This is a genomic window from Alloscardovia criceti DSM 17774 (assembly GCF_000376885.1).
Taxonomy (GTDB): domain Bacteria; phylum Actinomycetota; class Actinomycetes; order Actinomycetales; family Bifidobacteriaceae; genus Alloscardovia; species Alloscardovia criceti.
This window is the reverse complement of the sequence record NZ_AQXR01000005.1, coordinates 1-57,671: the sequence shown is the minus strand read 5'-3', so window position 1 is coordinate 57,671 and position 57,671 is coordinate 1. Positions and strand designations below refer to the sequence as shown.

The window sequence follows — 57,671 nt, the reverse complement described above, 5'->3', positions numbered from 1 at the left end:
ATCTGTATGCGTAGGGTTGTAAACCTTTCGATTCTAAGTCTCCGCTGCTGCGGCATTATAACTCTTGCAATCAAAAGTTATCCGAAATTTTCTTATGCGTAGAAATTACTTCGCATACAAACTCTTTTGTATTTTTCGTAGAAATAATTGAATTTAACAATCATTAAATATGCTTTCGCATAACAATCGCACACAAGTATATCAGTTGCGTTGACGTGGGACTTTATGAGTTGGTAAGTTATTCGTCTAAAAGAATAGAAATTATAAGTATTGCTAAGTAAAAACTATACAGTTCAGGAGTGCAACTCGTGTAGTGAAAACGAGCTGTTTTGTTGGACAGAGCTGATGATGGTCGTATAACTTTTATATGCGATGGTATGGGTAAGATGAAGCTTGATTTTATATACGAGGACCTTATGACAATGAGGACGTGCAAAATCGGTATGATATTGCACGTCCCAGGTTAGCTAGTGTTTAAAGGTTGTTAATTGTGAAAATTCTCCTCCTTGTGGTTGAAACGCTGACCAATAATTACAGCTAATGCTAATGCCATAAGACCCATAGAAATCACAGCAATTAATCGTATTGAACTGCCTGTGTTGGCAAGTCCCGATGGAGATGCTAGAGACTCATGCTTTTCGGTGCTGTTTTTCTTCACAGACTTGTGCTGATTGTCCTTATCGTCCTTGTTTGTAGCAACAGTGGTGTTATCGGTTGAATTGTTGTCAGAAGATTCAGTGGAGTTGGAATCTGTCTCTGGGATGGTATCGGAATCCGAGTCTGTTTCTGGATCTGTGCTTGGGTCAGTATCAGGATTAGGCTCTGGAGTTGGGTGAGTTTGCTGTAGCTCACCAAAGATTACCGTAGTCTTTTCAGTTACAGAGCCATCGGCAGAAGTAACTTGAATAACAGAGACGCCCCTATTGTTGACGCTTGCCTGCTCAATACTGATTGTGGCTGAAGTATCTCTTGCATATGCCTGTACGAGTGGGTAAGTTGTAACATCATCTGCTAAGTCAACGGTGTAGGTACGCGTATCTTGGTTAAAATCAGGTAACTGAGTTCCGTCGAGACGTAAATCTGCAAGTGAGGCATCAGAAGCTGGAGAGTTATTGACCTTAGCCATAATTTGTACTTCGGATACCTTTGCAAAGTAGTCTTCCTGTTCCTTTGAGCTGTAACTGAGATTGAGTCGAATTGATTGAGTAAATACTGGATGAGGAAGAGCAATCACAGTAGCTTTACCTTGCTCCGTTTCTACTGCAGAAGTTTCCGAGACATCTTCCCATTCTCCTTTCTCATTCTTTGCTTGTACAACAATCTTACTTGGTGCTGCTTCGGCACGTTTTTGGTCCACATAGAAATGAATTTCATCCACTGGATAGGCTTTATCAAAATCGTATTTCAGCCACGGATTTGTATCGCCGCCACCTGACTTCCAATTAGACCAGTTTGTGTTCAATTGCTTGTCGATAGTGTTTGATGCAGAATAACTACCTTCTGTGCTTGAAGCAGTGGCCGTAGCATGGTCAGGCGCGATATTTTCGAGAGTATTACGCTGTGTGACATACACAGTAAGCATTGCTGGTAAATCTGACCCCGAACTGGTGTCTTGAGCAGTCCCGGTAATACTGAAGGACCCCTCCTTTTCTAAGAGATCTTTTGTAAGACCACTGAAATCCCAAGTTACTGGTGCCGTAAAACTAGGGGAAGATAAGATATGAGCATTCACTGTAGAAGGCGCTGCCTCTTTTACGTCATCAACGGTACTATTTATGGCAATCGTTATTGAAGCTGGGTCTGTAACGGTCAAAGCGCCTACGTGCACATGAGCTGTAACTGGAATCTCTTGTCCGAAGAGTGTTTGAGCCTTACCGGAAATATCAAAAGTTCCTTCATTCTGAACTTTCTGAGAAATCCCCTCAGTATCCCAGACTACGCTGGATGACTGAGCTGTTCCCCAAGTGTAGTTAAGCATAACTTGCTCAGGTAATACCGGATCGCTACCCACGGCAGTGTGAATTATTGCATCTTGAGCATTTATCGCCTCCATACTGCGTACATACCATGCTTGATGTGCTCCTCCGCCTGAGAGCCACAAGCCGACCTTAGTTCCAGCAGCAGTATCTTGATTATTGACATCCATGGAGCGTTGCGCTTGCTTATTGGTGAAGCTGAAAGATGATCCGTTTTCTGTATTCACTATCCAGATGGCTGCTGGATTTTGTTTTGCTTCGTCCACACTCATAGATTCCAAAGCGTTAGTGCCATTTTTAGAAATAAGCACTTTGCTCTCTGAACCAGTTATGATGTACTGATGCAAAGATGGACGAAGTGATGGGGAAGTAACTTCGTGGAATGTCCAAGACTGAAGTGCTGCTTGCTCAGGAGTTGTAGCTGAATCTTGTATGGAAAGAGCACTGTCGTCAGTTGCTTGGGCGGTGAGAATTTTATTTGATGATTGACCCACAAGCTCGTAAGTGTGACCCGACTTGATGCCAGCATTTTCGGCTACACCGCTTACTCCAGATAATTCAATGGATGCGATAGAACGTGCAGGAACAGTCACCATTGCTGTTTTAGCCTGGACATCAATTTTCACAGCATCTTTTTGTTCCACATTGCTGAATGTATTCATATATTCAGGCGTTGCGCCAAAGTATGCTGTGGAGTTTTCATCCTCTGCTGGAGACGTTGTCAGGAACAATCGGGCAGAAGCATCAGAGCTAATTGTGCCGTACTGGGACAAGTCAATAATGAGCGTTTGATCCTGTGAAGAAGAGTTCGTATGGATGATTTTTTGTGTCTTATCATCGTTAGACTTTGCAGTTAGAGTATCGCTTGTGCGATTATTGGCAATGATAGAATCGCCTTCGTGGATAAATTTGGTGTATGCTCGAACTGCGTTGTATTTCGAATTTACAATTACAGAGCAAGGCTGTAGGCCTTCGGTTTTCCCTTCATTATTATCCACATCGCGTTCGGAATACAGGTTTCCATCCTCATCGGCAACTGTACAGTCAAAGCTGATAAATACGGTACCCCAATTGGTATTTTCGCCTGCTGGATTTGCTTCATTTCCATACACATCAGTGCTTCCGGTAGACATGTTATACAAATCTTCGACAACCTGCCAGAAATTAAAATCTTTGGATTGCAGGGCATAAATATCGCTATTTATCTTTCCTGCCATGCCCAGACCATTGCTAAACTCGTAAGGATTAAATCCTCCGGATTGCCACGCTCCATCCACCTCGCTCATAGATAGTTCTTTGCCTTCAGATTGAGCAATATCACGAGCTACGCGTTGATTATTTGTGCCATAAGAGTGTGTATTGTATTGCCCAATCATATTGCGTATTTCGGAAGAGTATGCATTATATGAATTGACAAGATGTCCTGAATCGGTAGCATCGGTGGCGGCAATAATGGTCTGATCGTTTTTATCCATCAGCGCGTGCAAGGCTTTAATAGTTTTTTGCTGCATGTCATTGCTCACATGCATTCCTTCTTGTGGCTTCTTCACAGCAGTGCTGTAAGGAGTTACATCTTTATTCTTGTCGCTGAAATAACGCTGCCAATAACGATTGACTAAGTCGATATTATTTTGTGCCCGAGTCGTATTTTTACCTGAATCATTATAGTAGGCATCCCAATTAGCGCCTGCTCTTAAACTTGGTGTGCCCCAATAATTGGTTTCAGATTCGTTAAATGGCTCAATGGTGTTAACATTTACACCGTATTTTTGCTCAAGATAATTGGTTACAGTCAATAAGTATTGAGCAAATTTTTCAGGGTCTTGTAAGTTATTGGTGCTGGAATTGGATCCGCCCGTTGCATAACCGCTGGATGTGAGGAACCATGGTGCGGAGTTAGCAAAAGTTTCGATATGCGTAATGTCCCCAGTTTTATGTCCTTGCTCGATCCACCACTCCTGGCTAAGTCCTTTGGACCAGTCGTACTGTGATTTATCGGCGGGGTCAAAAGCTTTGGCAATTTCATCCTTGTTATTTTGAGTAGTGGATATTCCTCCATACAAGTTGTGAGAACCTGTCGGATCATCTGCCCAATAGCCTGGAACTGCCGCACCTTGACGCATAAATGGATAATCATATGCAACATCTGAAGCATTTCCGCCGCCGATATTGTATCGAGCCATATTTAAATCGAGACCATCACTGCTAAAAATGCTGTTATAAAAGTCTTGTCTTAATTTTTTACCGTTTTCGAGTGCCTTTTGATAGGCTTCTTCGCTGATGTCATCACGGTTAGTGACAAAACCTTCTTCGCCATATTTTCCTGTAGCGTTAGCGAACCATGCAAGGGAGGTTCCCCACCCATCGAAGGTTCCATGTGCATACCATGGATTAGGTGTGACGGTAACCGTTTGAGTATCCTCGGCAAATGCCGGTGAGCTAAACATGCTTGCTGGTATGGCCGTTCCCATTGCCAGCAATGAGGCTGCTGCGAAAGCAGCAAGAGGTTTGCTTGTTTTCATTACAAATTCCTTAAAATCAGTGAACTGGGGTGGCATGCTTAGGCTGAAAACCATGCCACCCCAGAAGCTAACTCGTTATGAGATTTTTCTTGCGAGGGTTATGGCGCAGCCCATTACAAGGCTTACGGCGATTACGACCGTAAGAGCAAGAACTGCACTACCTGTTTCAGCAAGAGCTATAGTTGATTTTTTACTAGTGTTGACCTGAGAAGCCTGTGAGTTTTCCTCATTCGCATCATTGCTGTTAGTCTTCTCTGTGTTGTTTTCATCATTGGTTTTAGGTGTTTCTCCTTGATTTTCACCATTATTTTCGGAATTGTCAGAGTCATTTGAATCTGGAGGTGTATCCGAGTCTGGTTCAGGTGTAGATTCAATAACTCTACGTGAACTAATCCAGCTCAGCACAGGGCCAGTACCATGCTCAGACGTGAGAGTTATTTCAACTGATTGCGGCGCATCTCCAGTGATTTCAATGGTATTCGTCGCGATAGCGTTATACTGCGTGGCAGTAGCAGTTGCAAAATCTTGTGCTTCACTGTCTCCAACCGTGTAGGTGATAGTCGTAAGGCGCTCATGATTCCACCAGTCATGCATTGCCACGGAAACTGTGTGCTTTCCAGGGGAAAGAGTTAAGCGATAAGACAATGGGCGGTTAGTATTTGACTTACCTGCATAGAGTCCTGATAGGTATGGATTATCAGAATTTGTATTTTGAGTCCCATAGTCTTTAGAAGTGTTTCCCCATGTTCCGTTGTCTGCCTGATCAGACGTACGATTGACAAGAGCGTTATCAAATACATCATCTATGGCTGCATATGCAGGTGATTGGTCAGAATTGACATCAATGAAATATTCAAGATGGTCTGGCGTTGTATACACTGTTGCAGTTGCTGGAAGGGTAGTACCATCTACTGTGCCTCGTACATATGCAGGCATAAAAGGTTGTACATTGTGTGGTATTTCTTCCCAAGAAACAGAGCGCTTTTGGGTTGTGCCATCTGCAAGACTAACGTTGACTGAATCTGGGAGCTTGACGTTTTCCCCTTCTTTTACACCGACTGAACCAGTGCTCTCAGCACTAACTACTTCGTCGTCACCAGCTCGAATTACATTAATCCAGTTCAGAATTGGGTCGAGATTGTTGACCGAGGATTTCTGAGCAGAAAAAGTTACTGTTTGTGCTTGGGCCAGGGTAAATTTCAAAGGTTTTGTGGAACTTGCCTGTTTCGCATTTACATTATCCTTAGCAAGAATTGTGCCAGAATTATCAGAAATCACAAACTGTACTGTTCGGTTGTTCCATTGTGCCCACCAGTCTTTTACGCCGGCCGTAACGGTGTAAGTTCCGGCTGGAAGATCAGCTTTGTAATCAATGTTTTTCCCCTTGTTTGCGTACCAGCCAGTGTCATAGATGTCATTTGATGAAGTACCATATTTTTGTATATCGCCATCTTCACCTTCTGCGCTTGTGTATCCCCATGTTCCTTGCGAATACGGTTGGTCTGAGGTAGTTTTATTCATCAAATCAGGAGCATTAGCACGAATAGAATTGTAATAATCCGATTCATTTTCTGCACTGCTTCCAGAATCAATGAAAAGCACAGTGTTCTTAGGGTATACGGTGACAGTAAAGCTGATACGAGCTCCCTGAGGATTGGATAGAGTACCGTTCACGGTGACTTTTCCTGCTGGCTGGTCAGGACCGTAATAATGATCCCACGTCACTTTAGTTGTGGTTGGGGTTGCATCACTACCGCGCACAATATCGATTTCCTGTGGAAGAGATTTCATAAGCTCTGACATAGAGCCGGTCTCCGTAGGGAATGGAGTCGTGACTTTTACAGCTTCGTATTGGTTGAGTGTGTCAAGTGTCCAGTCGCCATGTGGGTGAATTTTTACGTTATCTCCCTCCATCTGTAGTGGAGTCATCACATATCGAGACTGGCTGATATCGGCACCAGTATCCGGATTAAACCAGCGGTCTCCCCAATAAATGAATTTTCCTGCTTCCTGATCTACAGGTATGACGTAACTAGATTGTGTGTAGAAGGAGTTGGATGGGTTTTGTTGGTATCCATCGCCCTTGATGAATGGTGTCTTATGTGAAACATATGGTCCGAGGAAGTTATCAGTTTCGCTCGAAATGTATTCATTCTCATTTGGCGCCCACCCGGTGGTATGCGAGTAAATGATGTGATACTTGCCATTCCATTTGAACGGTGCAGGTGACTCCCGAGAGTCTGTAGCAACGATGTTATACGTGGCGCCTGCAGCGATGTCGGTTCCACGTTTTTGTTGCGCATTTGGTACTACAAGCTTGGTATAAGTGCTGTCAAGCAAAGAAATTGTCAAATCTCTATTCTCATTGCTGGAATACACGAGATAAGCATCATTAACCCCATCGTGATTTGCGTCTTTATCATCAATCCACAGATTCATATCGCGGGCCATACCAGGATTGTTTGCATTATTTCCAGGGCTGAGGCGGAATGAGCCTAAATATTTGTATGGGCCAGCTGGATTGGAATCGACACTGATTGCTACGCCTGCCTTAGCTTTGGAATACGTTGCTTTGGTCTCATCTCCATAAAGTGGTCCGTCTGCGTGGAACCAAATGACCCATCTTCCGGTCTTTTCGTTATAAGCCATTTTTGGTCGTTCAAATACGGCACTGGAAAGAGTTGGATTAGATCCATCACCTTTGAGCGCTTTTAAGTCCCACAGAAGATGATCGAGAGCTTGGCCAGCATTGCTGATATTGCTATTCGAACTATCCTTTGAAAAAGCAGTGAAATCGTTGCCATAAATATTTGTATAATCAGGGTCAGATTGCATAGAGGTCGTGTTGTAGAACTTTTGGTACACAGGATCTGAGCCGTTGAGCTTTTCTTGAAGATCTTTATCGCCCAGGTATGTTTCAAATCCACGGCCCTTATCAATCCAGTTCATAAGATCATCGGAATAATAAATTCGAACGCCATGAGCAATAAGACGGTCTGTTTTATCTTCTCCCATCCAAATATAAACTTTGCCATCGTGGTTAGCATCGATGTACTGATCTTCGGTTGCTAACGTTGAGGTTTGAGCAGTCACAAAACCTGCTCCATGTGCCTGAATGAGATTGCCATTATTGTCAAAAATGCGCATACCGTTGGTTCCGGTAATTGCGGTGTAATGGTAAATAAAACGCACAGAGTTGAAGGCAGTTGTGAGTTTTTCTTGTGCTTGAGTGAGAGCGGTCTCATCTGTGCTACCTTCATCGATGAGTTGTTGGGCAGCTTCCCGTGCCTTATGGAGAGCATCGAGATCATCGTTATTCGTGGTGTATGAATCATAAGGTGCTGTGCCAGAGTCGTCTGCTCGGAAACCTGAAGCTAGCGGTGTAAGCTGTTCGGGCTTTGTGGAGTTCAACGTTTCCTTTAATTTTTCGAGTGTAGAAGTTGAATTATCAGATTGATTTTGTGGACCAGCCGTTGTGTTTGATTCATTCGCAGATGGAGATGAATCATCAGATATGGCAACGTTGCCACCGGCGAATAGAGCAGTTGTTGTGATAAGTGCTGCTATGATTCGTCTGATTTTGATGTGCATACTTTTCTCTTTCTCATGTGCCTACTCGTCGATGAGAAAGCACATGTCTTGGTATTTTCAGCTCTTACGGATAAAAAGTAAGTGCCAATATGCTTTGAAATCCTTAATTTATATAGGGTTTCGTGTTGTTGTTATGGGTAGATGTATGTAGAAGAAATGCTCAGCAATTTGTAGTCATGGTTTGTTTGAAAATGTTGGGTATATCTTCTTCTCCTTCAGAAGGGGTGTATGTCATGGATGAAACAGACATCTGTGTCTGAAGTTATCCACCCAATATCATTGTAGAATGTTTGCGCAACCATAGCAACATAACACATGAAATGTTAATTTTGTTAACTTATATGAAGTCATGACTACTGAAATTATTATGAGATTTTTAGAGAATTCAAAAGTAAAGTTCTGATAAAAAAGAAGGTGATACATAAGGCATCACCTTCTCATATACGTTCACGCTTGAGCGCAGGTTCAGTGCAGATTTAGCATAGTTTTACTTTTTTACAAACACATACTTACTCAGACGTTGCATTGCCTCCTCGAGTAGACTCTTCGGTAAAGCAAGATTGACGCGGATGGAATTCTTTGCGTGGAACATTTCGCCATCTTGCCACGCCACACCCACATCCCAGCCGCGCTGCTCGATTTCCTGGATGCTTACGCCATGCTTTTCGCACCATTGAGTGCAATCCAGCAGAAGCATATACGTGCCTTCAGGCTTGAAAAGACTAACTTCAGGGAAATTCTTCGTGATGTAATTGTAGGCGTAGTTCACATTTTCGCTGAGTGTATCCAAAAGCTGCTCAAGCCATTCTCGTCCAGTCTCAGAGTATGCGCCGATAAGTGAATGCATGGAGAGCACATTCATTTCATTGTAATGTGATTTTGATGACTGTGCTACGACGCGGTCTTGCAGATATGAGTTATAAATAATGTGGTAACTATTGACCAGCCCAGCCAAATTGAAGGTCTTTGTTGGTGCATACAAAGCAATTGTGCGATTGCGAGCATCATCGCTCACCGACTGCGTTGGGATATGCTTGTGATTATTGATGAGGATATCTGACCAGATTTCATCGGAAATAACAATGCAATCATTATTCTTGTAAACCTGCATTGCACGTTCAAGTTCCTCACGTTCCCACACGCGACCAGAAGGATTATGAGGACTACAAAATACTGCCACATGTATGTGGTTTTCCTTCAATTGGCGATCCATATCTTCATAATCCATACGCCACACGCCATTTTCATCGAGTACAAGTGGCGAATGCGCTATATGATAACCGCCGTTTTCGATGGCATGAGTAAAGCCGATGTATGTAGGACTGTGCAAAAGCACGCCATCGCCAGGGGATGCAAAAGCGTTTAATGCAGACATTAATCCACCTAAAACGCTGTTTTCGTAGCCAATATGCGAAGATTTCAAATCTTTCACGCCGTTTTGTATGCGATGCCAGTCGATAATCGCTTTGTAATACTCATCTGTCGGAGTAAAATAGCCAAAAGCGCGATGATGGGAACGTTCAATAATTGCCTCGGTAATGCTTGGAGCGGTAGGGAAATTCATATCTGCTACCCACATTGGTATCAGACTAAATCCGTCCTTTGGAGCCGTTGGGCGTATGTCTGGAGTCGATCCGGGTCCATCCACTGCAAGCGCATCTTTTCCGTGACGATCCATGATGCTGGTGAAATCGTACTGCATTGGTATACTCCTTAATTCTTTTGGCTACGTATGTGTGCTTCTAGTGTTTCTGTGCCTTCAAATTTCAAAAAGCATCGCCCAGATTCATTTTTTACTTTCCATAAAAACACAGAAAAATTCTTTAGCTTTCATATTTCACGATAGTCTAGTATTACAAAAATTGTTTGTAAGGGGAGTAAATATGTCCGTTTTTTATCAACCACTTGCAGCTGTAGATCCAGATATTGCTTCCGTGCTCGATGCTGAGCTTGTAAGGCAGCAGACATATTTGGAAATGATCGCATCAGAAAATTTTGTACCGCAGTCTGTGCTTCAGGCGATGGGTTCTGTGCTGACCAATAAATACGCTGAAGGATACCCGGGACGTCGCTATTACGGAGGCTGTCAGGAAGTGGACAAGGTGGAAAGCTTGGCAATTGAGCGTGCCAAAAAGCTTTTCGCAGCTGCATATGCCAATGTTCAACCACATTCCGGTGCTCAAGCAAATGCTGCTGTGTACCATGCTTTTGTCAAACCAGGTGACACGGTAATGGGTCTGGAACTTGCGCATGGTGGTCATTTAACGCACGGCATGAAAATTAATTTTTCCGGCAAAATCTACAATGCGGTGTCCTATGGTCTCGATCCTGAAACGCATCGCATCAATATGGATTTGGTGCGCGAGCGTGCGTTGGAAACGCGTCCACGCATGATTATTGCCGGGTGGTCGGCCTATCCTCGACAGCTGGACTTCGAAGCTTTCCGTTCGATTGCCGACGAAGTCGGAGCTGTCCTATGGACGGATATGTCTCATTTTGCAGGTTTGGTGGCCGCGGGGCTCCATCCGAACCCGGTGCCGTATTCGGATGTTGTCTCCACGACCATCCACAAAACCTTGGGTGGTCCGCGTTCGGGCATGTTGCTGTCGCGCAATGCGGATTATGCGAAAAAACTGAATTCTGCCGTTTTCCCAGGTCAGCAAGGCGGCCCGCTCATGCATACTATTGCTGCGAAAGCTGTAGCCTTCAAGATTGCAGCAAGCACGGAATTTAAAGAACGCCAGCAGCGAACCATAGAAGGTGCTGCGATTTTGGCGGAACGTTTAAACGCTCAGGATGTGGCTGAAAGCGGTATCAGCTTGGTAACAGGCGGCACGGATGTGCATTTGGTACTCGTAGACCTTCGCAATAGCGCGTTGGACGGTAAGCAGGCGGAAGACTTGCTCGATCAGGTGGGTATTACGGTAAATCGCAATGCCGTGCCCTGGGATCCACGCCCACCACAGGTCACCTCCGGTTTGCGCATCGGCACGCCTGCGCTGGCTACGCGAGAATTTGGCGATAAGGAATTCCGCGAAGTGGCTGATATTATTGCCACTACGTTGCGTGACGGATTGTCTGCGGATGTCCCAGCATTGCGCGCTCGCGTGGCTAAGCTGGCTGAGGACTTCCCCCTGTATGAGGGTTTAGATCAGACGCATTAACGTGAGTTTCACCTGAATGAAGGTGTGTGTGCAACAAAAAATCGCACAAAAGCGTGAGGGCTCAGCCGGCTCTCGCGCTTTTTCATTTTCCATGTGCTGAGATTGATTCTGAGAAAATCTGTGTGTAGCCGAAGTGTGCCGACATGTGGAAAACCCGAGATTTCGCTCTTCTTTGACCTGCTATAAGTTACGCGTATATCGATTTTGAAGTTCTTCAGTTATTTGCCCACTAGCGTCCCATAGAATCGGAAACATCAGTAAAAACGCCACTTATTCGAGGAGAATCATGACTACTATTCGCACAACGCATGTAGGTTCATTGCCACGCACCGATACCTTGCTGAAAGCTAATGCCGATTTTGCTGCGGGGGAGCTGAGCGAAGACCAGCTGTCCGCCATCGTGGAGCAGGAAACCGACCAAGTCGTTGCCAAGCAAAAGGAAATTGGCATCGACATCGTCAACGACGGCGAATACGGTCATGCTATGACAGAGAAGGTTGATTATGGTGCGTGGTGGAGCTACTCCTTCCAGCGATTCAGCGGTTTGGAAGTCCTCGACCACGTCCCAGAGCACAAGCCAACGCCGGAAGGCAAGCTCGAATTAGACAGCTTTGCAGACCGTCGTGACTGGGTAAAGTTTGCAGATGCATACAGTGACCCAACCTCTGGCATCCACCTCGCGAACGGTCAAAGCGTAGTCTTCCCAACCATTACCGGCGAAGTCACGTACACCGGACAGGCCATCGTTCAGCGTGATATCAACTCGTTGAAGTCGGCATTGGAGAAGGTGGGAAAGCCGGTAAGCGACGGCTTCATCGCCAGCGTTTCCCCGGCCTCCGCAGCTCGTGTGGGCAATCAGTATTACGACAATGATGAAGAGTCCGTGTGGGCCTGGGCAAAGGCATTGCGTGAGGAATACAAGACCATCACCGATGCAGGTCTGACAGTTCAGATTGATGCGCCTGATTTAACTGAGTCCTGGGATCAGTTCAAGGTTGAGCCAGATTTGGATGATTACCGCGAGTTCTCCCGCGCGCGCATCGAGGCCTTAAATTATGCGCTGGAGGGTATCGATCCTGCCCAAGTGCGTTATCACGTGTGCTGGGGTTCTTGGCATGGTCCTCATTCCACTGATTTGGAATTCAAGAATATCGTGGATTTGGCTCTGTCTGTGCATGCAAATGGTCTGACTTTTGAGGCCGCAAATGCGCGTCACGAGCATGAATGGAAGATTTGGAAGGACATTGAACTTCCTGCAGAAAAATACCTCATCCCAGGCGTAGTCACTCATTCCACCAACATCGTGGAGCATCCTGAACTCGTCGCCGAGCGCATCGAACGCTTCACCTCCATCGTAGGTGCTGATCGCGTGGTGGCTTCCACCGACTGTGGTTTAGGCGGACGTATTCATGCGCACATCGCCTGGGCTAAGCTGGAAACCTTGGCTAAGGGAGCACGGATTGCTTCCGAACATCTGTCTTAGACTTGAGTTCGAGGATATCTATAACTGAATAGGCGATTTTCTTGGTATTGGAGAAGGCTTGATAGAACGTGCTCGCTCATTGATGACAATGGGGAGGAGACGTTTTATTAGGCCTTTTTGAATTGCCTAGGAAAAAGAAAAAATGTGTGCCCCCCGTGGGACTCGAACCCACAACCCACGACTTAAAAGGACGCTGCTCTAACCATTGAGCCAGAGGGGCAACTTTTGAAATAATAGCATAATCGGTGACGCCTGCCAAATTATGACACGGGAAAAGTGGTAAAACCTACCGATTCTGTACATCCTCAGCAAACGAAGAAAATAAAAGAAACGCCGAACCGCGAAAGCGCCAGTCGGCGCGAAGGCCGCTCGCAGCGGCAAAAAATGAAGCCCGGGGCTTAAGCACGGTTCAGCGCGACTATTATCTTACCGTGATAAGGATGAAATGCACAAGCTAGCGAGGCGCAATTCTTCTGCAAGTGAATGAAAATTTCGCACAACGTCCGTACGTACTAAACACGGCCTAATACAGCTCGCCGTTTCTCCACAGATTTGCGCCAGCCGCGAAGTCCTGAGCCGTGCTGAGTAAATGCTTGGCATTCTTAATCACGGCATCGCGCTGACTGCCTTGAGGAAGCTTCTTCGCGCGTTCCGCTAAAGCCTTTGCCACCACATGGCAGAAGCTAGAAGAGCGTTCCAAAGCTACGGCAAAGTCCCCAGTAAACGCACCGGAAAGAATGGAATCCGCAGTAAGCGCAATATCGCTGGCGTCTGGGGAGCTGTTTATCCCCGTAATCGCGCTCGCCGCAGTCGGAGGGAAGTCGCCCTCGCGCCACAGCACAGCAAGCGACTGCTGATTGCGATGCATCCACGTGCGCATGGTATACAGACGCCACAAAATGCCCGGCAAAGACTGCGCATCGCTACTGGACCACAGTTCGGCAATGGGTTCAATGCCCTCGCTATCCACTACCGTAATAACGCGTTGGACGATGTCCGGATTTTGCGTGTGATGTACACGGTCGAGTAAAGAAGCCGCTGTCGTGTGTGCGAGTTCACGCAAGGCCTGTGGGTCCGCACCGCCAGCCATATGGTCGAGCAGTGCTTGGTCGAGTTGCATAGGGCGTGAAAAACGCGCTGAACCGGAACGATGCGCAGCAAAAGACGAGCCCGCATGAGAAATGCCATGAGAATTAGAAGACAATGGGTTTCACCTTCGTGACGTGCCGAATAGAACATAAACGACTGGTGTTTTCATACAGTGCACCACGTGTAGGCACTATAGTAATCGCTACCGCCTCAGCATAATCCAAAGCTTTCTTAGCGCTTAATTCCTGCTTAATGCGATGAGCTACGGCTCGATTATCGGCCAATTCCGCCAAGATTTCTGCAGCATGACGTAGCTGTGACTTGGTGGCGATCACGGCCGCACGACTGCGTGGCTTGGACACGAGAAATTCCATAACTTCGGCAAGATTTTCAGACATCGCCAAGGTATCCGGGTCCGTATCAGAAATGACCTCTGCATTGGTAGTCTTAGCACTTTGACGATGCAGTGCAACAGCCGCAGGCGCTGGAGCGGCAAAAATCATCGTATGCACGCCGCTGGCTTGCTGCCAAGGGCGTGCTGTTTCCCTACAAGCCTTATTATCGCTGGTATAAACACGTTCCGGAGCGTAGCAGCTGAGCTCTGCGGTTAATGCCTGTGCTTGCGCTGCGCCCAACGGTGTGAGCGGACGCTGCTGGGGATCCTTCGCCCATAAACTCTTTGGCATGGCTTTAGCATTTCGGGCCAATATCAAAGTCGAGGCTTGAGATTCGCCCGACTGAATGTGCAAAAGAAAATCACGGATAATATCCTTGTCATCCTCACGCGTCAGCTGTGAGATGGCCTCGTGTGCACTAATCCACCGGATATTATCTATTTCCTCAGGAGTGAAATGCACGAGTTCGCCAAAGCTAGCCGTGCGCGCATGACGCTGATCATCCGGCAGTGGATATGCCATCCAGTAATGCACTTTCTTGTGCATCAATTCTTGGGTTTGAGCAGCCTGCGACTGGGCCAACTGCTGAGCGGGCTGTTCGCTTCCAATTTCGTCACTGACATTGAGATGCTCGGGCAGGGGAGCATCCGAGTTATCCGGGCCTAAAACATAGGACACGGAGTGCAGGGGTGACTGCAAAATCGCTTGAACGCCCGACTCTTCTGCAGTTTCACGCACGGCGGCATGTGCTAATGACTCGTGAGCGCGAAGTTTTCCTTTCGGCAAACTCCAATCGTCATACCGAGGCCGATGAATTATGCACAGGCGTAACTCACCAGACTCGGTAAAACGGTAGAGTACAGAACCGGCTGCTTGTATGACATTTTTACTCATGCGAATCGTTTCATTCAAAGTGCTCAATAAAAGCGAGATGGATCAGCTGAGAAAAATTCACGATGGGTTGCTCAAAAGTTGCCCATCGTGAATTTTTCGTAAGCTCTAAAAATTTGTACTTAAAAGTACTGTTCTTTAATTTTTCCGACGTGAATGTCGAGCAATGAGGAGGGACTGGCTATCCTGCAATGGCTTGCCTTCTTCATCAAATGCGTGACGTTCGTAGGAACCATCTGGCAGCATATGCCACGAGCTGGTGGAATCAGACATCTGCAAATCGATGTAATCCAAAAGATCTTGAATCTGACGAGCATCGGTAATGCGTACCAATGCTTCAACGCGCCTGTCAAGATTGCGATGCATCAAATCAGCAGAGCCAATCCACACCTCTGGGCCGCTCATTGGGCCTTCACCAATCTGTGGGCCTTGAGAGTTTGCAAAGGCAAAGATGCGGCTGTGCTCAAGGAATCGACCCAAGATGGAACGCACGCGAATATTGTCACTCAAACCTGGCACACCGGGCTTGAGGGCGCAGATTCCACGCTCTACGATGTCAATCTTCACACCCGCTTGGCTTGCACGGTACAAAGCGTCAATGCACTTTTCATCAACCAAAGAATTCACCTTGATCTTAATCCATGCCTCTTGACCGTTGCGTGCGGCTTGTTCTTCACGCTGAATGCGTTCAATTAAGCCCGTGCGAATGGTGCGAGGAGCTACGAGCAAGCGGTGGAAGCTGGACTTTGGCGCATAACCCGAAAGCTGATTAAACAGACGTGTCAAATCCTGACCTACCACAGGGTCGCAGGTGAGCAAGCCCATATCCGTGTAGAGTCGTGCGGTCTTTGGATTGTAATTACCCGTACCGATGTGGCAGTAGCGGCGCAAACCATCACTTTCGTTGCGTACTACCATAGACAGCTTGGAGTGAGTCTTGAGGCCGACGATGCCGTACACCACGTGCACACCCGCGCGCTCCAGCTTACGAGCCCAAGCAATATTCGCCTCTTCATCGAATCGAGCCTTAATCTCGACCAAGGCAAGTACCTGCTTGCCCGCATGTGCAGCATCAATCAAAGCATCGATAATTGGAGAGTTTCCAGATGTGCGATACAAGGTTTGCTTGATAGCCAAAACCTTAGGATCGTTTGCAGCCTGTTCCAAGAATGCCTGCACAGACGTGGAGAAGGAATCATATGGATGGTGCAAAAGAATATCATTTTCACGAATTGCAGCGAAAATATCCTGCGCACTACTGGACTCCACCTCGGCAATTTGACGGTTTGTGGTTGGGATGAAGGACTTGTACTTCAGCTCAGGGCGGTCAATGCCATGGAGCTCAAACAAACAGGTCAAATCCAGTGGAGCTGGAAGACGATACACTTCAGAATCATCCACGCCCAGCTGTGTACTCAACACCTTGCTCAAGTAAGGGCTTGTCACATCCGAAAGCTCCAAACGAATTGGAGGTCCGAAACGGCGACGCAAAAGCTCTCGCTCCATAGCGTTCAGCAAGTTTTCTGCATCATCCTCTTCCACATCGATATCTTCGTTACGGGTCAGGCGGAATGCGCGTGCTTCCTTAATGGTCATACCTGGGAACAGTGTCTCAATATGGCTAAGAATCAGGTTTTCCAAGGTGATAAAGCCGAAACGACGTGTCGTATTTTCAGCTACCGGAGTGGTGCTCTCGCTAGGATCGTCCACAGACAGCAAACGTGGCATATTGTCAGGAATCTTCACACGAGCAAAGTGAGTTTTACCACTTACGGCGTTTTCCACGAGAACGGCGAGATTCAACGATTTACCGGAAATATAAGGGAATGGGTGAGCAGGATCCACGGCCAATGGCGTCAGCACAGGGAAAATATAACGACGATAGGTCTTCGTCAAACGCTCCTGCTCAGCTGGAGTTAAATCAGCCCACTTCAGCAAAATAATGTTTTCTTTAGCTAGAGCAGGTAGCAAATTATCGCGGAGGTAGCGTGCATGCTCATCTTGCAAGCGATGTGCTTCTTCGGATAATTCACGCAGTTGTTGGCGTGCACTCATACCGCTTGCACTGGGTACAGCAATTCCTGAGTTGATGCGTCGTTTCAGACCAGCAACTCGCACCATAAAGAATTCATCCAGATTACTTGCAAAAATTGCCTCGAAATTGGTGCGTTCCAATAGAGGCAATGTAGAGTCTTGAGCAAGTTCGAATACACGTTGATTGAACTTAAGCCAGCTTAATTCACGATCGTAGAAACGATTGGCAGGAAGAGGCTGATAATCTGCGGTAAGGGCGGAATACTTGTCTTCTTTTTCGGTTTCAGCAATATGCTCAGCAATTTGATTGCGCAAGATTTGCTTACTGGGTCCGGTAAATTGTTGTGCCATACCTCTAGTTTAAGGGCATCCGCGACTTTTATGTGTGCGCAAATGTTAGGTCTTTGCGTTTTCTTCTTAGGTTGTGGAAAAACACCTGAGTAAATTTTAAAAAGTATGAATAAAAACAAAATGGGATGTCTGAAATAATGATGCTGAATGGTGGTGAAAAAAATGTTTTCGCTTTTCCGTAATTTCATGATGTTTGGACAAGAATTCGGATCCGGATAAAGGCGTAAAAGCAATTAAAAAGCCGGCTCCGAAGAGCCGGCTTACCAAGTCACTAAGTGGAATCTCTGCACAACATCATTGTTCTGGCGGTAAAAGTCTCATCCATCCGCCCAACCTCATTCAGCCTATCAGTTGCTGTTACTCGTGTGGGCTTCCACTCTTTAGTTTTCCTTGGTACTTATTATTATCCTCGGTTCTGGTGGATATATCAAATAAAAACGCCGAAAAATGCCGAAAAATTGGGAATCTTCACAATTGATCACTTGGTTGAGAAAATGCTCGTAAGCATAAAGTTTTAATCCCTTCTTTTTGATTGAATTAACCAAAAAATGTTCGATTTTGTTAGTTTTGCTGTTGAGGTGCGTGTTGCACGGCGTTTTTCCACATCTGCTAACAGGTCACGTCCCGTTGGATTTCGCAGTTCGTAGAACCCACAGTGGATGCATGGAGAATTTTCACAACAGGCAAGGCAGCTCAGATTTCCGCACGAGTACGTCACCAGACAATACGCACAACGAGGTGCGTGCTTACAACGCCGAGCAGATAAATCCTGTACCCTCTCGGGATGGGTATCACAGCACTTCCCGTGTTTTTGCTGTGTTTGGAGCGAGTGGGGGATGCACAGCCAGTTCTTTTGCCTTGTATCTGGCGCAAAGCTGTGCGGAGAATCTTCAAAAAGTCTGTGTGGTGGATTGTGACTTCTTCAGGGGAGGTATCGATATCCTCGCGGGATGCGAAGAGACGGAAGGTCTGCGTTGGCATAATATTCAAGCTCCTTTGGGCATGGTGGATTCTACTGATTTTGGCGAAGAGCTGGTTGCCTGCGAGAATTTTCGGCTTCTACCATGGCATGTGTGGCGCTCGGAGGCGAAAAAATGGTGGGAAATTAAGGCCATTTTTGAGGCGCTACTAGAAAACTTCGAAGTGGTCATTTGCGATTGTGGGCAGGGCATGGACTCAGATATAGCACGTGCATGGAGTGCAATAAGCCAGTTGGTGTGCATTCAGCCGATAATTATTTCGCCATTGACTACTCTGTCCCTTGTGCGTGCGCATCAGGTGGTAGAGGCTCTGAACTCAGGCGAGACGTCTCAGACTCGTCCTGCAGGCTGGAGATGGGATGATCCAGTGCTTTTTGTGGCGCCTCGCAAATCTTCTCGTTTGCTTTCAAAGGGTGCGGCACTCAGTGCGTATCAGGCGGAGGAGTATTTAGGCTCGCGGATATTTGGGCAGATTCCTTATATCCGGCAAGCACCGGTCTACGAGCAGAGAGGTTGGGGGATGGTAAAGCTTCCGAGATCCTTCGATTCTCAGCTCCAAGCCTTTGTCCATGAATATGGCGTCTGTAGGCAGGAACATCGTACACGCACAGTCCGAGCCGATTCGATTACACCAATCGTGCCTAGTGAAACTGTGCACGCGTGGTCTGAAGGCTGAGGTCATGATGAGAAATCTTCTGGGGCCCTTATCTGACATAGTGCAAAATCCTTTGGTGACGGATATTGCGGTAACAAGCAATGGGCGCATATGGGCGGATTACGGCAATGGCATGGTAGAAAAGACACTGGAATCCGGCAGCCTAACGGCTCCCATGGTGCGAGATTTTGCCATTCAACTGTGCGCTAGCTTGGGCAAGCGGCTTGATGATGCGTGCCCTATTGCCGATGCCTCCTCGCCAGAGGGCTTGCGCGTGCATGCTGTGCTTTCGCCCATCGTATCGCGTGGGGCGTCGATTTCTATACGATTGCCTCATCATCATTTGGCAACACTGGATGAGCTGGCAAAGCGGCGCATGTTTCCGCAGGAGTGGAAACCTCTCTTAGAAGCCATCGTTGCATCGAAACAGTCGGTTCTTATTTGTGGCGGAACAGGCACGGGCAAAACAACGCTTGTCAAAGCGCTTCTAGCAGCTGTGCCGGCGAGCGAGCGCGTGGTGCTGGTCGAAGAAATTCGAGAGCTGGAGCACAACGTGCATCACAATAGCGAGTCACTGGTGGTTAGAGAATCCAATGTGGAGGGCGCGGGCGAAATTACTTTGAGTGATTTGATCCGCGCAACGGTGCGCATGAGGCCGGACCGCATTGTTTTGGGTGAATGCCGCGGAGAGGAAGTTGCAGATCTTATGCGAGCGCTCAATTCGGGGCATAAGGGCAGCATCGCCACCGTTCATGCGGATAGTATCGAGCGAGTGCCGGCAAGGATTTGTGCTTTAGGATTGCTTGCAGGGATTGATATTCCGGCCATGTCCATGCTGGCGGCTGGTGCTTTCGATGTGGTTTTGCATGTGGAACGCACTGAAAAGAGCCGGCATATTGCTCAAATCGGCACCCTTAGTGTGGATTCGAATGGTCGTCTGCAGGGACAGGTTCTTACGCGGTGGGATGGGCACGGGGAAGCGCAGTATGCGGACGGATTTATGACATGGTATGAGAGTTTTCGTCAGGGACTAGCACAGTACCATCCTTCGCCATCAGAGATTCAGACTTTTTCGAATGATAATGATACGGAGGAGATAAGCGATAGCACTATTGAATTTGCGCGCGTGGTACAAGGAGGTACGCATGGCATTCATGGAGTATGAAAGACTACGGCAGATGAATCAACGTGCTGTGTACAGTTTTTTGAAAGATTTTACGCCCGTGGAGCTCGTGGTTGGTTTGATTTCTGCGCTGAAATCAGGATTATCGCTGCATTCCGCGCTCGCGATGGTGGGGAAAAAGCGTGTACAGACTTCTGTTTTAGATACCTACGCAATCCGTTCCCTCGTCAGACGTCGAGTGCGTGATACGTCCTTTCATAAAGAAGCTCTGCGCACAAGGTTTATTTCCGAACTGTACGCTGTGTGCAAGCTCAGCGAAATTGCGGGATGCTCTGCCGTGCATTGCCTAGAAATCCTTAATGAGGATATGAAACGCACTCAGGAGCGAGAAAGCCGTAAAAATGATGCTACCGCAATAGCGCGCATGACTATCAAAATCTTGCTGGGTCTGCCCTTGCTCGTGCTCTCAATCGGAGGGATAACTGGATCAGACTCTCTGCAATTTCTGTTTTCTACTCCAGTGGGTGTGGGTTGTCTTACGAGCTCAGGAATGCTCTATATAGTAGGCACCCTGTGGGCGCAGAGCTTGCTGAGAAAGTTCGAACATCAGTCTGCGCCCTGTGCAGCACAGATTGCGCACAGTACGAGTATGCGCTCGTAAAGGTGTGCAGCGATGAAACAGAGAATACAGAGAATCCTAGAATCTCGAGAGGTTATGACCGGCCTCGATGGTGAAACCTCGGCAGGTTATAATGCCGAGCTCATCCTAGAAATGCTTGAGGTTACACTCCAGCAAGGTGCGTCGCTGCCGCGGGCTTTGTGGATGGTAGGACAGGTGTTGGGCGATGCGCACGGTGCTATTCTCATGGATATTGGCACACGGCTCATGTTTGGGCAAGACTGGGACAAAGTCTGGAAAGCGCATCTAGCGGTTCATCCAAGATTACCTGTGCTCGGGATTATTCATAAGATATTAGAGCCTTCATATAAAAGAGGTGTATCGCCGCAGCTACGCATTGAGCATGCTATCGAGCAGTTGAAGGATGAACAAAATCAAGCTTTGCTGCGAGCCTCCCATGAGTTGTCTATCAAAATTCTGCTTCCGTTAGGACTCTGTTTTTTACCAGGCTTTATCATCCTGACCGTTGTGCCTCTCCTCTCGTCTTGGTTTTCCTTGTCTTAGCAGGGTTCTGCGATGTGCGACACGGTTATCCACATCCGTTCACATCGTCTGTTCAATACTTCGAGATGGATTGATGTACCTGAGAATTATGGATATGGACTCCATGACGAGTGAGATGTCCATATCCACATACCACCCCGCTATCTGTTAAAGGAAAAACTATGAAAGACAAGATAAACGAATTGATAATTAAAGCTAGCAGTGATTGCACAGGTTTAGTGCGCAAAGGATTAGAAGAGTTAAACACCAGCGACGAAGGCATGGCTACAGCAGAGTATGCCATCGTGCTTGTAGCTGCCACAAGTTTTGCTGGAGTGTTGGTGGCTTTGTTCAAATCGGATGCAGTGCGTTCTATCGTAACGAATCTTATAACCGATGCTCTCTCTATTGTTTAGCAAACTGACTGCACAGGTGACTCGATGCCTGCATCGCTCGGATGCAGGCACGGTTACCGCAGAATTCGCTATAGTCTTTCCGACCGTGGTGGCTGTGGCTATGCTGCTCATCAGTTTAGTGAGAGTTGTCATAGTTCAATTGGACTGTCATGATGCGGCTCGGCAAGCTGCTTATGTGGCCATTATGTCTGACCAAGCAGGTCAGCCTATCTCTGAATCGGTCATCGAAGCAGAAAAAACGGTGAAAAAGCTGGTTGGAAACAGCAGCTCTGTAAGTATGGAATGGTCTGATGAGGAATTCGTGGTAACTACGAGCTGCCCTGTACTCAGTGCAGGAAATTATCACGTGCCACTTGTGATGCAAGGACAAGCAAAGGGGATCAGGTATGTGCACAGCGAAGACTGATGAAGGCTCAGGAACGGTTTTAGGTGTCTCTCTGGTAGCGATCTGTGGTGCACTCGCGTTTCTCGTTGCATGCACTGGAAGTTATCTCGTGTGCGCGTCCACTGCGCAGTCCGTTGCCCAGAGAATTTCATTTGAATTGGCCTTTGAACTGCAACTTTCCGAACTCGAAAATAAGCAAATTTCAGATACCCAGATTTGCTCACAAGCGCAGATGTCTGCCGACGAATCATCATTCATTATCGAAGATTGCAGAGTAATGGATCGATCGGTTCAGGTAAGTATTCGTGGATTTCCCTCCATGAATTTTCTGCCTCAGCCGGTTTCATCCGCGCGTGCAGGACCGCGTGAATGTCTCGCAAAAAAGATTGGTGCCTTGACATTAATGCCAAGGCACCAATCTTTGCAAAGCAACACGCATCGTCTATCTGTGGAGATGAAGGAGACGTCAATGCCGATTAGTACGAACCAGATCCTCTAATTACCGCTACAACGGTTTTAATAAGAATGGCTATGTCGCCTGTAACCGACCAATTCTCTACGTAGGATACGTCCAAACGCTCAGAATCTTCCTGCGACAGGTCGCTTCTGCCAGATATCTGCCACAGACCAGTGATTCCTGGCTTTACAAGCAATCTCGTGGAATAGAGTGAGCCATACTCATCTACTTCGTATTGCTGTTGTGGACGAGGTCCTACAAGACTCATATCACCCTTAAGCACGTTGAAGAATTGAGGGAATTCATCCAGTGAAGTTTTGCGAATGAATTTACCAAACGGAGTAATTCTTGGATCGTCCTTGGCTTTAAAGAGGATTCCATGCGAAACGCCCATTTTGCCGGCGAGGGATTCGTCTTGTTTATCAGCATTGGCCCTCATGGAGCGGAATTTATATATTGTAAAAGGCTTTCCATATCTACCGATGCGCTGTTGCTTGTAAATTGCAGGGCCGCCGTCCTCCAGCTTAATGCGTAGAGCCCCATAAGCCATGACTGGAGTGCTTAGGATAAGAGCCAAAGTTGACAACACTATGTCAAAGAAGCGTTTGATCAGTGCTGTCAAGGTGCTGTACTGCGGCAGGCTCGCCAAAATAATAGGCATCGTAGACGTTGAGCGAGTTCGTAACCGTGCACCACTGACATTTGCAATATTCTTTGCGATTGTGAAATCGGCACAAAGTAACATTTCCTCACGCTGAGTGATGCAGCATGAGGAAGGGGCCGAATCCTGTTTAAAGGCTATGGAGTAGTGCTTGATTCAGCACTAGGAGCACGCTTAGTCATTTCGATGCGGCGTATTGGAAACTAAGAAAAACGAGATAGGAATGTCCGATATAACAATTGCGGTTGCACCTCACAAACAATAATCTATGCCAGAAGGATTAATGTATTTGCCGTTGTACGTCGGTAAGGCACTTCATCCTGACATTAATCTTGGCGAGAATTATCAAAGCGATGATACAGGAAACAATATTTCGGCCAAGAATGCGTACTATTCGGAATTAACAGCGCTTTACTGGCTTTGGAAAAATAACGATTCTGCATATAAGGGGATAGTTCATTATCGCCGTCTTCTGGGATCAAAACAACTGAAAAATAGAATGTCCCGTGACCCGTATCAAAGGGTAATTCAAGAGCCAGAATTATCAGAAATACTAAGCCAACATGATATTGTACTGGCTAAGAAACGTAATTATTACATCGAATCGATTTATAGTCACTATGCGCACACATTCCATAGCGAACGGTTTGACACCTGCAGGGAAGTGTTGATTGATCTAGCTCCTCAATACGTTGAAGCTTGGGATAGGCTTATGCATAGCAGAAATGCTCATGTTTTTAATATGTTTGTCATGAGGCAGAAAAAGTTCGATGAATATTGTGCGTGGCTGTTTCCAATCCTTTTCGAGTTGGAAAAAACTGAGCCCTGAAAAATATGGCGATGCTTTTCAAGCACGTTATTTAGGTCGAGTCAGTGAACGATTATTGGATCCTTGGCTGGAGACGAACAATTATTCATATACTGAGGTTCCCGTAGTAAGTCCGGAACCAGTCAATTGGTGGAAAAAGGGAATAGGATTTTTGTCAGCAAAAATTGGCGTCAATAAATATGATAAGAGCTTCTAAATATTCTGTAGCTCTGTGAGAGAATATGGGATTATAGACACTTGATGTGTGGAAGCATTTAAATCAATCTGGAAAACTCGTTCATATCACAGGCGACAAGCTTCAAGTGGTGCAGGGTGCTCTTTACAGTTTGTGAAAGAACTTATTCAGGTTCGTCGTGACAACTCTATTCGTATCAGGTTTTTATGCCCGGGGATAAGTAATCGCGGTGGTAGTGATTTTCTCATTCAAACCAATGCCCGTGTGAATCCTTAAATGTATGAATTATGAAACACTATCAGTTTGATAGTGGAAGATGCAGATGATCGATTCCGTGGAATATCGAGACGCATGTTGTGCAGTATTGTATGCGTATAACGACAATGTCGAATGATAAAAATGGTTATAGGAATGTGTCCCAAGAAATCGGTAGCCTAGAGCCATGGCATTAGCATTGTATCGACGTTACAGACCAGACACATTTGATGGAGTTGTAGGGCAAGATCATGTGACAAAACCCTTGTCTCGAGCGCTCGATGAGGGCAAATTAACGCATGCCTATCTCTTCTCAGGTCCCCGAGGTTGTGGAAAAACATCATCCGCACGCATTCTTGCACGGTGCATTAACTGTGTAAAAGGACCGACTTCGCACCCGTGTGGCGTGTGTGATAGCTGCAGAGATCTCGCTACGAATGGTCCGGGATCTATTGACGTGGTGGAAATCGATGCGGCAAGCCATGGAAGCGTGGATGATGCGCGCGAACTGCGTGAACGCGCAGAGTTTGCCCCGGCGCGTGACCGTTACAAGATTTTTATCTTGGACGAAGCGCACATGGTAACAGGCAGCGCCTTTAATGCCTTGCTCAAAACGGTGGAGGAACCGCCGGAGCATGTCATGTTTATTTTTGCTACCACGGAACCGGATAAGGTCATTGGAACGATTCGTTCGCGTACGCATCATTACCCGTTTAGGCTTGTGCCGTCGGAAATTATGCAACCGTATTTGGAGGATATTTGCGCTAAAGAAGGCATAAGTTTGGAGCCAGGTGTATTGCGCTTGGCTATGCGCGCGGGCAGTGGATCTATGCGCGATACGCTGTCCGTGCTCGATCAACTGATGGTGGGGGCTACAGATGGGCTAATCACGTATGAGGATTCTGTGGCTTTGCTTGGTTTTACACCGGATCATTTAATTAGCGAGGCTATAGACGCTGTTATTGCCCGCGATGGTGCGGCTCTGTATACAGTTGTGGAAAAGGTGGTAACAGGAGGATTTGACCCACGTAAATTCGTGGAGGATTTGCTTGCTTATGTGAGAGATCTTCTTGTGCTGTCCATTGCAGGACATCAAGCAGAATCGGCGCTGAGCTCGGGGCAATCGGCTCAGACGATGGAGGATATGCAGCGTCAGGCTAACGAGCTGAATATTCGTACGCTTAATAGCATGGCTGAGCATATCAACGATTCGCTTGAATCGATGAGTGGTACTATGCCAGCGCGTATGCGTCTTGAATTGCTGGCTGCGCAGCTCCTAGTACCTCAGGAAAGTGTGATTTCTACTGCTTCCGAAAACGGGGAATCCCGAGGTATCGCATCGTCACGTGCTACCGCCCGAGGCAATGCCAGCTTGTCTCCACGCGCTCAAGCACGTCAAACGGCTACGCAGTCCACGCCGGAGACTACGCCTCCTCAGCAGCCTGTGGCGTCACAAACTGCTCATTCGGCTCAGATTGCGCCGGTTTCCAGCACGCAGCCACCGGTCGAGGAGGAACAAGCGCGCGGTGATGTCGTAAAGCAGAGCACAAGCATGGAATCTCCGGCTCAAATGAAATCTCCAACAGTACACGAGCACGCCACACAGGCGCCGGATGCTCAAAAGGTGTGGAATGTCGTCGTTTCCTCACTGCCAGAGAAGATTCGTGTCGTGGTTAATGCTGAGCATATTCCCCATGTAGAGTTTCAAATACGGGCGGGGCGACGTTTAATGATTCTTACGTTTGCTCAGCCATTAAGCCAGCACGCCTTTGGACTTGCCGTATCCAGCGAGCCGGTGAATGGGGAAACATCCTTGCAACGTATCTTAGATTCGCGCTTGCAGGAGGAGTTGGGTGAGCCAATTCGAGTAGCCCCAGCTCCACGCACAGCAGATGGTCAAACGGTGACGCCGATGAGAGATCTCAATCCTGCTCAGCGTGCACAAGTCAAAGCACAGGTGGCTCAGATGGCAGCACAAAATGCTTTGTCACAAGTCAACGCATTAATGGCGTCTCATGGTCAGGCGCATGGGCAGCAGAGTCACACCTCAGTTGCTTCTGATCAGAAAAGCACGCAGGATGATACGGAGAGTGACGGGCGCGGCTCAGTAAATGAGTCCGCTCGTGATACGCCAGAAGAAGATGCGCAGAATATCAGCGAATTTGATCCGTGGGCTCAGCAGACGCCATCGCGCTCGCAGCCACACGCAACCTCCCACCAGATGCAGAACGAAAACTCTTCATCAGCAGCGGAGGAAACAGAAAATCCAGCATCCGTGCACAGCCCAGAGCAGCCTCACTCTGCCCACTCATCCACGGATGATAACTACGATCCGTGGGCTCAACCGGAGGTCCAGCATGAGTATGGGCAGCTGGATGGGGTAGTGCTCAGCACGACAGTAGCAACGCCTACGGAGCCTGCCCAGCAACAAGCCGCACCAGCTCTCAAGACTGAAACAAGCAATCCTGCCGAAAATGCGCAGCGTCCATCCGCTGTCGACAATCCAGTTTCGCAGGCTACACGAGAGAATACTAACGCTCCTCTTCGCTCTGAAGAGGAAAACCAGCCAAAGGTAAATGCGGAAGAGGATAATTATTCTCTGCAGGACGCGCAGCTGGGCTCGAGTCAGACCATGAGCGTAGAGGACATCGAAAAAATGTTTAATGCCAAGAAAGTCGTGGAATTTAGCGCGGATGACGAAAAGAATCCTCTGAACGAGAGCTAAAAACGAATAGGCATAAATCCGTCCCAAAGCGGGCATACGCATACCCGAACCACACAGACCACCCGGGCAGAGAGAGCCTACACAGAGCCAGACACAGAGCTGAGGAGATACACCTTGCCAATAACATATGATGGAGCCATTCAAACGCTCATCGATGATTTTGCGAAGCTTCCAGGCATTGGGCCGAAGGGAGCGCAGCGTATTGCATTCTATCTGCTGTCCACCGACGAATCCGAAGCTCAGGCACTCGCTCAAGCCATTATTGACATGCGCGAGCGCGTGCGATTTTGCGATATTTGCGGAAACGTATGCGAAAGCAGCCCTTGTCCTATTTGCCGAGATCCGCGCCGGGACCGAACTACCATTTGTGTGGTTCAGGAGCCAAAGGATGTACTGAGCATCGAAAGAACCCACGAATATCGTGGTCTCTACCACGTGCTGGGCGGTGCCATCAATCCTATGGCCAATATTTCCCCGCAAGATCTCAATATTGCTTCTTTAGTACGTCGCATGCAGGAAGCCGAAAAAGATGAATATGCGCAAAGCATTGAAGAAGTCATTTTGGCTTTAAATCCGGATATCGAGGGTGAAGCTACGACGACGTATCTCAGTCGCCTGCTCGAACCGGTTGGCATTCGCATTACACGCCTGGCCAGCGGATTGCCGGTCGGCGGAGATCTGGAGTATGCAGATGAAATTACGCTTGGTCGTGCATTATCCGGTCGCCAAGCGGTCAATGAATAGTCAATCTTCTCAAAATGCACAAGCGGCCGAAGAATTCACAGAGATCGTAGACATAAATTGCGCCTATCTCACGCATTGATTGATACCCCTGTGGAAATCAATGGACTTGCGTAAGATAAGGAAAATACGTAACAGGTTCAATCAGATTGGGTTGCTGTGGCTCTTATTGTTCAAAAATATGGCGGTTCGTCCGTCGCGGATGCCGAGTCGATCAAACGCGTTGCGCGTCGTATTATCGATACACAAAAAAAGGGAAATGATGTAGCTGTGGTTGTGTCTGCAATGGGCGATACCACTGACGAACTCATCGATCAAGCCCTGAGTATCGATTCAAATCCTTCGGCCCGTGAAATGGATATGCTAATGACCGCGGGAGAACGCATTTCCATGTCTTTGCTGGCTATGGCCATTCAAGCCCAAGGTGAGAAGGCTCATTCCTTTACAGGATCTCAAGCGGGCTTTATGACCGATGCTCAGTATGGTGCAGCTCATATCCGTGCCGTCAAGCCTGAACGCGTAAAGGCGGCCATCAACAACGGCGAAATTGCCATCGTCGCGGGCTTCCAAGGCGTCAATACCGTGGGCGATGCCACTACTTTGGGTAGAGGCGGCTCCGACACATCCGCCGTCGCGCTCGCCGTAGCTTTAGGCGCCGATGTCTGCGAAATTTACACGGACGTCGATGGCGTCTTTACAGCTGATCCGCGCATTGTTCCAACCGCACAACGCATCGACTCCATCACATACGATGCAATTTTGGAAATGGCAGCAAGCGGTTCCAAAGTCTTAGCGCTGCGTTGCGTCGAGTACGCACGCCGTTTCAGCATGCCTTTGCACGTGCGCAGCTCATTCTCACGCCGTAAGGGCACAATTGTGCTCAGCCCACAAGCCGATTTAGAGTCCATTCCTAACCGCGATTAATCTAAGGAGATCTCATGGCAGACACATCAATTGGTGATATTTTCCCAGACATGACTGGACCTGAGGCTCCTATCATTTCTGGAGTGGCTCATGACAGCAGCGAAGCAATGGTGACCTTGCGTGGCATTCCAGATATTCCAGGACGCGTAACCGCCGTGTTTACGGGTTTTGCTGAAGCTGGTATCAACATCGATATTATCGTTCAGGCCTTGGCTGCTACCGATTCCGAGCACAGTGTGGCGGATATTTCTATTACATTCCCAGAATCGCAGCTGCGCAAGGTTCAGGCATATGTGGAAGAGCACAAAGAGCAGCTCGGATACAAAACAGCCGATGTCAATACTCAAATTGGCAAGATTTCTCTCGTGGGCGTAGGTATGAAAACGCATTCGGGCATTACCGCACGTTTCTTCCAAGCGCTTTCAGATGAGTCTATAAATGTGCTCATGATTTCAACATCAGAAATTCGTATTTCTGCAGTCGTTCCATTAGAAAACCTCAATACTGCGGTACGTAGTGTACACACAGCATTCGGTTTGGATGCTAGTACTGTAGAAGCAGTCGTTTATGGAGGAACAGGTCGCTAAAATGGTACAGATTAACGAAAAAGGCGTAAATTTAGCCGTTCTTGGAGCCACCGGTCAGGTAGGTATGGTGATGCGCTCCATTCTTGCTGAGCGTGATTTTCCTATTAAGGACTTGCGTTTTATGGCTTCCGCACGCTCTGCCGGTCAGGTGCTCAATTTTGAGGGACACGATATCACCGTCGAGGATGTGGCTCAGGCGGATTTGAGCGGCATTGACATCGCTATCTTCTCTGCGGGTGGCGGCACGTCTAAGGTGTGGGCTCCACGTTTTGCTGAGGCCGGCGCGTATGTGGTCGACAATTCCTCGCAGTGGCGCATGCATGACGATGTGCCATTGGTGGTAGCAGAGGTTAATCCTGAAGACCTCAATGATGTGCCAAGCCATATTATTGCAAATCCAAACTGCACCACCATGGCTGCTATGCCAGCGGTGAAGGCTTTGCATGAGAACTTTGGATTGACTCGTTTGGTGGCATCCTCCTATCAGGCAGTGGCTGGAGCAGGTCGCGATGGCGTACTGCAGCTGATGAATGAAGCTCAGACGGCACTCGATCAGGGTGCGGATAAGCTCGTCTTTGATGGTGAGTCTATTGATTTCCCAGAGCCGACGAAGGTTGTGAAGACGATTGCCTTTAACGCCGTGCCATTCATTGGCGCCATCGTGGATGACGGTAGTGAAGAAACGGATGAAGAGCAAAAGTGGCGCAATGAAAGCCGCAAGATTCTTCATATTCCAGGTCTGCGGGCAGCCTGCACGTGCGTGCGCATTGGTGTTTTTACGGCGCACGGTATGAGCGTCCAAGCAGAATTTGATAAGGATGTCACCCCAGACATGGCTCGCGAGGTGCTGAGTCAGGCGCCAGGCGTACAGCTCATGGACGTTCCAACGCCGCTCGATGCAGCAGGCAAGGATCCAAGTTTTGTGGGTCGCATCAGGCAGGACCAGTCTGTAGAAGGCAAGAAGGGCCTAAGCTTCTTCATCGCTAACGACAATCTGCGCAAGGGTGCTGCGCTCAATGCCATCGAAATTGCAGAAGTGCTCGTATCCAAGCATTTCGCGGATCGCATCTAAGAGACGGCATATAGCATCGTTTCAACAACGTTTCACATAGCCATGAAGGCTGCATTATAGCCAGCCTTCATGAAACGTCAGCGACCTACCTCCCACGCGACGCCAGCTCAAAAACTTCGAAACTGTACAAAACAGTGTAAAATTTGAAAGTATGGCAGTATTAAATGTGGCAGCTCATGAGGCGGTTAAGCAACTTAACCGCCTTGTTGCTTTAGGATATGCGGATGTAGCCGATTTAAGCGATGCAGAATTCCGGGCTTTAGCTTATCCACTCATCGCAGAAATTAACAGCGATGAGTATGCGTCTTTGGATGCAAATATTTTGCTCGTGCCTACCCGAGAGCTCGTATCTCCCGAATCACTGATTGCTCGAACGGCTGTGGGACGCAATGCGGGCTTTACCACAATGCCGCCACGCGATATTGCTAGTTTCCTGCCTCAAGAGGGTTGTGAACCGCCGGAAGGTCCATTTTATATCGTGGTAGATCCTCATACGGGTACGAAATACACCAATCGCGAGCCAGATATTGCCCGAAAGCTCATCGATTCGGATAATAAGTTTCCTTTGACCTTGGAAGAGGGTTTGTCTATTGCCACGCAGCATCCAGACTGGTTGACGGATAAGAATGGCTACAATCTCATCGGTTCGCGGAGTGCGGATGGTCGCGTGCCGAGCATTTGGATAAGCCAGAATTCGCCGCGCTTGGGTGCTGTCTGGCCAAATTCGCGTCATACGTGGTTAGGTAATGCTTACTGCCACGCCCGGCTAGGTGTGCCCTTAGCGCATTCGCATAGCTTTTCGCTGATTACGCTGTAACGCGGTGGACAGTGTGAGCTGTGCTAGCTGTACAATCTTTGATTTTCTCATTCTTTCTCTCGCAAGCCACGCCTGTGCGTTTGCGAGATTTTTTCTATCCTCACAGGCATTCCGGCGACTACAATCATGACAAATACCTAGAATTATTTTATTTTCGTCATTTTCGGTTCTTATATCGGGACGCCTCAGCGCGACTGCAAATGAAACTCGTACAATAAAACTCAATATTTATCCCCAAAACGCGAAGAGAAAGAGGTAAGCGCAATGACAGAATCTGTATTTGATTTAGCTCCTATAGCAGCAGCTTCAAATGGTGGAAATAACGATCCGCGATTGCCTCAGCAGCGTTTTGTGGGATGCCCACAAAGGCCGAGCCGCATGCCCTACACCAAGTACATCGCGTACTCGCAGCAGGTGAAATTCGAGTATCCTCAACGCACTTGGCCGGATAAAAAACTGCAACGTGCCCCACGCTGGTGTTCGGTGGATTTGCGCGATGGTAATCAATCCTTGGTCAATCCGATGGATTCCGAGCGTAAACTGCGTTTTTGGAATCTGCTCGTATCCATGGGCTACAAGGAGATCGAGGTCGGTTTTCCTTCGGCTTCCCAAACGGATTACGACTTTATTCGCATGCTAATCGAGCGCGATCTCATCCCAGATGATGTGACGATTGCGGTGCTGACGCAGGCGCGTGAGCATCTAATCCATAAGACATACGAAGCCCTGCGCGGTTGCAAGCGAGCCATCGTGCATTTCTACAATTCGGTCTCCGTGCTGCAGCGTGAAGTGGTCTTCCGTATGGGCAAAGAAGGTGTGAAGAAGCTGGCAGTAGATGCCGCTACGCTGTGTAAGAAGCTCGAAGCCGATGCGGCTGACATTGATATTTCTTACGAATACTCGCCAGAGTCCTTTACGGGCACGGAGCCGGAATTCGCCCTCGAGGTGTGTGATGCGGTGGTGGATGTCATCCAGCCAACACCAGAGCATCCAATGATTATTAACATTCCCGCTACGGTGGAAATGACCACGCCGAATGTGTTTGCGGACCAAATCGAATTTTTGAGCAATAACCTCGCACATCGCGATGCCATCGTGCTCTCCCTGCACCCTCATAATGATGAAGGCATGGCCGTGGCGGCTACGGAGCTGGCTTTGCTCGCCGGTGCAGACCGTGTGGAGGGTTGCCTTTTCGGAAACGGCGAACGCACCGGTAACGTGGACCTGTGCACGGTAGGCTTGAATCTGCTCGTACAAGGCATCGATCCTCAAATCGATTTCTCCAATCTGCATGAAGTGCGCAAGATTGTGGAGTATTGCAATCAAATTCAACTGTCGGAACGCCACCCATATATTGGAAACTTCGTCTTTACCGCATTTTCTGGCTCCCATCAGGATGCGATTAAGAAGGGCATCGAAGCACGCGAGCTGGCCGCGGCCGAGCAGAATGCAGACCTCGATTCCTTCCTGTGGCAAGTGCCTTATCTGCCAATTGATCCGAAGGATGTGGGCGGCACTTACGAGGCTGTCATTCGTGTCAACTCCCAGTCCGGCAAGGGCGGCATGGCTTACCTGCTGAAGACGAATCATAATCTGGATTTGCCAAAGCGTCTCCAGGTGGAGTTTGAGAAGGTGGTACAGCGTTATGCCGATGAAACCAAGCGTGAAGTAAAGGATGACGATATTTGGCGTCTGTTTAAGGACGAGTATCTGCCTATCGAGGAGAGCGGCAAGCATCCGGCACTGGCAGATTCTGAGGACGATACTCTCAATAATTGGGGTCGCTTCCGTCTGCTGGGGGCGCATATCATGTCTGATGAATCCAGCACGGACACCGTTATCAAGGTGAAGATTCAAGATAGTGGTGTGCCGGGCAGCGATGGCGAAGTTGTCGTGCATAATCTGTCCGGCGTGGGCAATGGTCCAATTGCGGCCTTTATCAATGCCATCAGCGTCCTCGGTGTAACTGTTTCCGTGCTCGACTATGTGGAGCACGCTTTGAGTGCCGGTGGCGACGCAGTGGCAGCATCCTATCTGGAATGCCAAATCGGGGATGTGCCGGAAGATCAGATTATTTGGGGTGTGGGCATCGATTCGTCCATTACCACCAGCTCTTTGAAGGCGATTTTGTCCGCGGTGAATAGAACGCAGCGTTAAATTCCCTACTGGATTTACGCATATTCACAAGAGGAGATAGGGCAGCAGTCCTGTCTCCTCTTTTTTGTCTTTCTTTGCCGCGTGCCGCCTACGGCGTGTCTTAAATTTTCGAAGTTGATTATTTAGCGCTCAATTTGTGCAGTGAAGCATCATAAAAGACACATTCATGTGCGTTTAAATCCCAATTTGGATGAATATGTCACATTACTCACAAACCCTATGATTTTCATGCCTTTTCTGTGCCCAAAAAAGCGAAAATAAGCTAAACTAAGAGAGTTGAAAGATTTATGTACAACGGCGTACACAAAAAGGAGCTCTAGGTAACTGGAGCTCCTTTTTAATTCCGGCTTTGTTCAGTCTTACCTCAGTTCAACTCAACTCAGCCCGGCCGCGCAGTTGCAACTACTGTGAACTATTTGAGGTTTGCCCATTATTCTGCGACTGGCTGGACGACTCATTCGAATTCGACTGATTATTCGACGAACTCGATCCACTATTCGTGCCTGAACTCGAGGATGAATCCGAATTACTAGACTGATTGCTCGAATCCGTCGACTGCGAGCTATCACTTTGGGTTGAAGGAGACTGCGTGGTCGAGTTTGAGTTTGAGTTGGAATTCGAATTCGAATTTGTGGAATTATCTGGCGTCTGCGTCGTCTCGTTCTGAAACTCTTGAGGCGTGCGCTGGGTTTCCGTGCCCGTATAGGTACGTGTCGCTCCGAGTCCCCACGTGCCATCGGTGCCGCCCACGGTACCTGTGCTTGTCGGCGTAGGGAAAGCCTCATCCTGAGCATCGGCCAAGGCCTCGGTCATATACTCCGTAAACAGATGCGTTGGGTAACCCATACCATTTTCGTAGGATCCGAAGGTTGGCACTTCCTCATTCGTGCTGCCATCATCGCTTGGATTCCATGTAGCAAACGCGGTGACGACATGACGGCTAAAGCCCACGAAGCTTACAGCGGAGTTATCGTTAGCGGTACCGGATTTTCCGCCCACGGTCTTGCCGATTGCAAGTGCGGGCGTTCCATAGCCAGAAGTTACCACAGCGCGCAAAGCCATCATCGCATTGGCCGTGTCATTCGAGGAGAAGACCTGCGTACCCTCGGTATTTGCCGTATACACGGTGGTCTGCCCCTGGTCAGACTTTACCGTATCTACGATGTGCAATTCATTGCGCACGCCATCATGTGCGATAGTTTGATAGCCTTGCACGATTTCGCTGACATGAATAGCGTCGATACCCAAAGTGTTATACAAGGAATCCGTTTGAATATCGGAGGAAATGCCCGCTTCCTTCGCTATTTCCGCAGTCTTTTGTGGCGTAACTTTTTGGTTTAAGTCCACAAATACAGTGTTGACAGAACGCGCCAGCGCTCTCGTTAATGTGATATTTCCATAGCTGATATTGCCGTAATTGGACACGGACTGGCTCAACCCAGAGAAGGAGCGTGGAGAATTTCCATTAAATAAGGTATTCAAACTTACGCCTTGCTGGATAGCTCCAAGCAAGGTAAAGGTCTTCATCGTAGAACCGGCCTGGTAGATGGCCTGCGTAGCATTGTTGAGCTGCTTCGTGTTGTAATCTTTACCGCCGTACACTGCAAGAATGGCACCCGTATCCACATCCGCGCTCATACCGCCCGTTTCCACGGTGTCCGGTACAGAAGAGTCACCATTGGCCACTTCCTGCATGTAGGCCTGCTTGTCCTTGTCAATGGTGGTGACAATTTGGTACCCGCCGGTCATAATGTCTTGCTCGGTAAATTTACCCGTATTGATCAGTTCATCTTTCACCATGGTGAGCAAGTAACCCTTGTCGCCCGCATACTGATCTGTGGATGTCTGCTCTACGGTTTCTGGCATGGTGGCCGAAGACGCCTCATCCGAGGTGATATAGCCTTCCTCCTGCATAATGCCAATGACGCGGGTGAAGCGCTTTTGAGCCGCCGTGCTGTCCACAGCCGGATCCCAAACGGATGGCGCTGGGATAATGCCGGCCAGCAACGCAGCCTCATTCACGGTCAAATCCTTGGCATCCTTGTTGAAATATGCCTTAGCAGCCGATTGGATGCCATAGGCGCCGCGGCCGAAGTAAATCGTATTGAGATAACCGCATAATACGGTGGATTTATCTTGCGTTTGGGCAATTTTCAAAGCCAGCAAGGCCTCTTTTACCTTACCGATATAAGTCTTTGTCTCGCCCAGATAATAGCGCTCTGCATACTGCTGAGTAATGGTCGATCCACCTTGGCGGGAGCCGGTGGTGATGTTGTTGAAGAGCGCGCGTGTAATGCCCTTGAGATCGATGCCACTATCGCTCCAGAAGGTGCGATTCTCGGAGGCGACCACCGCATTTCCTACGTAATCGGGCAGGGTAGAGCACTGGATAATTTCACGATTTTCTTGCTGGAAACTGCCAATTTCCGTGGTGCCGTCATTGTAGTACACGGTTGTTTTTTGGCTTAAAGCCACGGATTCCGGGCTAGGAACCTGAATAGTCGCGTAGGCGATGCCTAAGCCTAGGGCACTTATGACGAAGACGCCGAGGATGAAGAATGCAATATACTTCCACCACGGACGTCTTTTCGTAGCTTGTTTATGAGATCGTCGTGAATTTCCACGGGGGCCTGAGGAACCTGATCCGGAAGAATTGCGTTTCACCGATGAGCTCGATACGCGACGCGATTTCGTATTGCCGCCATTATTATGAGTAGCCATTCGTTCAAGGCTAGTAAGAAGCGCGGCTTTCTATCATCAATTTTTCTAAATCGCAACAGATTATTTACGCTACTTTCACATAGCCCACGCACAATTTACGATAACTGAAAATCATCTGAATACTTTATAAATGCCGTATTAATGCGGTTTGTGCAAGCTTTGCACGCATGTGTGCCAAAGTATTGATCTTTGTTGCTCATATCAGGGCAACCGAGTACCGTTATAAGAATGAAAAATGTCATATTCGTGATTGAAGGAGAATAATGACAATACGCGTAGCTATTGCGGGCGTAGGAAACTGCGCATCCTCGCTTGTACAGGGTGTTCAGTACTACATGAATGCACAGGATGATGAGAAAATTCCTGGAATTATGCATGCGAATTTTGGCGGATATCGCATCAGTGATATCGAGTTCGTGGCGGCATTCGATGTTGATGCTGCAAAGGTGGGCAAAGACCTGAGTGAGGCTATTTTTGCTTCCCAAAACAACACGTACAAGTTCAGCGATGTCCCTCAGTTGGATGTCGAGGTTTTGCGCGGACCTACGCATGACGGATTGGGCACTTACTATCGTGAAATGATTGAAGAATCTGATGCCCAGCCCGTGAATGTAGCTCAGGTTTTGAAGGACAAGCAGGTTGATGTGCTGGTGTCGTACCTACCTGTGGGTTCTGAGGAAGCCGATAAGTTCTATGCCACAGCAGCTATGGAAGCAGGATGCGGTTTTGTCAACTGTTTGCCTGTGTTCATTGCTTCTGACCCTGAGTGGGCACAAAAGTTCCGCGATGCGGGCGTGCCTATTGTGGGCGATGACATCAAGAGTCAGGTGGGTGCAACCATTACGCACCGCACTTTGGCGCGTTTGTTCGAGGATCGCGGCGTGCGCGTCGATCGCACGTATCAGCTCAATGTGGGCGGAAACATGGACTTTATGAACATGCTGCAGCGTAGCCGTTTGGAATCCAAGAAGATTTCCAAGACCCGCGCTGTCACTTCCATCGTGCCTCACGAAATGGAGAGCCGTAACGTACACATTGGTCCTTCGGACTATGTGGAATGGCTGGACGACCGTAAGTTTGCATTCGTACGTTTGGAAGGCACCACCTTCGGTGATGTGCCATTGAGCTTGGAGTACAAGCTGGAGGTTTGGGATTCGCCAAACTCTGCGGGTGTGGTTATCGATGCCGTTCGCGCAGCCAAAATCGCATTGGATCGCGGCTTGGCTGGCCCAATTCTGGCTCCAAGCGCATACTTCATGAAGTCTCCAGCCGTTCAGCACGAAGATAATGAAGCACGCCAATTGGTGGAAAAGTACATTGCCGGCGAGGTAGAAGCCAACGACGCTCAGCTTAATGCTGATGTGGCAGAAGCTCAGGCCCAGGGCAAGGATGTGTGGCACGCATAGTTTTCACAAGTAAAACGCAAGGCTGCTGCATCATGTAGATGCGTGGTCTTGCGTTTTTGTTTGTCCTCGTTTCAGTAGGATTTCATTATTTGTCACGATGCGGGCACATAATTTGAGGGCTGTCGAGAAGAAGAGAGTCTCATCAGAGAGACAGGCGAGCAGAAATCTGAGAGAAGAAGCTCTGTACCGAGAAATTAGAGATAATAAAGATAAGCAGTTCATGCGGAAGATGTAGTTGGGGAAAAATGAGCCAAACAACTTCAGAAGAAAAGAAAAAAGGCTTCGCTGGATGGTGGTCGCGCATCACACATCGGCATGATTTCAGTAGCTGGTCGTATATTCTATGGTTCGTCATTGTCAATCTTTTGGCGGTTATGAGCCTGCAATGGGGCGTGAATGAGACGAACGGTCTTGCCGACCCATTAGGCTTCGTTTTCCAGATTTTTCAGGGCAAATTCATGGTTATCAATGAATTCTTGCTCACAGGCCTGGTGTACTTCATTCTCATCATGCTCTTTAACCGTTTTTGGTTAGCCACGCAGATTTTTATCGATGCCGTGCTGGTCATTACGGTGCTGGAAAAGTCGAAAATTTTAGCGCGTTCGGAAACCATTGTGCCTACGGATTTGGGCTTTCTTACCGGTGGCAGGTTTGACAATCTGACCTCTTGGGTGCCTAATGGCATTGGGCCCATTGTGGTGGGTGCCTTGCTGGTGATGATTGCGACGACGGCTATTTTCCTGATTGTGGGTCACCGCGATACGCGCAAAGGTGTGATTTACACGCGCGTATCCTTAATCCGTTGGCTGGTGCGCCTCGTATGTGTAGCTGTGTCCACCTCCTTCTTAGTCAGTTTTGTCCTGTCCATGTCCTCTATCGGTACCTGGGCTAACAATTTTGCCACCGCTTTGGGTGATTCTCCAAAACTCTGGGATTCGAAGATTGACGCCCAGGCTAATGGTGCTGCTGTGGCATTTGCACGGCTCGTCAAGCCAAAAATTATGGACGAGCCTGCGAATTATTCCGAAGAAACCATGAAAGAAATCGCTTCACGCTATGCGCAAACGGCTACAAGCATTAATGCGCGTCGAGCCAACAGCGTGACGAATTCCACGGTTATTTTCCTCTTGTCTGAGTCCTTCTCCGACCCATCGCGTGTACCAGGCATTGAGCTGAACAAGGACATCATGCCAAATATTCGTGAAATAAAAAACAACACGACTTCGGGTCTAATGCTGTCAGCCGGTTACGGTGGTGGTACGGCAAATATGGAGTACATGGCATTAACGGGCTTGTCTATGCTGAATTTCGCCCCATCCTTGAGCTCGCCGTACCAGCAATTGGTACAAAGCCAAGTGTGGTCTCCAACCTTTAATCAGCTCTGGAATACGGAGAATTCTTATGCTTTCCATCCGTATTATTCCAATATGTACTCGCGTAATGTGAACTACCAGAAGTTTGGTTTCTCCCACTTCTGGACTTTGGATGGACCGGAATTTATCACGCCAACGGATTCCTTGGGAAGCTCGCCATACGTGTCGGATGAGTCCACCTACACGGCAGTGCTGAATTCTTTGAAGAATGATCAGGCAGGTCAAAACTACTTCTACCAGGTCATTACCATGCAAAATCATATGCCTTACCAAAATTATTATGACGATAATGAGGTGAAGGTGAAGAGTACGACGGATAAGCAGCTCAGCAATAGTGAAACGCTGGCCATCGAAACATACGCAAAAGGCGCCGAGTACACGGACGGCTATACACAGGACTTCCTCAACCAACTTGATGAGCTGGATCAGCCAATTACCGTGGTCTTCTACGGCGACCACTTGCCAGGCGTATACACGACTGCGGGTAAGAATTTGGATAATTCCGTCGCCTTGCACGAAACGGATTACTTCATCTGGTCAAACAAGGCCTCGGGCATCGATAATCAGGCGGCTGGGCAGTCCGCGACAAACAGTGCTTACACTTCGCCGAACTTCTTCCAAGCTCAGCTCTCCGAGCATATGAACGCGAAGGTCAGCCCATACGTAGCCTTCCTCACCGCTTTGCACACGAAGGTGCCGGCTATGGAGCCAGCCGTGGTCAATCACATCCAAGGCTGGGATCGTATCCCAGACGGTCAAGCCTTGTATTTGGACAACGAAGGAAACTACTTGGATGTCAGCCAGGCCGATGATCAAACGAAGCAGCTGTTGGAAGACTATAAGTTAATTCAGTACGACATTACGGCGGGAAACCAGTATCTGAAGGATTTGGGCTTTATGACCATTTCCTAGCGCCAATATCCTAGCGTTCTCGCAGCGGTTTGCGCCGTATGCACGGGTATGACGCGCATACTAGCGCAGTTCGCGCATGTAGTGTACACTAAAGATTGCTCTCACGTGGCGATATGTCACCCAACTCCCCCAGGGCAGGAATGCAGCAAGGGTAAGTGGCCTCTGTCGGGTGCGTGAGAGTTTTTCTTTTTGTGAATTCGTTAAAGTGGAATAGATGCGGCACCATTCATCTGTGTAACGATACTGTGCGCAATGACACTGTGCATGCCGACTTAGGATGTTCGCATTCAGTGCATATTATATATTCGGACATGCATCCACACAGCAAATGAACTAGGGTAGTCACACATGGCAGACGATAAGATTTTAGACGTGAATATTCCTCAGAAATCTCACGATGACGCTGAGCCAGAAGACACACTCCTGTCGGGCTCCGCCATTGAGAGCAATTCAATGGACGATTTTTCGGATGACACAGATACGGCTTCTGCTACTTTAGGTGAGAAGGGTACGCAGAACGGTCGTGCTGAGAAAAAACCCGTAGATCGCGGTTCGGATGTCTATCTTTCCACGCATCCACGCCTCGGCTCCGTGGTGAGCGCTGTGCTGCTGAGCATGATTGGTCTGTTAGCTACGGTCGGTGTCTTTTATGTAGGTGTTTTTACGCTGACGGGTCAGTATTTTGATAGCTGGATGTGGTCGGATATGTCCGCCCGGTTCCCGAGTGTGGAAGGCTTTATGCCGCGACTGTTTACAGATTCCATTTGGATTATCGCGGTCAGCGTGGCGATGATTGCTCTGGCCATGCTTTTTGCTATTTTCCGTAAACGTTTTTATACTTTCGGCATTATCACCGTGTATGTGGTGCTGGCGTTTGGCATCGCCTTTGTATCCAAGCGCGTGCTACCACGGCCGGTGTTGGATCCGTTGATTCCTGATCCGGCAAACTCCGCACCGTCGGGGCATACGGCTCTGACGATGATTGCCGGCGTGGCCTTGGTGATGGCGGTACCTCGTATTTTGCGCGCCGTGACCGCATTGCTGGCCACGGCATATACCACCGCGGTGGCCATTATGGTGATTTATGATGGCTGGCATCGTCCAACGGATTCTTTGACGGCGATTATGCTGGCAGGCTCTTTGGGATTGCTGGCCTTGGCATTTACCCGTGCCAGCGGTATGGATGAAATTGGCAAGCGCAAATCCAGCGTCAGCGTGCAAATCGTTGCGACAGCCTTAATTGTGCTCGGACTTTCGGCGGCGGCGTACGGCACCTATATTGTCAGCCAAATGTACGATATCGTTCAATATATGCCGGATGCACTGTCTGTCAGCGGAATTTACGCTACTATTGCATTAATTTCAGGCATGTCGGCCTTTATGTATGGATGCATTCTGGCTTTGCGTCAGGCGACGGCTGCGCCATTGACACGGTTGGGACTGTTAGGCGCACCCCCGGTGCCACCGAAGAATTTTGAAGCCTCATGACTTGGTGCATAACACAGGTGAATAAATACTTTGGCGGGGGGCTGTGCATAATAATGAACTAGAACTAGTTCGTTTTATTGACACAAAGGCGAAAGCTAAGCAGAGGAGCGGTTGTGGCAAAGGGAAGTAAACTCGTTATCGTCGAATCACCAACGAAGGCAAAGAAAATTGGTGGATACTTGGGTGACGATTACACTGTACTTGCTTCAGTGGGTCATATCCGAGATCTAGCCCAGCCTTCTCAAATTCCTGCTGCAGACAAGGCTGACTACGGTAAATTTGGTGTCAATGTCAATGACGGTTTCAAGCCGTATTACATTGTGGGCGATGATAAAAAGAAAACCGTTCGCGAGCTTAAATCTGCGTTGAAAAATGCTGACGAAGTTTTCCTCGCTACTGATGAGGATCGCGAGGGCGAGGCCATCGCATGGCATTTGGTGGAAACATTAAAGCCAAAAGTTCCCGTGAAGCGCATGGTTTTCCATGAAATTACGAAGTCAGCTATTACGGATTCTTTGAATCATACGCGTGACGTGGATGCTCAAATGGTGGATGCTCAGGAAACGCGCCGTGTAGTCGATCGTTTGTATGGTTACGAGCTTTCGCCTGTTTTGTGGCGCAAGGTAGGTCCTGGCCTTTCTGCGGGACGTGTGCAGTCTGTGGCTACCCGCCTGATTGTGGAGCGCGAGCGTGAAAGAATGGCGTTCATCAAATCCGCATATTGGGATCTCAATGCGCAGCTGGCTGCAGACTCATCCGATGCTTTTACGGCACGGCTTATTTCTTTGGATGATGTGCGCGTAGCTGGTTCTAAAGATTTCACGGATCGTGGTGAACTGACGGAGGCTGCCGAAAAAGATGGCGTAATTGTCATTGATGAGGCGACTGCTCAAGCGCTGAGTAAGGCGTTACAAGAAGCCGATTTTGTCGTAGAAAATGTGGGCACCAAACCATATACGCGCAATCCTTTGCCACCATTTACCACCTCCACCATGCAGCAAGCAGCCGGCAATAGCCTAGGCATGTCTTCCCGCGCCACCATGCGAGCCGCACAGGGCTTGTATGAAAACGGTTATATTACCTATATGCGTACGGATTCCGTCACGCTGTCTCAGGAGGCTATTTCCGCCGCTCGAAAGAGTGTAACCGAGCAGTGGGGTGAGCAGTACTTGTCCGAAAAACCGCGTCAGTTTGCTACGAAAACTGCGGGCGCTCAGGAGGCGCATGAGGCTATCCGCCCAGCAGGATCCTCCTTCCGCAATCCTGCGGACTTGGCAAGCAGCCTGCCTACGGATCAGTTGAAGTTGTACACCCTTATTTGGAGGCGTACGCTGGCATCACAAATGGCGCCAGCTACAGGCTCCACGGCTACTGTTCGCCTGAGTGCAGACGCGGCAGATCAGGGCGTGGCGACCTTCCAAGCCAGTGGAACGGTTATCGAATTCCCAGGCTTCTTAAAGGCTATGGGATCGTCAAAGGGCTCCTCAAAGGAATCTCGTGAGGATAATAATACGATTTTGCCTCCGCTCAGTGAGGGCGATATGCTTAACGCTCTCAAGGTAGAGCCCGTTTCACATGAAACATTGCCTCCAGCGCGTTACACGGAAGCCTCCTTGGTGCGCACCTTGGAAGCCAAGGAAATTGGGCGTCCATCGACGTATGCCAGCATTATTTCTACGATTATCGATCGTGGATATGTGTATGAGCGTGGTCGAGCGCTGATTCCATCTTGGCTTGCTTTTGCCGTTATTAAACTTCTTGAGCAGAATTTCCCTCAGTATGTGGATTATGCGTTCACAGCGGAGATGGAAAACGGCTTGGATAACATTGCTCAAGGTAAGGAAACGGGTCGCCAATGGTTGACACGTTTCTACTTCGGCTTATCCGACGATTCTGCTCAAACCGCGGAAGATGTGCACAAAGGTCTGCACTCTTTGGTGGATCAATTAGGCGAAATCGATGCGCGTGAAATCAATACAATCGAAATTGGCGATGGTCTCGCCGTCCGCGTAGGACGTTACGGTCCATACTTGGAAGACTCGCGTAACGTGGATGCAGAGGGCAAACCAAAGCGTGCAAGCCTGCCGGATACCCTGGCTCCAGATGAGTTAACGGTTGAAGAAGGTCATAAACTCATTGAAAATAACTCCAGCGGTCCACGCGTGCTGGGCACACATCCAGTCACCGGTGGCACGGTGGAAGTGCGCAATGGTCGTTTTGGTCCATACGTGGCGCTTGTATCTCCAACTCAGGAAGGTGAAGAAACAGCTTCGACTGAAAAGCCAAAAATGGCTTCGCTGTTTAAAACCATGACTCCACAGGCTATCACTCTGGAGGACGCCGTTCGTCTGCTCGATTTGCCACGTGTGGTAGGCACGGTTGAGGAGACGAACGCGGAAACGGGCGAGAGTCAGCAGGTTGAAATTTTGGCAAATAACGGCCGCTACGGTCCATATTTGACCAAGAACAGCGCCGAGGGTAAGCCAGAAACACGCTCGTTGGGTTCCGAAGAAGAGATTTTCACCGTTACGCTCGAGCAAGCGAAGGAACTTTTTGCCCAGCCGAAGTACGGCAGAAGAACGCGCGGAGCTGCTAAGCCACCGCTGCGTGAGCTGGGTGCTGATCCAGAAACAGGCAAGAATGTCACTATCAAGGATGGTTTCTATGGCGTGTACATCACCGATGGTGAAACGAACCGCACCTTGCCGAAGCAGTACACGGCGGAGTCTATAGAACCTGCGGAAGCATTTCGCTTACTTGCAGAAAAGCGTGCTGCCGGTCCTGTGAAACGTCGTCGGAGCGCGAAGTCTACTGCCAAGAAGACGACCGCAAAGAAGACCACGGCGAAAAAATCTACGACCAAAAAGACGACTGCAAAGAAAACTGCGACGAAGAAGGCTGCAACGAAATCTACTGCTAAATCTTCTACGAAGTCCGCTACAAGCGCACAGTTGAAAGAATAGTCGAACGAGTAACGCATCCGCATACGTGTAAGATGCGCACAGACGTAAGGAAATAACTGAGGAAAAGATGACTTCAGGTCTTTTTATCACCTTTGAAGGCGTGGACGCAGTGGGGAAGAGCACGCAGGTGGCAAAGCTCCAAGCCTATTTCGAGCAGCTCGGACGCCGTGTAGTTGTGACACGCGAGCCGGGTGGCACACAGCTCGGCATGAGCATCCGTCACATGCTTCTGCATGGTGATGACATTTCCGCACGCGCCGAGGCCTTGCTCTATGCCGCGGATCGCGCACATCATGTGGATACGGTTATTCGTCCCGCCTTGGAGGCAGGACATGTTGTGATTTCTGACCGCTATGTGGATTCTTCCTTGGCGTACCAAAGTGGCGGTCGCGAGCTGACCATGAGCGATATTCGTGAATTATCCACATTTGCTACGCGCGGCCTGCAACCGCAGCGTACTTATCTTTTGGATATGAGTTTCGAGCAGTCTCGTGCACGCTTAACGGGTGAATTGGATCGACTTGAATCCTCTGGCAAAGCATTTTTCGATCGTACCCGTCAAGCCTTTTTAGACATTGCTCAGGCCGATCCGCGCAGATGTTGCATTATCGATGCCTCTCAGAGCATCGACGAGGTGTGGCAGTCCATTCGCTCGGATGCCGAAAAACTCAGTGCACAGAGTGCATCCCTGTCCGAGTCCAAGCAATCCGATCAGTAAGGCAGCACATGGATAGCCTCACAACCTCATCGGTGTGGTCATCGATTATCGGCCAGCAACCTGTGGTGGATTTGCTCAGCCGTGTCGCCGTTTCTACAAAGGACATTGCGCAGTCTTGGCTTATTTGCGGTCCAGCAGGATCGGGACGCTCGAATATAGCCCAAGCGTTTGCCATGGCGTTGAATTGCCCGAACCATGGCTGCGGGCAGTGCGAAACCTGCCACCTTATCCAGGCGGGCACGCATCCGGATGTGGTGACGCTGGCTACAGACCGCGTCAGCATTACCATCGACCAAGTGCGCCAACTCGTGGCTTCTTCCGAGCAGATGCCTGTGCTTGCGCCGTGGAAAATCATCATTATTGAAGACGTGGATCGTATGAGCGAGCGCACGACCAATGTGTTGCTCAAGGATATCGAAGAGCCGAGCGATCACACAATTTGGCTCTTGTGCGCACCTTCTGCGCAAGACGTGCTACCGACCATTCGTTCGCGTACGCGCATTGTTACATTAGCCGTGCCACCCTTGCAGGCCGTGGCGGATTTCTTAATGGATAGCACAGGCGTGGATGAGCACAAAGCCAAGCAATTTGCCCGCTTAGCTCAGGGACACATTGGCATTGCGCGTCTGTATGCCACGGATGCGGAAGCCGTGCGCATGCGCAATGATATCGTCGATAATTTAGTCTCCATGACGCGCTCCTCGCATGCTGTGCTGCTTGCGGATGAATTAACAAAGTCCGCCCAAGATCAAGCCGAAACGACCGTCAACGCTCAGGTAGAAAAGGAACAGTTAGAATTTAGACGCATTCATGGTTTAGGGGACAAGGACTCCATGGATGCTTCTCTGCGTGCGCAATTCAATGCCATCGGCAAGAAGGATGATGTCAAACGCAGAGTGACACGTTTGTCGAGAGATGTCATCGACCGTGGTTTGAGCACCATCGCCAGCGTATTCCGCGATATTTGTGTGATTCACAATAATGCCGAGCTGGTCAGTGGTTTAATCAATCAGGAATTTTCCGAAGAAATAGCCGCACTATCTGTGCGCGTCAGCCGTCAGCAGGCACTGGACGCCATCGCGCGCATCGATGTGGCGAAGCGCCGCATTCAAGGCAATACGCCTATTCTTCTGGCATTGGAAGCATTGTTGACCTCGCTGGTGTTTGCATAGAGTTTGCGTAAAGAAGGACGGAAGAAGGTAAAAAGAAAGTACTGACTGAACGTTTTGCGCAAAATGTCGTCTACATTGCGTGGATGATATGAAAATATAACTGAGAAAAGTTAAACAGTGGCATACTGGAAGTATGAAGATTTCTGCTGATTTTACTCAAATTCCTGATAAATACGGCAAGTTTGCTCCTCAGGAGCATGTAACAGACGGATACCCAACGACGTCGTTTCCGTTTTATATTGACCGTATGAATCCAGCAGTGCGTTATCTGCATTGGGAGTTCTTCGATGACGATGCTATCCCTGTTTGCGGATTCCAATGGATTCATTGGACAGTGGCGAATGTGCCTGTGGACGCTCTGATGTATGACTTTAACGATGCGCATGCGTTGCAAGTGCCGGAAGATTTTTCTCGTAATCTTCCAACGCTTATCCCGGAAGCGGTTCAGGGAAGGAATTCCGCCGGTGGTGCCCTTGCCCGCCAAACGAATCCTGCGGTTATCACCCGATATAACGGCCCACAACCGCCGGATAAAGAGCACGCTTACAAATTGTGCGTGTACGGTACGGATGAGCCCATCCTTGAACTTCATGAGGGTTTTTATCTCAATGAATTGCGCTCAGTTGTTTTCCGCACACAGATGGTCATCGATTACGGTGAGATTTATCTCAACTCACGCGCATCGTAAAACGCGTTCTGACGGGGCTTCATCGTGCAATCGTCTAGCCATGACAGCTTATAAAATGGGGTCGTAGTGATAGTATCTGAAGGACAAGGTAATTGTCACATACCTTGAAATTGCGGTGATTTTTCATATGAAACTTCCGCGTGAAGTGTCCTGTGCAAAATCTTGCAAAAATAACAGAATGACACGATTACTCACAATCGCAAACGGCCGAAGAAAGGGCGCACATGCCTTGCACAACTATCCTCGTCGGTAAAAATGCTAGTTATGATGGTTCCACCATTATTGCTCGTAATGAAGATGCTTCCAATGGCGAATTCACAGAAAAAGAATTCAAGGTTGTTCATCCAGAAGATCAGCCACGCCATTACAAGAGCGTGATTAGCCATGTAGAGATTGATTTGCCAGATAATCCTATGCGCTACACTTCGGTGCCGGATGCTTTGTTGAAAAACGGCTTGTGGGCTGAGCATGGTGTGAACGAGCTCAATGTGGCGATGAGCGCTACAGAAACTTTGACAAGCAACGAGCGTGTGTTGGGTGCAGATCCGTTGGTTGAGCTGGTAAAGGCGCAGGGTGGTCAGCCGGAAATCCCTGGGGGCATTGGCGAAGAGGATATGCTCACCATCGTTTTGCCGTATATTCGCTCCGCTCGCGAAGGTGTGGAGCGTCTCGGTGCTTTGCTGGAGCAGTATGGCACCTACGAGATGAACGGCATTGCTTTCAGTGACGTGGATGAAATTTGGTGGCTGGAAACCGTGGGTGGTCATCACTGGATGGCTAAGCGTGTGCCAGACGATTCGTATGTGGTTATGCCAAATCAGTTAGGCATCGACGAATTCGACTTTGATGATGCGTTTGGCAATCAAGAAGATCACATGTGCTCGGCAGATTTGCTGGACTTTGTAGAAGAACATCATTTGGATTTGGCTGTAGAAAATGTCAGCCTGTTTAACCCACGCCTAGCTTTCGGCTCTCATTCGGATTCTGATCACGTGTATAACACGCCTCGCGCGTGGTGGATTCAGCGATTCTTCAATCCATATGATGAGGACTGGGATACACCAAACGCGTTGCATAGCCCAATGAGTGATGACATTCCATGGGCTCGCCAGCCAGAAAACAAGATCACTATCGAAGACGTGAAGTACGCCTTGAGCAGTCATTATCAAGGCACGCCGTTCGACCCTTATGGCAAGAATGGCACTGAGGCGACGCGCAACCAATTCCGCACCGTGGGCATCAACCGTAATTGTGACCTGTGCGCCATCCAGATTCGTCCATATGCGCCGGAGGCTTCCCGCGCTATTCAGTGGACTGCATATGGCTCAAATCCGTTCAACGCATTTATCCCTGTATTTACCAATGTGGATTCCATTCCGCGCTATCTCACGGGTACAACGGAAACAGTGGACACTGCGCAGAACTTCTACTGGGCAAATCGCGTCATTGCCGCGCTCGCCGATGCACGTTTCCATGAAAACCGTGCACACATCGACCGTTATACCCAAAAGACCGGCGCTGCGGGCGTAGCAACCATTATCGATACCGATAAGAAGGTCGCCGCCTTCGCTGCCCGCGAGGGCGAGCAGGCGGTGGCAGATACCAAGGATCAGCGCGTGCGCACCATTTTGGAGGCGGCAAATCAGTCCATCTGCGATATCGCTCAAAAAGAAACCAATGATGTGCTTTCCCGAGTTTTGTACACCACGAGCATGAGTATGCAGAACGCATTCTTCATGTCCGACAATTAAATGTGGAACTTTCACAGCACAACGGAGAAGACAAACTTTAAAGCATATGATGGCGTGCGCCGCACGCTACATGTGAGGACAACAACGAGGAAGGCTTGGCATGATTGCTGAAAAATTAACCCAGTATGCAAGCACATATGGCGATGTGCAAAAAATTGATGCAATGGCATTTTTGGACGAAGTAAAGCGGAATCCTGCGCATTACAAGCAGGGCAAGGTCGTTCTGGTTACGGCTTCTACGCCACTGAAGGCATCCCGTGGTGAGGGTAAGACGACTACCACCATCGCGTTAATCGATGCGTTGCGCAAGCGTGGCATCGATGCTGCTGCGGTTTTGCGCCAACCAAGCATGGGCATTACTGCAGCAGGTTCCAAGGGCGGCGCTTCCGGCGGTGGAAAGTCCACACTTTCTCATCCGGAAATCGCAGACTGGGGTCTTACGGGAGAAATGGCACGCATTGCGGACGCGCAGAACCTTCTTGTGGCCTTCTGTGAAAAAGCCGTGGATGATGGCATTTTATCCACAGTGGTTATTCCTCGCGTATCTGAGACACCAAGCCGTTCTTTGCGTTCTATCAGCGTAGACGGTGGAAAGCTTGCCGAGCGCACAGTGCTCACACCAGCTAGCGAGATGATGCAAATCGTCACCTTGTCTCGTAGCGTGGAGGAAATTTCCGAACGCATTGGTGCCATGATTGCCGGTAATTCTGCGGAAACGGGCAAGCCTGTACGGGTAAAAGAATTCGTGGATATCGAACGCATTGTGCGCGTTATTGGCAACGCTGTGCAGCCAGCATATATGGAAAGCTCTGAAGGCTCTCCTGTCTACATCCATTGCGGTCCATTCGGTAACGTGTCCTTGGGCATCCCAGGCTTGACGGCTGTGGATTTGGCGTGTGCTTTGCACGATGTCATCGTCGTAGAAGCAGGTTATGGCACAGATGCGGGCGCACAGAAGTGGCTGGATATTGCTTCTCGTGAGTATGGCGCTCAGTGGCCGGCAGCTGCAGTCGTCGTTACGCGTGCTACTACATGGCGTGACGATCCAACCTTGCAGTGGCGTTACCCATTTGCTGTGGGCAGACTGGAAAAGCTGGGCATCGCATCCTTCCCAATGATCAACCTGTGGGAGGGTGAGGATGATGAGCTGCCTCAGCTACGTGAAACGGCTGCAGAGCTTGGATTTAGAGATCCAATTGCTGGCAACCTTTGGCGCGATGGTGGAGAAGGCTTAGTCGATCAGCTCGATGGCCTCATCAATGCACTGGATAAGGCAGACCCGAACTTCCGTCCTGAGAGCAAGCGTGGAGCTGATTTCATGGATAATGTGCGCTGGGTCATCGAAAAAGCTTATGGTGTGCCTGCTGAACGCGTTATCCTCAAGGATGGCTTTGAAGACATTCTGGCTGCAGAGAAGGCTCGCGCTGAGGAACTCGGCATTGACTTCAATTCATTGGCAGTTTTGCCAGTGAAGTCTCCAGCAACGATGACGGATAACGATTCTTTGCCGGAGGCTGAGCGCACCGTCACTCTGAAGAAGGTGGAAATACACGCTGGGGCAGGCGTTGTGCATATCAACCTCACCACATCGTTGACCACACCTATGCCAAAGATTGTGTGATTCTAACGCGTTAAGATTCTCATGAGTTAAGACATTGTGTGGGCGTTCAGTTTTGTGGCTGGGCGCCCACGCTTATATGGCGGGTATAAGGCGGGTTCGTGGATGCGCTAAGACGCCTCGGATATATTCGATGATTTTTCGGCGTGTCGTATTTGCACTCGGACAAAAACTGAGTATAGTAATTACACGTTGCCAGAAACAACGCCCCTTTAGCTCAGCTGGTTAGAGCAGCGGACTCTTAATCCGCGTGTCCAGGGTTCGAATCCCTGAGGGGGCACGTTTTTTCCTCAGTCAGTTTTGACTGAGGTTTTTTTATTTTGAGAACATCCTGTGTTTTTACCTAATGTCCAATTCGGCTGTTTAATTCAATAGTCCACCTTGCCGCCGTAGACGCTCGCATACAAAACGTGTGGCCCACATTGCTGTGAAAACCACACGTTCATGGTGTGCCCATCGCCTGCTGCCTATGCTTTAGCTCTCTGTTACGGGAGAGGCAAGCGATGGAGATGTGCGTATCAGTGGAACTGCATGCCGCCATCGACTTCCAAGGTATGACCGGTGACGTAATCCGAGTCCGGACCAGCGAGGAAGGAAATAGCAGCAGCCACATCCTCGGGCTCGCTCAAACGACCCAACGCAATATCCTTGGAGAATGTGCTCATACCCCACTCGTCATCCTTGCCGGCATTGACTGCAACCTGATGCGCAATATCCATCATCATTGGAGTCTTTACAATGCCAGGTGCATACGCGTTTACCAAAATGCCTTCAGAAGCGAGCTCACGTGCAGCAACCTGAGTGATGCCACGAATAGCGAACTTCGTGGAGCAGTACAACATAAGATTTGGATTGCCTACCACGCCGGCCTGGGATGTGGCGTTGATAATCTTGCCACCATGACCAAGCTCGCGGAACTTGCGCGTAGCGGACTGTACGCCCCACATAGTGCCTGCAATATTGACCTTGGTTACGAGCTCAAACTGCTCTGGTGTAACCGTACCTACTGGAGTGGTAGGTGCAAGACCTGCGTTATTGACGATAACGTTGAAATCGCCCAACTTTTCAGTAGCCTCATCCACAGCCGCATCAACTGCCGCCTGGTCGGAAACATCCAGCTTAATCGCGAGGGCCGTACCGCCGTTGGCGTTCAATTCATCTGCCAGAGCCTGCGCTCCCTCCAGATTGAGGTCTGCGATAGCAACAGCAAAACCATCTGCGCTTAGACGACGAACTGCAGCCTCACCAATACCCTGTGCACCGCCCGTGACGAGCGCAACTTTCTTATCTGCCATAAATACTCCTTTGTATGAGAAATGAAATATCTCGAAAAGAATTTAAGAAGAAGAGCTTAAATCTTTAATATTTCATAAAAACAGTATAGTTAATTGAATTAACGTTGTCATGCATGTTTATACAGTTCTCGGTCAGCTTCAATGTGGTTGCTTTTAGGGATTTCAGGTTTGCGTTGGTAAAATAGAACGACACGAAAACTGAAATCCGAGCAATTTTTTACTTCCTACAACTCGGTGGATGAAATTTTCCGAATTTTGAGGATCTTTCTTCCATTTTTCGACACGCCGTGGTGGGGTTGTGTTTGTTGGGTTGTGGGGGTGTGGGTTGCACTGGGTTGTGGTTTGGTGTATTGTTTTTATTCGCTGCCTGATGCGGTGTGATTGCTTGGTTTGTGAGTGGTTGTGCTGGTTTGTGTTGTGGTGGTTTGAGAACTCAAGAGCGTGTTTTGTACTACTTTTTATTGTTTTGATAATGCCAGTGATGCTCGCCTGAATATTGTTTTGTGTTTGGGTACTGTGATGGTTTGATGAGTGTCTTTTTTTGTGCGTTGAAACTTTTTGTTTTTTCGTTGATTTTATTTTTGTGAGTCATTTTTGATGGCCTTTTTGCAAGTTTTTTGTGGAGGGTTTGATTCTGGCTCAGGACGAACGCTGGCGGCGTGCTTAACACATGCAAGTCGAACGGGATCTGGCTCAAGCTTGCTTGGGTTGGTGAGAGTGGCGAACGGGTGAGTAACGCGTGATCAACCTGCCGTGTAGTGGGGAATAGCTCCTGGAAACGGGTGGTAATGCCCTATGGTCCGCATCATCGCATGGTGGTGTGGGAAAGTGATTGAGTGCTATACGATGGGATCGCGTCCTATCAGCTTGTTGGTGGGGTAGTGGCCTACCAAGGCTTCGACGGGTAGCCGGCCTGAGAGGGCGACCGGCCACATTGGGACTGAGATACGGCCCAGACTCCTACGGGAGGCAGCAGTGGGGAATATTGCACAATGGGGGGAACCCTGATGCAGCGACGCCGCGTGCGGGATGACGGCCTTCGGGTTGTAAACCGCTTTTAATTGGGAGCAAGCAGTTTTACTGTGAGTGTACTTTTTGAATAAGCACCGGCTAACTACGTGCCAGCAGCCGCGGTAATACGTAGGGTGCAAGCGTTGTCCGGAATTATTGGGCGTAAAGAGCTCGTAGGCGGTTTGTCGCGTCTGGTGTGAAAGTCCATCGCTTAACGGTGGATTTGCGCTGGGTACGGGCAGGCTAGAGTGTAGTAGGGGAGACTGGAATTCCCGGTGTAACGGTGGAATGTGTAGATATCGGGAAGAACACCAATGGCGAAGGCAGGTCTCTGGGCTATGACTGACGCTGAGGAGCGAAAGCGTGGGGAGCGAACAGGATTAGATACCCTGGTAGTCCACGCCGTAAACGGTGGATGCTGGATGTGGGGCCCTTTCCACGGGTTCTGTGTCGGAGCTAACGCGTTAAGCATCCCGCCTGGGGAGTACGGCCGCAAGGCTAAAACTCAAAGAAATTGACGGGGGCCCGCACAAGCGGCGGAGCATGCGGATTAATTCGATGCAACGCGAAGAACCTTACCAAGACTTGACATGTTAACGATTGCCTCAGAGATGGGGTTTCTCTTCGGAGCGTTTTCACAGGTGGTGCATGGTCGTCGTCAGCTCGTGTCGTGAGATGTTGGGTTAAGTCCCGCAACGAGCGCAACCCTTGTCTTGTGTTGCCAGCACGTTATGGTGGGAACTCACAAGAGACCGCCGGGGTTAACTCGGAGGAAGGTGGGGATGACGTCAGATCATCATGCCCCTTACGTCTTGGGCTTCACGCATGCTACAATGGCCGGTACAGCGAGGTGCGATAGGGTGACCTGGAGCGGATCTCTGAAAACCGGTCTCAGTTCGGATCGGAGCCTGCAACTCGGCTCCGTGAAGGTGGAGTCGCTAGTAATCGCAGATCAGCAACGCTGCGGTGAATGCGTTCCCGGGCCTTGTACACACCGCCCGTCAAGTCATGAAAGTGGGCAACACCCGAAGCCGGTGGCCTAACAGTTTTTCTGGGGGAGCCGTCTAAGGTGAGGTTCGCGATTGGGACTAAGTCGTAACAAGGTAGCCGTACCGGAAGGTGCGGCTGGATCACCTCCTTTCTACGGAGATTTTGAGAACCCATTGTTATGGGTTGTTTTTGTGGCACAACATATTTTTTTTCTTGCACTGTTGTGGTGTGGGGTGTTGTGTTCTGGTGTGGAATGTTATTGAAACATTGTAGTGTGGAATATGCTTTTGGGTTTCCGGATTGCGACAGCAGTCTTGGTAGCTTCCCCATGTGATTGCATGCTGGATGGTTTGTTTGGTGTGTGGTTGTGTGTGGGTTTGTGGTTTGAGAACTGGATAGTGGACGCGAGCAAACAAGTTTTATTTTTTTGCTTGTTTGTTGTAATTGAATCGAACTCTGAGAATTTTTATTTTTTTGAGTTGTGGTTCGATCGTTTTGTGATCATTTTAGTGTGATGATTTGTTGTCTAGGAATTGTATTCGGTAGTGTTTAATGGTGTTTTTACTGTTAAGGGCTTAGGGTGGATGCCTTGGCACATGGGAGCGATGAAAGACGTGGGAGGCTGCGATAAGCCTTGGGGAGCTGTCAACCGAGCTGTGATCCGAGGATGTCTGAATGAGGAAACTCATCAAGTATGAATGCTTGATACCCATTTTTTGTGGGGGCGTACGTAGGGAAGTGAAACATCTCAGTACCTACAGGAAGAGATATTCCGTGAGTAGTGGCGAGCGAAAGCGGAGGAGACTAAACCATTTGCGTGTGATACTTGTCAGGGGTTGCGTGAGTGGTGTTGTGGGATGCTTTGTACTGGTTCTGACAGGCTGGTGGTGAGTGATAAAATGGCGTGTGAGCTGAACAGGATTGAATGCCTGGCTGGAGAGGGTGATGGCCCCGTAGGTGGTAGCGCGTTGTCTTGCTATGAGTTGTCCCGAGTAGCACGATACTCGAGGAATTTCGTGTGAATCTGCCCAGACCGTTGGGTAAGTCTAAATATATCCATGTGACCGATAGTGAACGAGTACCGTGAGGGAAAGGTGAAAAGTAGTCCGGGAGGACAGTGAAATAGTTTCTGAAACCGTGAGCTTACAATCCGTCGGAGCCTTGAGGGGTGACGGCGTGCCTATCGAAAAATGAGTCTGCGAGTTAGTGGTATGTAGCGAGGTTAACCCGTGTGGGGGATCCGTAGCGAAAGCGAGTTTTAAAAGGCGTTTGAGTTGCATGCCCTAGACCCGAAGCGGGATGATCTATCCTTGAGCAGGTTGAAGCAGGGGTAAGACTTTGTGGAGGACCGAACGCACCTAGGTTGAAAACTGGGGCGATGACTTGTGGATAGGGGTGAAAGGCCAATCAAATTCCGTGATAGCTGGTTCTCTCCGAAATGCATTTAGGTGCAGCGTTAGATTAGTTTCCAGGGGGTAGAGCTACTGGATGCTTGCGGGCCCGTATAGGGTACCAATAGCAGCCAAACTCCGAATACCTGTGAAGTGGTGTCTAGCAGTGAGTCAGCGGGGGATAAGCTTCGTTGTCGAAAGGGAAACAGCCCAGATCGTCGTCTAAGGTCCCTAAGCGTGTGCTAAGTGGGAAAGGATGTGGAGTCGCATAGACAGCCAGGAGGTTGGCTTAGAAGCAGCCATCCTTGAAAGAGTGCGTAACAGCTCACTGGTCTAGTGGTTCCGCGCCGACAATGTAGCGGGGCTCAAGCACACCACCGAAGACGCGGCAATCAGTCTTTAGGGCTGGTTGGGTAGGAGAGCGTTCCATACTGGGGTGAAGCAGGAGTGGAAACTTTTGTGGACTGTATGGAAGTGAGAATGCAGACATGAGTAACGAAAGACGGGTTAAAATCCCGTCCGCTGGATGACTAAGGGTTCCAGGGCCACGTTCATCGTCCCTGGGTGAGTCGGGTCCTAAGGCGAGGCCGACAGGCGTAGTCGATTGGGTGAAGGAGTTGATATTCTCCTACCAGTGTATACTCGTCAAATCCGAGGCTTACTATACTAACCTCTGATGTTTATGATCCATGCTTTCGGGTGTGGTGAGTTTTCATGATTGGGATCTTGGTTTGTAGTAGGACAGCACAGGAGTGACGCATCGTGATAGCCGACATGTCAGGTGGTTTTGGCATGGTAAGCACGCAGCCTGTTTGATAGGTAAATCCGTTGAACGTGTGGGTGAGGTGTGATGCGCATCATCGTTGGGTGGTGTTTTGGTGTGTCTTGGTGTCAAGAAAAACTTCGGTGTGAGAGTGTATACTGCCCGTACCCTAAACCGACACAGGTGGTCAGGTAGAGTATACCAAAGCGATCGAGCGAATCCTGGTCAAGGAACTCGGCAAATTACTCCCGTGCCTTCGGTATAAGGGAGACCCTTGATGGTGAAACTCTTTGCGGGTGGAGCTTTTGGGGGTGGCACAGACCAGGGGGTAGCGACTGTTTACCAAAAACACAGGTGCATGCGAAGACGTAAGTCGCTGTATATGCACTGACGCCTGCCCGGTGCCGGAAGGTTAAGAGGATCCATTAACAGTAATGTGACGTGGTGAATTTAAGCCCCGGTAAACGGCGGTGGTAACTATAACCATCCTAAGGTAGCGAAATTCCTTGTCGGGTAAGTTCCGACCTGCACGAATGGCGTAACGACTTCCCCACTGTCTCGACCAGGAGCTCGGTGAAATTGCAGTACGAGTAAAGATGCTCGTTAAGCGCAGAAGGACGAAAAGACCCCGGGACCTTTACTATACCTTGGTATTGGCATTCGGTGTGGATTGTGTAGCATAGGCGGGAGACTTGGAAGCATGGGCGCTAGCTTGTGTGGAGTCGGCAAGTGAAATACCGTTCTGTTTATATTGGATGTCTAACCTCGACTAGTTATCCTAGTCAGGGACAGTGCCTGGCGGGTAGTTTAACTGGGGCGGTTGCCTCCTAAAGAGTAACGGAGGCGCTCAAAGGTTCCCTCAGCCCGGTTGGTAATCGGGTGTTGAGTGTAATTGCACAAGGGAGCTTGACTGTGAGACTGACGGGTCGAGCAGGGACGAAAGTCGGAAATAGTGATCCGGTGCCGGCGTACGGACGCGGCATCGCTCAACGGATAAAAGGTACCCCGGGGATAACAGGCTGATCATTCCCAAGAGTCCATATCGACGGGATGGTTTGGCACCTCGATGTCGGCTCGTCGCATCCTGGGGCTGGAGCAGGTCCCAAGGGTTCGGCTGTTCGCCGATTAAAGCGGCACGCGAGCTGGGTTCAGAACGTCGTGAGACAGTTTGGTCTCTATCCTCTGCGCTCGTTGGAATTTTGAGGAGTCCTGCCCATAGTACGAGAGGACCTGGGTGGACGAACCTCTGGTATGCCAGTTGTCACGCCAGTGGCATGGCTGGTTAGCTACGTTCGGAAGAGATAACCGCTGAAAGCATCTAAGCGGGAAGCTCTCTCCAAGATGAGAATTCCTGACACTCCTTTGGGGGTGTGTGAGACTCCTTAGAGATGATGAGGTTGATAGGCCGGGTGTGGAAGCATGGTAACGTGTGGAGCTGACCGGTACTAATAGTCGAAGGTAATCACACTCTTATTGAACACTCCTTATGCGAATACGATTAATACTCAACAAGGAGCATTATATGAGAACACGAAACGTGTCGCGTCTACTAGCCGGTCCCCGAACCACAAACACGAAACAAATGATACATGAGCCCATTATTGATGGGGTTGATAATTGAAGATTTTGCGGTGGTCATGGCCTAGGGGAAACGCCCAGTATCCTTTTCGAACCTGGTAGCTAAGACCTAGTACGGTGATGGTACTGCACTCGATAGGGTGTGGGAGAGTAACAAACCGCCGCAATCACACGTATGATGAGGGGTGACACCAACACGGTGCCACCCCTCACTTC

General features: G+C 49.0%; 34 protein-coding genes, 2 tRNA genes, 3 rRNA genes, 1 other RNA gene and 1 pseudogene. 31 read left to right on the top strand and 10 right to left on the bottom strand.

Annotated features, from left to right (window positions below):
• Positions 1–484 precede the first annotated feature (484 nt).
• From D570_RS08010 to D570_RS0100385, 3 genes are all read right to left on the bottom strand, one after another.
• Entirely contained in the window at positions 485–4,498 is a 4,014-nt protein-coding gene (locus D570_RS08010; RefSeq protein ID WP_018142431.1) for a discoidin domain-containing protein, read from the bottom strand.
• A 75-nt stretch (positions 4,499–4,573) separates the two neighbouring features.
• A complete protein-coding gene (locus tag D570_RS0100390) occupies positions 4,574–7,909 on the bottom strand; it encodes an Ig-like domain-containing protein (protein ID WP_169331201.1) in 3,336 nt (1,111 codons plus the stop codon).
• Positions 7,910–8,576: 667 nt separating this feature from the next.
• Positions 8,577–9,791 carry a MalY/PatB family protein gene (locus D570_RS0100385; RefSeq protein ID WP_018142429.1) on the bottom strand — a complete coding sequence of 405 codons (1,215 nt, stop codon included), beginning with the start codon at positions 9,789–9,791 and terminating at the stop codon, positions 8,577–8,579.
• Positions 9,792–9,972: 181 nt separating this feature from the next.
• On the opposite strand from D570_RS0100385, the gene glyA reads away from it, so the two are divergent.
• Positions 9,973–11,253: a serine hydroxymethyltransferase gene (gene glyA, locus D570_RS0100380; RefSeq protein WP_018142428.1), complete on the top strand. Its 1,281-nt coding sequence runs from the start codon at positions 9,973–9,975 to the stop codon at positions 11,251–11,253.
• Between the two features lie 286 nt (positions 11,254–11,539).
• Positions 11,540–12,736, top strand: coding sequence for a cobalamin-independent methionine synthase II family protein (locus D570_RS0100375; protein WP_018142427.1), 1,197 nt, complete (start codon positions 11,540–11,542; stop codon positions 12,734–12,736).
• Between the two features lie 147 nt (positions 12,737–12,883).
• On the opposite strand, the gene D570_RS0100370 is transcribed toward D570_RS0100375, so the two are convergent.
• The 4 genes from D570_RS0100370 to D570_RS0100355 all read right to left on the bottom strand — a co-directional run bounded on the left by D570_RS0100370 (position 12,884) and on the right by D570_RS0100355 (position 17,496).
• A tRNA-Lys gene (locus tag D570_RS0100370) sits at positions 12,884–12,956 on the bottom strand.
• 303 nt (positions 12,957–13,259) lie between these two features.
• Positions 13,260–13,940 carry a hypothetical protein gene (locus D570_RS0100365; protein WP_018142426.1) on the bottom strand — a complete coding sequence of 227 codons (681 nt, stop codon included), beginning with the start codon at positions 13,938–13,940 and terminating at the stop codon, positions 13,260–13,262.
• Complete coding sequence (locus tag D570_RS0100360) at positions 13,930–15,132, bottom strand: NUDIX domain-containing protein (protein ID WP_169331200.1); 1,203 nt, start codon at positions 15,130–15,132, stop codon at positions 13,930–13,932. The genes D570_RS0100365 and D570_RS0100360 overlap by 11 nt, the downstream gene beginning before the upstream one ends.
• Positions 15,133–15,249: 117 nt before the next feature.
• Positions 15,250–17,496, bottom strand: coding sequence for an RNA degradosome polyphosphate kinase (locus D570_RS0100355; RefSeq protein WP_018142424.1), 2,247 nt, complete (start codon positions 17,494–17,496; stop codon positions 15,250–15,252).
• A gap of 663 nt (positions 17,497–18,159) precedes the next feature.
• On the opposite strand from D570_RS0100355, the gene D570_RS08935 reads away from it, so the two are divergent.
• The 7 genes from D570_RS08935 (at position 18,160) to D570_RS0100320 (ending at position 22,716) form a co-directional block, all read left to right on the top strand.
• Positions 18,160–19,152 (top strand): hypothetical protein, encoded by a 993-nt coding sequence (locus D570_RS08935; protein WP_018142423.1) that lies wholly within the window; start codon positions 18,160–18,162, stop codon positions 19,150–19,152.
• Positions 19,153–19,156: 4 nt separating this feature from the next.
• Entirely contained in the window at positions 19,157–20,296 is a 1,140-nt protein-coding gene (locus D570_RS0100345) for a CpaF family protein (protein WP_051067161.1), read from the top strand.
• Positions 20,277–20,915, top strand: a complete 639-nt coding sequence (locus D570_RS0100340) for a hypothetical protein (RefSeq protein ID WP_018142421.1) — start codon at positions 20,277–20,279, stop codon at positions 20,913–20,915. The genes D570_RS0100345 and D570_RS0100340 overlap by 20 nt, the downstream gene beginning before the upstream one ends.
• 12 nt (positions 20,916–20,927) lie before the next feature.
• Positions 20,928–21,437, top strand: a complete 510-nt coding sequence (locus D570_RS08000; protein ID WP_018142420.1) for a hypothetical protein — start codon at positions 20,928–20,930, stop codon at positions 21,435–21,437.
• A gap of 161 nt (positions 21,438–21,598) precedes the next feature.
• On the top strand, positions 21,599–21,832 hold the full coding sequence (locus D570_RS0100330) for a DUF4244 domain-containing protein (protein ID WP_018142419.1): 234 nt from the start codon (positions 21,599–21,601) through the stop codon (positions 21,830–21,832).
• Entirely contained in the window at positions 21,813–22,238 is a 426-nt protein-coding gene (locus tag D570_RS08930; RefSeq protein ID WP_018142418.1) for a TadE family protein, read from the top strand. Before D570_RS0100330 ends, D570_RS08930 begins: the two co-directional genes overlap by 20 nt.
• Positions 22,219–22,716 (top strand): flp pilus-assembly TadE/G-like family protein, encoded by a 498-nt coding sequence (locus D570_RS0100320; RefSeq protein ID WP_018142417.1) that lies wholly within the window; start codon positions 22,219–22,221, stop codon positions 22,714–22,716. The genes D570_RS08930 and D570_RS0100320 overlap by 20 nt, the downstream gene beginning before the upstream one ends.
• Here D570_RS0100320 and D570_RS07990 read toward each other — a convergent pair.
• Positions 22,694–23,404, bottom strand: a pseudogene (locus D570_RS07990) (sugar transferase); the annotation flags it as partial. The gene D570_RS0100320 and the pseudogene D570_RS07990 overlap by 23 nt on opposite strands.
• Positions 23,405–23,603: 199 nt before the next feature.
• On the opposite strand from D570_RS07990, the gene D570_RS08830 reads away from it, so the two are divergent.
• From D570_RS08830 to leuA, 8 genes are all read left to right on the top strand, one after another.
• A complete protein-coding gene (locus D570_RS08830; RefSeq protein ID WP_245531833.1) occupies positions 23,604–24,164 on the top strand; it encodes a DUF4422 domain-containing protein in 561 nt (186 codons plus the stop codon).
• A gap of 617 nt (positions 24,165–24,781) precedes the next feature.
• Entirely contained in the window at positions 24,782–27,319 is a 2,538-nt protein-coding gene (gene dnaX / locus D570_RS0100305) for a DNA polymerase III subunit gamma/tau (protein WP_026181726.1), read from the top strand.
• A gap of 114 nt (positions 27,320–27,433) precedes the next feature.
• On the top strand, positions 27,434–28,063 hold the full coding sequence (recR, locus tag D570_RS0100300; RefSeq protein WP_018142413.1) for a recombination mediator RecR: 630 nt from the start codon (positions 27,434–27,436) through the stop codon (positions 28,061–28,063).
• A gap of 156 nt (positions 28,064–28,219) precedes the next feature.
• The gene (locus D570_RS0100295; RefSeq protein ID WP_018142412.1) at positions 28,220–28,984 is read left to right on the top strand and encodes an aspartate kinase; all 765 of its coding nucleotides are present in this window, start codon (positions 28,220–28,222) and stop codon (positions 28,982–28,984) included.
• A 14-nt stretch (positions 28,985–28,998) separates the two neighbouring features.
• The gene (locus D570_RS0100290; protein ID WP_018142411.1) at positions 28,999–29,571 is read left to right on the top strand and encodes an ACT domain-containing protein; all 573 of its coding nucleotides are present in this window, start codon (positions 28,999–29,001) and stop codon (positions 29,569–29,571) included.
• A gap of 1 nt (position 29,572) precedes the next feature.
• Positions 29,573–30,643 (top strand): aspartate-semialdehyde dehydrogenase, encoded by a 1,071-nt coding sequence (locus D570_RS0100285; RefSeq protein WP_026181725.1) that lies wholly within the window; start codon positions 29,573–29,575, stop codon positions 30,641–30,643.
• A gap of 151 nt (positions 30,644–30,794) precedes the next feature.
• Complete coding sequence (locus tag D570_RS0100280; RefSeq protein WP_018142409.1) at positions 30,795–31,460, top strand: DUF5701 family protein; 666 nt, start codon at positions 30,795–30,797, stop codon at positions 31,458–31,460.
• A 264-nt stretch (positions 31,461–31,724) separates the two neighbouring features.
• Positions 31,725–33,617: a 2-isopropylmalate synthase gene (gene leuA / locus D570_RS0100275; protein WP_018142408.1), complete on the top strand. Its 1,893-nt coding sequence runs from the start codon at positions 31,725–31,727 to the stop codon at positions 33,615–33,617.
• Positions 33,618–34,019: 402 nt separating this feature from the next.
• On the opposite strand, the gene D570_RS0100270 is transcribed toward leuA, so the two are convergent.
• The gene (locus tag D570_RS0100270) at positions 34,020–36,338 is read right to left on the bottom strand and encodes a transglycosylase domain-containing protein (protein WP_018142407.1); all 2,319 of its coding nucleotides are present in this window, start codon (positions 36,336–36,338) and stop codon (positions 34,020–34,022) included.
• Positions 36,339–36,601: 263 nt separating this feature from the next.
• Between D570_RS0100270 and D570_RS0100265 the strand changes: the two genes are divergently transcribed.
• The 11 genes from D570_RS0100265 to D570_RS0100220 all read left to right on the top strand — a co-directional run bounded on the left by D570_RS0100265 (position 36,602) and on the right by D570_RS0100220 (position 50,707).
• A complete protein-coding gene (locus tag D570_RS0100265) occupies positions 36,602–37,744 on the top strand; it encodes an inositol-3-phosphate synthase (protein ID WP_018142406.1) in 1,143 nt (380 codons plus the stop codon).
• 245 nt (positions 37,745–37,989) lie between these two features.
• Positions 37,990–40,029: an LTA synthase family protein gene (locus D570_RS0100260; RefSeq protein ID WP_018142405.1), complete on the top strand. Its 2,040-nt coding sequence runs from the start codon at positions 37,990–37,992 to the stop codon at positions 40,027–40,029.
• Between the two features lie 93 nt (positions 40,030–40,122).
• An RNA gene (ffs, locus tag D570_RS09155) (signal recognition particle sRNA small type) lies at positions 40,123–40,217 on the top strand.
• Positions 40,218–40,377: 160 nt separating this feature from the next.
• Entirely contained in the window at positions 40,378–41,517 is a 1,140-nt protein-coding gene (locus D570_RS07980) for a phosphatase PAP2 family protein (RefSeq protein ID WP_018142404.1), read from the top strand.
• Positions 41,518–41,630: 113 nt separating this feature from the next.
• Complete coding sequence (gene topA, locus D570_RS0100250) at positions 41,631–44,480, top strand: type I DNA topoisomerase (RefSeq protein WP_018142403.1); 2,850 nt, start codon at positions 41,631–41,633, stop codon at positions 44,478–44,480.
• Positions 44,481–44,547: 67 nt separating this feature from the next.
• Positions 44,548–45,198, top strand: a complete 651-nt coding sequence (gene tmk, locus D570_RS0100245; protein ID WP_018142402.1) for a dTMP kinase — start codon at positions 44,548–44,550, stop codon at positions 45,196–45,198.
• 8 nt (positions 45,199–45,206) lie between these two features.
• Complete coding sequence (locus D570_RS0100240) at positions 45,207–46,370, top strand: DNA polymerase III subunit delta' (protein WP_018142401.1); 1,164 nt, start codon at positions 45,207–45,209, stop codon at positions 46,368–46,370.
• Between the two features lie 133 nt (positions 46,371–46,503).
• Positions 46,504–47,058, top strand: a complete 555-nt coding sequence (locus tag D570_RS0100235) for a YbhB/YbcL family Raf kinase inhibitor-like protein (protein WP_018142400.1) — start codon at positions 46,504–46,506, stop codon at positions 47,056–47,058.
• 224 nt (positions 47,059–47,282) lie between these two features.
• Positions 47,283–48,809, top strand: coding sequence for a C69 family dipeptidase (locus D570_RS0100230; RefSeq protein WP_018142399.1), 1,527 nt, complete (start codon positions 47,283–47,285; stop codon positions 48,807–48,809).
• A gap of 100 nt (positions 48,810–48,909) precedes the next feature.
• Entirely contained in the window at positions 48,910–50,430 is a 1,521-nt protein-coding gene (locus tag D570_RS0100225; RefSeq protein ID WP_018142398.1) for a formate--tetrahydrofolate ligase, read from the top strand.
• A 203-nt stretch (positions 50,431–50,633) separates the two neighbouring features.
• Positions 50,634–50,707 (top strand) — tRNA-Lys (locus D570_RS0100220).
• Between the two features lie 238 nt (positions 50,708–50,945).
• Here D570_RS0100220 and D570_RS0100215 read toward each other — a convergent pair.
• A complete protein-coding gene (locus D570_RS0100215) occupies positions 50,946–51,722 on the bottom strand; it encodes a (S)-acetoin forming diacetyl reductase (protein ID WP_018142397.1) in 777 nt (258 codons plus the stop codon).
• Between the two features lie 616 nt (positions 51,723–52,338).
• Here D570_RS0100215 and D570_RS0100210 point away from each other — a divergent pair.
• From D570_RS0100210 to rrf, 3 genes are all read left to right on the top strand, one after another.
• Positions 52,339–53,874 (top strand): 16S ribosomal RNA (locus D570_RS0100210).
• Positions 53,875–54,280: 406 nt separating this feature from the next.
• Positions 54,281–57,345 (top strand): 23S ribosomal RNA (locus D570_RS0100200).
• A 159-nt stretch (positions 57,346–57,504) separates the two neighbouring features.
• A 5S ribosomal RNA gene (gene rrf / locus D570_RS0100195) occupies positions 57,505–57,622 on the top strand.
• The 16S, 23S and 5S rRNA genes sit together here, the layout of an rRNA operon.
• Positions 57,623–57,671: the final 49 nt, after the last annotated feature.

Bases quoted from the DNA above. Each gene is read 5' to 3' on its own strand.
- D570_RS08010 (WP_018142431.1), bottom strand. From the start codon at position 4,498: ATGAAAACAAGCAAACCTCTTGCTGCTTTCGCAGCAGCCTCATTGCTG.
- D570_RS0100385 (WP_018142429.1), bottom strand. From the start codon at position 9,791: ATGCAGTACGATTTCACCAGCATCATGGATCGTCACGGAAAAGATGCG.
- glyA (WP_018142428.1), top strand. From the start codon at position 9,973: ATGTCCGTTTTTTATCAACCACTTGCAGCTGTAGATCCAGATATTGCT.
- D570_RS0100375 (WP_018142427.1), top strand. From the start codon at position 11,540: ATGACTACTATTCGCACAACGCATGTAGGTTCATTGCCACGCACCGAT.
- D570_RS0100355 (WP_018142424.1), bottom strand. From the start codon at position 17,496: ATGGCACAACAATTTACCGGACCCAGTAAGCAAATCTTGCGCAATCAA.
- D570_RS08935 (WP_018142423.1), top strand. From the start codon at position 18,160: ATGGAGAATTTTCACAACAGGCAAGGCAGCTCAGATTTCCGCACGAGT.
- D570_RS0100345 (WP_051067161.1), top strand. From the start codon at position 19,157: ATGATGAGAAATCTTCTGGGGCCCTTATCTGACATAGTGCAAAATCCT.
- D570_RS0100340 (WP_018142421.1), top strand. From the start codon at position 20,277: ATGGCATTCATGGAGTATGAAAGACTACGGCAGATGAATCAACGTGCT.
- D570_RS08000 (WP_018142420.1), top strand. From the start codon at position 20,928: ATGAAACAGAGAATACAGAGAATCCTAGAATCTCGAGAGGTTATGACC.
- D570_RS0100330 (WP_018142419.1), top strand. From the start codon at position 21,599: ATGAAAGACAAGATAAACGAATTGATAATTAAAGCTAGCAGTGATTGC.
- D570_RS08930 (WP_018142418.1), top strand. From the start codon at position 21,813: ATGCTCTCTCTATTGTTTAGCAAACTGACTGCACAGGTGACTCGATGC.
- D570_RS0100320 (WP_018142417.1), top strand. From the start codon at position 22,219: ATGTGCACAGCGAAGACTGATGAAGGCTCAGGAACGGTTTTAGGTGTC.
- D570_RS08830 (WP_245531833.1), top strand. From the start codon at position 23,604: ATGCCAGAAGGATTAATGTATTTGCCGTTGTACGTCGGTAAGGCACTT.
- dnaX (WP_026181726.1), top strand. From the start codon at position 24,782: ATGGCATTAGCATTGTATCGACGTTACAGACCAGACACATTTGATGGA.
- D570_RS0100290 (WP_018142411.1), top strand. From the start codon at position 28,999: ATGGCAGACACATCAATTGGTGATATTTTCCCAGACATGACTGGACCT.
- D570_RS0100285 (WP_026181725.1), top strand. From the start codon at position 29,573: ATGGTACAGATTAACGAAAAAGGCGTAAATTTAGCCGTTCTTGGAGCC.
- D570_RS0100280 (WP_018142409.1), top strand. From the start codon at position 30,795: ATGGCAGTATTAAATGTGGCAGCTCATGAGGCGGTTAAGCAACTTAAC.
- leuA (WP_018142408.1), top strand. From the start codon at position 31,725: ATGACAGAATCTGTATTTGATTTAGCTCCTATAGCAGCAGCTTCAAAT.
- D570_RS0100270 (WP_018142407.1), bottom strand. From the start codon at position 36,338: ATGGCTACTCATAATAATGGCGGCAATACGAAATCGCGTCGCGTATCG.
- D570_RS0100265 (WP_018142406.1), top strand. From the start codon at position 36,602: ATGACAATACGCGTAGCTATTGCGGGCGTAGGAAACTGCGCATCCTCG.
- D570_RS0100260 (WP_018142405.1), top strand. From the start codon at position 37,990: ATGAGCCAAACAACTTCAGAAGAAAAGAAAAAAGGCTTCGCTGGATGG.
- D570_RS07980 (WP_018142404.1), top strand. From the start codon at position 40,378: ATGGCAGACGATAAGATTTTAGACGTGAATATTCCTCAGAAATCTCAC.
- tmk (WP_018142402.1), top strand. From the start codon at position 44,548: ATGACTTCAGGTCTTTTTATCACCTTTGAAGGCGTGGACGCAGTGGGG.
- D570_RS0100240 (WP_018142401.1), top strand. From the start codon at position 45,207: ATGGATAGCCTCACAACCTCATCGGTGTGGTCATCGATTATCGGCCAG.
- D570_RS0100235 (WP_018142400.1), top strand. From the start codon at position 46,504: ATGAAGATTTCTGCTGATTTTACTCAAATTCCTGATAAATACGGCAAG.
- D570_RS0100230 (WP_018142399.1), top strand. From the start codon at position 47,283: ATGCCTTGCACAACTATCCTCGTCGGTAAAAATGCTAGTTATGATGGT.
- D570_RS0100225 (WP_018142398.1), top strand. From the start codon at position 48,910: ATGATTGCTGAAAAATTAACCCAGTATGCAAGCACATATGGCGATGTG.
- D570_RS0100215 (WP_018142397.1), bottom strand. From the start codon at position 51,722: ATGGCAGATAAGAAAGTTGCGCTCGTCACGGGCGGTGCACAGGGTATT.